Annotated in this window: 54 protein-coding genes, 1 tRNA gene and 2 pseudogenes (2 of these 57 running past the window's edge); 31 read left to right on the top strand and 26 right to left on the bottom strand. The window is 62.1% G+C overall.

Going from position 1 to position 55,692, the window contains the following annotated elements:
• Positions 1–484 carry the 5' portion of a metal-dependent hydrolase gene (locus V7P99_RS03080; RefSeq protein WP_333793350.1) on the bottom strand. The gene continues 332 nt to the left of window position 1, outside the view, so only the first 484 of its 816 coding nucleotides appear in the window; it begins with the start codon at positions 482–484; the stop codon falls past the left edge of the window.
• Positions 485–733: 249 nt separating this feature from the next.
• Between V7P99_RS03080 and V7P99_RS03075 the strand changes: the two genes are divergently transcribed.
• Complete coding sequence (locus V7P99_RS03075) at positions 734–1,657, top strand: cation diffusion facilitator family transporter (protein ID WP_333793349.1); 924 nt, start codon at positions 734–736, stop codon at positions 1,655–1,657.
• Between the two features lie 493 nt (positions 1,658–2,150).
• On the opposite strand, the gene rimO is transcribed toward V7P99_RS03075, so the two are convergent.
• Positions 2,151–3,515 carry a 30S ribosomal protein S12 methylthiotransferase RimO gene (gene rimO, locus V7P99_RS03070; RefSeq protein WP_333793348.1) on the bottom strand — a complete coding sequence of 455 codons (1,365 nt, stop codon included), beginning with the start codon at positions 3,513–3,515 and terminating at the stop codon, positions 2,151–2,153.
• 147 nt (positions 3,516–3,662) lie between these two features.
• Here rimO and V7P99_RS03065 point away from each other — a divergent pair, with 147 nt between their 5' ends.
• The 3 genes from V7P99_RS03065 to V7P99_RS03055 all read left to right on the top strand — a co-directional run bounded on the left by V7P99_RS03065 (position 3,663) and on the right by V7P99_RS03055 (position 5,342).
• Positions 3,663–4,346 (top strand): RNA polymerase sigma factor, encoded by a 684-nt coding sequence (locus V7P99_RS03065; protein WP_333793347.1) that lies wholly within the window; start codon positions 3,663–3,665, stop codon positions 4,344–4,346.
• Positions 4,347–4,491: 145 nt separating this feature from the next.
• Complete coding sequence (locus V7P99_RS03060; RefSeq protein WP_333793346.1) at positions 4,492–5,007, top strand: DUF4142 domain-containing protein; 516 nt, start codon at positions 4,492–4,494, stop codon at positions 5,005–5,007.
• Between the two features lie 11 nt (positions 5,008–5,018).
• Positions 5,019–5,342 carry a cupredoxin domain-containing protein gene (locus V7P99_RS03055; RefSeq protein WP_333793345.1) on the top strand — a complete coding sequence of 108 codons (324 nt, stop codon included), beginning with the start codon at positions 5,019–5,021 and terminating at the stop codon, positions 5,340–5,342.
• Positions 5,343–5,411: 69 nt separating this feature from the next.
• On the opposite strand, the gene V7P99_RS03050 is transcribed toward V7P99_RS03055, so the two are convergent.
• Positions 5,412–7,217 carry a PHA/PHB synthase family protein gene (locus V7P99_RS03050; RefSeq protein ID WP_333793344.1) on the bottom strand — a complete coding sequence of 602 codons (1,806 nt, stop codon included), beginning with the start codon at positions 7,215–7,217 and terminating at the stop codon, positions 5,412–5,414.
• Between the two features lie 367 nt (positions 7,218–7,584).
• On the opposite strand from V7P99_RS03050, the gene V7P99_RS03045 reads away from it, so the two are divergent.
• Genes V7P99_RS03045 through glpX form a run of 3 tightly spaced genes read left to right on the top strand, consistent with a single transcriptional unit; the run spans position 7,585 to position 11,194 of the window.
• Positions 7,585–8,811 carry an LL-diaminopimelate aminotransferase gene (locus tag V7P99_RS03045; RefSeq protein ID WP_333793343.1) on the top strand — a complete coding sequence of 409 codons (1,227 nt, stop codon included), beginning with the start codon at positions 7,585–7,587 and terminating at the stop codon, positions 8,809–8,811.
• A 25-nt stretch (positions 8,812–8,836) separates the two neighbouring features.
• Positions 8,837–10,174, top strand: coding sequence for a homoserine dehydrogenase (locus tag V7P99_RS03040; protein ID WP_333793342.1), 1,338 nt, complete (start codon positions 8,837–8,839; stop codon positions 10,172–10,174).
• Positions 10,175–11,194: a class II fructose-bisphosphatase gene (glpX, locus tag V7P99_RS03035; protein ID WP_442909856.1), complete on the top strand. Its 1,020-nt coding sequence runs from the start codon at positions 10,175–10,177 to the stop codon at positions 11,192–11,194. It begins immediately after the preceding gene.
• Between the two features lie 147 nt (positions 11,195–11,341).
• Here the strand turns inward: glpX and V7P99_RS03030 are convergent, their stop codons facing one another.
• Positions 11,342–11,473 carry a hypothetical protein gene (locus V7P99_RS03030; protein ID WP_333793341.1) on the bottom strand — a complete coding sequence of 44 codons (132 nt, stop codon included), beginning with the start codon at positions 11,471–11,473 and terminating at the stop codon, positions 11,342–11,344.
• Between the two features lie 150 nt (positions 11,474–11,623).
• Here V7P99_RS03030 and recJ point away from each other — a divergent pair, with 150 nt between their 5' ends.
• Positions 11,624–13,477, top strand: coding sequence for a single-stranded-DNA-specific exonuclease RecJ (gene recJ / locus V7P99_RS03025; protein ID WP_333793340.1), 1,854 nt, complete (start codon positions 11,624–11,626; stop codon positions 13,475–13,477).
• A gap of 118 nt (positions 13,478–13,595) precedes the next feature.
• A tRNA-Glu gene (locus V7P99_RS03020) sits at positions 13,596–13,670 on the top strand.
• Between the two features lie 66 nt (positions 13,671–13,736).
• Here the strand turns inward: V7P99_RS03020 and V7P99_RS03015 are convergent.
• The 6 genes from V7P99_RS03015 to V7P99_RS02990 form a co-directional block, all read right to left on the bottom strand.
• Entirely contained in the window at positions 13,737–14,819 is a 1,083-nt protein-coding gene (locus V7P99_RS03015) for a tyrosine-type recombinase/integrase (RefSeq protein ID WP_333793339.1), read from the bottom strand.
• Between the two features lie 289 nt (positions 14,820–15,108).
• A complete protein-coding gene (locus tag V7P99_RS03010) occupies positions 15,109–15,501 on the bottom strand; it encodes a hypothetical protein (RefSeq protein ID WP_333793338.1) in 393 nt (130 codons plus the stop codon).
• A 653-nt stretch (positions 15,502–16,154) separates the two neighbouring features.
• Entirely contained in the window at positions 16,155–16,448 is a 294-nt protein-coding gene (locus V7P99_RS03005; protein ID WP_333793337.1) for a hypothetical protein, read from the bottom strand.
• Positions 16,445–16,804: a hypothetical protein gene (locus V7P99_RS03000; protein ID WP_333793336.1), complete on the bottom strand. Its 360-nt coding sequence runs from the start codon at positions 16,802–16,804 to the stop codon at positions 16,445–16,447. The genes V7P99_RS03005 and V7P99_RS03000 overlap by 4 nt, the downstream gene beginning before the upstream one ends.
• A complete protein-coding gene (locus V7P99_RS02995) occupies positions 16,797–17,129 on the bottom strand; it encodes a hypothetical protein (protein ID WP_333793335.1) in 333 nt (110 codons plus the stop codon). Before V7P99_RS02995 ends, V7P99_RS03000 begins: the two co-directional genes overlap by 8 nt.
• Positions 17,116–17,439, bottom strand: a complete 324-nt coding sequence (locus V7P99_RS02990; RefSeq protein ID WP_333793334.1) for a hypothetical protein — start codon at positions 17,437–17,439, stop codon at positions 17,116–17,118. Before V7P99_RS02990 ends, V7P99_RS02995 begins: the two co-directional genes overlap by 14 nt.
• Before the next feature lie 600 nt (positions 17,440–18,039).
• Between V7P99_RS02990 and V7P99_RS02985 the strand changes: the two genes are divergently transcribed.
• The 10 genes and pseudogenes from V7P99_RS02985 to V7P99_RS02940 all read left to right on the top strand — a co-directional run bounded on the left by V7P99_RS02985 (position 18,040) and on the right by V7P99_RS02940 (position 25,765).
• Positions 18,040–18,693: a response regulator transcription factor gene (locus tag V7P99_RS02985; RefSeq protein ID WP_333793333.1), complete on the top strand. Its 654-nt coding sequence runs from the start codon at positions 18,040–18,042 to the stop codon at positions 18,691–18,693.
• 2 nt (positions 18,694–18,695) lie between these two features.
• Positions 18,696–20,048 (top strand): sensor histidine kinase, encoded by a 1,353-nt coding sequence (locus V7P99_RS02980; protein WP_333793332.1) that lies wholly within the window; start codon positions 18,696–18,698, stop codon positions 20,046–20,048.
• Positions 20,049–20,129: 81 nt separating this feature from the next.
• Positions 20,130–20,855: a glycosyltransferase family 2 protein gene (locus tag V7P99_RS02975; RefSeq protein ID WP_333793331.1), complete on the top strand. Its 726-nt coding sequence runs from the start codon at positions 20,130–20,132 to the stop codon at positions 20,853–20,855.
• Positions 20,852–21,175: a lipid-A-disaccharide synthase N-terminal domain-containing protein gene (locus V7P99_RS02970; protein WP_333793330.1), complete on the top strand. Its 324-nt coding sequence runs from the start codon at positions 20,852–20,854 to the stop codon at positions 21,173–21,175. Before V7P99_RS02975 ends, V7P99_RS02970 begins: the two co-directional genes overlap by 4 nt.
• On the top strand, positions 21,159–22,757 hold the full coding sequence (locus V7P99_RS02965; protein WP_333793329.1) for an ArnT family glycosyltransferase: 1,599 nt from the start codon (positions 21,159–21,161) through the stop codon (positions 22,755–22,757). Before V7P99_RS02970 ends, V7P99_RS02965 begins: the two co-directional genes overlap by 17 nt.
• Positions 22,758–22,894: 137 nt before the next feature.
• The gene (locus V7P99_RS02960; RefSeq protein ID WP_333793328.1) at positions 22,895–23,230 is read left to right on the top strand and encodes an ArsR/SmtB family transcription factor; all 336 of its coding nucleotides are present in this window, start codon (positions 22,895–22,897) and stop codon (positions 23,228–23,230) included.
• Between the two features lie 18 nt (positions 23,231–23,248).
• Positions 23,249–23,950: an MIP/aquaporin family protein gene (locus V7P99_RS02955; protein WP_333793327.1), complete on the top strand. Its 702-nt coding sequence runs from the start codon at positions 23,249–23,251 to the stop codon at positions 23,948–23,950.
• A gap of 2 nt (positions 23,951–23,952) precedes the next feature.
• Positions 23,953–24,322, top strand: a pseudogene (gene arsC, locus V7P99_RS02950) (arsenate reductase (glutaredoxin)).
• A gap of 3 nt (positions 24,323–24,325) precedes the next feature.
• Entirely contained in the window at positions 24,326–25,096 is a 771-nt protein-coding gene (gene arsH, locus V7P99_RS02945) for an arsenical resistance protein ArsH (protein WP_333793326.1), read from the top strand.
• 126 nt (positions 25,097–25,222) lie between these two features.
• Entirely contained in the window at positions 25,223–25,765 is a 543-nt protein-coding gene (locus tag V7P99_RS02940; protein WP_333793325.1) for a flavin reductase family protein, read from the top strand.
• 78 nt (positions 25,766–25,843) lie between these two features.
• Here the strand turns inward: V7P99_RS02940 and dinB are convergent, their stop codons facing one another.
• The 5 genes and pseudogenes from dinB to V7P99_RS02915 all read right to left on the bottom strand — a co-directional run bounded on the left by dinB (position 25,844) and on the right by V7P99_RS02915 (position 29,195).
• Positions 25,844–26,947: a DNA polymerase IV gene (gene dinB, locus V7P99_RS02935; RefSeq protein ID WP_333793324.1), complete on the bottom strand. Its 1,104-nt coding sequence runs from the start codon at positions 26,945–26,947 to the stop codon at positions 25,844–25,846.
• A 229-nt stretch (positions 26,948–27,176) separates the two neighbouring features.
• Positions 27,177–27,731 (bottom strand): annotated as a pseudogene (locus V7P99_RS02930) (TetR/AcrR family transcriptional regulator); the annotation flags it as partial.
• Positions 27,732–27,749: 18 nt separating this feature from the next.
• On the bottom strand, positions 27,750–28,211 hold the full coding sequence (locus tag V7P99_RS02925; protein ID WP_333793323.1) for a nuclear transport factor 2 family protein: 462 nt from the start codon (positions 28,209–28,211) through the stop codon (positions 27,750–27,752).
• 259 nt (positions 28,212–28,470) lie between these two features.
• Complete coding sequence (locus V7P99_RS02920) at positions 28,471–28,818, bottom strand: carboxymuconolactone decarboxylase family protein (RefSeq protein WP_333793322.1); 348 nt, start codon at positions 28,816–28,818, stop codon at positions 28,471–28,473.
• A 122-nt stretch (positions 28,819–28,940) separates the two neighbouring features.
• Positions 28,941–29,195 (bottom strand): SDR family oxidoreductase, encoded by a 255-nt coding sequence (locus V7P99_RS02915; protein ID WP_333793321.1) that lies wholly within the window; start codon positions 29,193–29,195, stop codon positions 28,941–28,943.
• On the opposite strand from V7P99_RS02915, the gene V7P99_RS02910 reads away from it, so the two are divergent.
• Both V7P99_RS02910 and V7P99_RS02905 read left to right on the top strand, forming a co-directional pair.
• Entirely contained in the window at positions 29,173–29,307 is a 135-nt protein-coding gene (locus V7P99_RS02910) for a hypothetical protein (RefSeq protein WP_333793370.1), read from the top strand. The genes V7P99_RS02915 and V7P99_RS02910 overlap by 23 nt on opposite strands.
• A complete protein-coding gene (locus tag V7P99_RS02905; RefSeq protein ID WP_333793320.1) occupies positions 29,307–29,504 on the top strand; it encodes a hypothetical protein in 198 nt (65 codons plus the stop codon). Before V7P99_RS02910 ends, V7P99_RS02905 begins: the two co-directional genes overlap by 1 nt.
• Positions 29,505–30,008: 504 nt before the next feature.
• Here the strand turns inward: V7P99_RS02905 and V7P99_RS02900 are convergent.
• The 3 genes from V7P99_RS02900 to V7P99_RS02890 all read right to left on the bottom strand — a co-directional run bounded on the left by V7P99_RS02900 (position 30,009) and on the right by V7P99_RS02890 (position 33,845).
• The gene (locus V7P99_RS02900) at positions 30,009–30,584 is read right to left on the bottom strand and encodes a type I restriction enzyme endonuclease domain-containing protein (protein WP_333793368.1); all 576 of its coding nucleotides are present in this window, start codon (positions 30,582–30,584) and stop codon (positions 30,009–30,011) included.
• Between the two features lie 19 nt (positions 30,585–30,603).
• The gene (locus V7P99_RS02895; RefSeq protein ID WP_333793319.1) at positions 30,604–31,701 is read right to left on the bottom strand and encodes a DEAD/DEAH box helicase family protein; all 1,098 of its coding nucleotides are present in this window, start codon (positions 31,699–31,701) and stop codon (positions 30,604–30,606) included.
• Positions 31,702–32,915: 1,214 nt separating this feature from the next.
• Entirely contained in the window at positions 32,916–33,845 is a 930-nt protein-coding gene (locus V7P99_RS02890) for an AAA family ATPase (protein WP_333793318.1), read from the bottom strand.
• Positions 33,846–34,751: 906 nt separating this feature from the next.
• Between V7P99_RS02890 and V7P99_RS02885 the strand changes: the two genes are divergently transcribed.
• Together V7P99_RS02885 and V7P99_RS02880 are read left to right on the top strand one after the other, a co-directional pair.
• Positions 34,752–34,982, top strand: a complete 231-nt coding sequence (locus V7P99_RS02885; RefSeq protein WP_333793317.1) for a hypothetical protein — start codon at positions 34,752–34,754, stop codon at positions 34,980–34,982.
• A 444-nt stretch (positions 34,983–35,426) separates the two neighbouring features.
• Positions 35,427–38,684 carry an O-linked N-acetylglucosamine transferase family protein gene (locus tag V7P99_RS02880; protein ID WP_333793316.1) on the top strand — a complete coding sequence of 1,086 codons (3,258 nt, stop codon included), beginning with the start codon at positions 35,427–35,429 and terminating at the stop codon, positions 38,682–38,684.
• A 137-nt stretch (positions 38,685–38,821) separates the two neighbouring features.
• Here the strand turns inward: V7P99_RS02880 and V7P99_RS02875 are convergent, their stop codons facing one another.
• The 3 genes from V7P99_RS02875 to V7P99_RS02865 all read right to left on the bottom strand — a co-directional run bounded on the left by V7P99_RS02875 (position 38,822) and on the right by V7P99_RS02865 (position 41,043).
• Positions 38,822–39,412 (bottom strand): Crp/Fnr family transcriptional regulator, encoded by a 591-nt coding sequence (locus V7P99_RS02875; RefSeq protein ID WP_333793315.1) that lies wholly within the window; start codon positions 39,410–39,412, stop codon positions 38,822–38,824.
• A 645-nt stretch (positions 39,413–40,057) separates the two neighbouring features.
• On the bottom strand, positions 40,058–40,654 hold the full coding sequence (locus tag V7P99_RS02870; RefSeq protein WP_333793314.1) for a 5-formyltetrahydrofolate cyclo-ligase: 597 nt from the start codon (positions 40,652–40,654) through the stop codon (positions 40,058–40,060).
• Entirely contained in the window at positions 40,651–41,043 is a 393-nt protein-coding gene (locus V7P99_RS02865) for a group III truncated hemoglobin (RefSeq protein WP_333793313.1), read from the bottom strand. The genes V7P99_RS02870 and V7P99_RS02865 overlap by 4 nt, the downstream gene beginning before the upstream one ends.
• A 158-nt stretch (positions 41,044–41,201) precedes the next feature.
• Here V7P99_RS02865 and V7P99_RS02860 point away from each other — a divergent pair, with 158 nt between their 5' ends.
• The 4 genes from V7P99_RS02860 to V7P99_RS02845 all read left to right on the top strand — a co-directional run bounded on the left by V7P99_RS02860 (position 41,202) and on the right by V7P99_RS02845 (position 45,856).
• Positions 41,202–41,639, top strand: a complete 438-nt coding sequence (locus tag V7P99_RS02860) for an RrF2 family transcriptional regulator (RefSeq protein ID WP_333793312.1) — start codon at positions 41,202–41,204, stop codon at positions 41,637–41,639.
• A gap of 36 nt (positions 41,640–41,675) precedes the next feature.
• A complete protein-coding gene (locus V7P99_RS02855) occupies positions 41,676–42,644 on the top strand; it encodes an NAD(P)H-dependent flavin oxidoreductase (protein ID WP_333793311.1) in 969 nt (322 codons plus the stop codon).
• 255 nt (positions 42,645–42,899) lie between these two features.
• Positions 42,900–45,167, top strand: coding sequence for a putative bifunctional diguanylate cyclase/phosphodiesterase (locus V7P99_RS02850; protein WP_333793310.1), 2,268 nt, complete (start codon positions 42,900–42,902; stop codon positions 45,165–45,167).
• Between the two features lie 242 nt (positions 45,168–45,409).
• Entirely contained in the window at positions 45,410–45,856 is a 447-nt protein-coding gene (locus tag V7P99_RS02845; protein WP_333793309.1) for a CBS domain-containing protein, read from the top strand.
• 71 nt (positions 45,857–45,927) lie between these two features.
• On the opposite strand, the gene V7P99_RS02840 is transcribed toward V7P99_RS02845, so the two are convergent.
• Positions 45,928–46,770 carry a quinoprotein dehydrogenase-associated SoxYZ-like carrier gene (locus tag V7P99_RS02840; RefSeq protein ID WP_333793308.1) on the bottom strand — a complete coding sequence of 281 codons (843 nt, stop codon included), beginning with the start codon at positions 46,768–46,770 and terminating at the stop codon, positions 45,928–45,930.
• Between the two features lie 745 nt (positions 46,771–47,515).
• Here V7P99_RS02840 and V7P99_RS02835 point away from each other — a divergent pair.
• From V7P99_RS02835 to V7P99_RS02820, 4 genes are all read left to right on the top strand, one after another.
• Positions 47,516–49,342, top strand: a complete 1,827-nt coding sequence (locus V7P99_RS02835; protein WP_333793307.1) for a methanol/ethanol family PQQ-dependent dehydrogenase — start codon at positions 47,516–47,518, stop codon at positions 49,340–49,342.
• Between the two features lie 227 nt (positions 49,343–49,569).
• Complete coding sequence (locus tag V7P99_RS02830; RefSeq protein ID WP_333793306.1) at positions 49,570–50,244, top strand: c-type cytochrome, methanol metabolism-related; 675 nt, start codon at positions 49,570–49,572, stop codon at positions 50,242–50,244.
• Between the two features lie 53 nt (positions 50,245–50,297).
• Complete coding sequence (locus tag V7P99_RS02825) at positions 50,298–51,161, top strand: substrate-binding domain-containing protein (RefSeq protein ID WP_333793305.1); 864 nt, start codon at positions 50,298–50,300, stop codon at positions 51,159–51,161.
• Positions 51,162–51,806: 645 nt separating this feature from the next.
• The gene (locus V7P99_RS02820; protein ID WP_333793304.1) at positions 51,807–52,421 is read left to right on the top strand and encodes a PQQ-dependent catabolism-associated CXXCW motif protein; all 615 of its coding nucleotides are present in this window, start codon (positions 51,807–51,809) and stop codon (positions 52,419–52,421) included.
• Between the two features lie 114 nt (positions 52,422–52,535).
• Here the strand turns inward: V7P99_RS02820 and V7P99_RS02815 are convergent, their stop codons facing one another.
• The 4 genes from V7P99_RS02815 to V7P99_RS02800 all read right to left on the bottom strand — a co-directional run.
• Positions 52,536–53,225 carry a hypothetical protein gene (locus V7P99_RS02815; RefSeq protein ID WP_333793303.1) on the bottom strand — a complete coding sequence of 230 codons (690 nt, stop codon included), beginning with the start codon at positions 53,223–53,225 and terminating at the stop codon, positions 52,536–52,538.
• 39 nt (positions 53,226–53,264) lie between these two features.
• Positions 53,265–54,353, bottom strand: a complete 1,089-nt coding sequence (locus V7P99_RS02810) for an ABC transporter permease (RefSeq protein ID WP_333793302.1) — start codon at positions 54,351–54,353, stop codon at positions 53,265–53,267.
• On the bottom strand, positions 54,350–55,132 hold the full coding sequence (locus tag V7P99_RS02805) for an ABC transporter ATP-binding protein (protein WP_333793301.1): 783 nt from the start codon (positions 55,130–55,132) through the stop codon (positions 54,350–54,352). The genes V7P99_RS02810 and V7P99_RS02805 overlap by 4 nt, the downstream gene beginning before the upstream one ends.
• 285 nt (positions 55,133–55,417) lie before the next feature.
• A protein-coding gene (locus V7P99_RS02800) for a YVTN family beta-propeller repeat protein (protein WP_442909855.1) crosses the window boundary here: on the bottom strand, positions 55,418–55,692 show its end. The gene runs 712 nt beyond the window's last position; only the last 275 of its 987 coding nucleotides appear in the window; its start codon lies beyond the right edge, outside the window; it ends in the stop codon at positions 55,418–55,420.

The raw sequence follows: 55,692 nt of genomic DNA, 5'->3' as shown, positions 1-55,692 counted from the left end.
TCTCGTCCAGCGCAAGATGCACCAGAAAGCCGATGAGCATGAAGCCTGCCGCCAGCCAGGCGACGCCGGCGTGACGCTCGAGCACGTTGCCGAACACGACGGCCGTCGCGGCCGCGGAGAAAAGCCCCGCGATGATGGAATGCCAAGTGCCGCGGTGAACCGCCATGTTATGGAAGATGGCGTGCAGCCCGTACCTGACGAGCACCAGCGTGCCGAGCCAGAGCAGCCATAGCTCGGCGATCGAATAGCGGTCGGCAACGGAGAACAGGACCGCGAACGAGAAGAAAATGGCGAGGCCGGCGAACATGGCCCGGCTGGGACGGCTCTCCTTGAGATCGATGTCGGGAAGCACGGATCCGAGGACGCCCGCGAGCGTGACCGGAATGAGGTTTTCCGGCGCGATGACGTCCGCCGCGAGCGTGAGAGTTGCCAAGGATCCCGATACGATCGTGCCGGCGGCGATATGCGTCGTGAAATTGGCCATGGACTCGTGCTTTCTGATGGCAGTGCCATGCGCCGCAGCGGGGGATGTGCCGGCCGCGGGCCCTCCGTTCTTCGGAGCAGATTCGTTCGTCCTGAGGGAGGCGCGCCCCGCTGATCGATGTGGATAACCGGCAGGATGACGGGAGCGTGCCGCAGCCGATCACACTGCGATGGCGCAGCCGGCCCATCTCTGGCAGAAGGCAGTGCAACGGCCCCGTGGGGGCATCCTCGAGGGAAAGGTCCCAGACGCGTGTCAGCTCCGCCGGCTCCATCCCGCGCCAACAGATCGCTCAGGCTCATCGGTGCGGGCAGCATCGCCGTGGCGCTCGCGGTGATGGCGCTCAAATATGCCGCCTACCTGGTCACGGGCAGCGTCGCGCTTTATTCGGACGCGCTCGAAAGCGTCGTCAATCTGGTGACGGCGATGGCGGCGCTTCTTGCCATCCATGTCAGCTCGCAGCCGGCCGACAGGAAGCATCCCTTCGGACATCATAAGGCCGAGTATCTTTCGGCGGTGCTCGAAGGAGTGCTGATCGTCGTCGCGGCGCTCTTGATCATGCGCGAAGCCTACGATGCTTTTATCAGGCCGCGTGCGATCGAGGCATTCGGGCTCGGCGCTGCGCTCAGCGCGCTCGCCACCGTATTGAACGGGGGCTGGTCCGCCTTCTTGATCCGGGAGGGGCGCAAGCTCCGATCGCCAGCGCTCGTCGCCGACGGCTGGCACCTTCTCTCCGATGTCGTGACCTCGGTTGGCGTGATCGCCGGCGTTCTGCTGGTTGCGGCCACCGGGCTCACCGTGCTCGACCCGCTGCTCGCCGTAGCGGTTGCGGGCTATATCCTTTGGAGCGGTTCGAAAATCGTACTCGCGTCCCTCAGCGGTCTGCTCGACGAGGCAGCGGACAGCGAGATCCAGGCCCGTATCCGCGCCGCTATCTTGCGTAATGGCGACGGAGCGCTCGAGGTGCATGACGTGCGCACGCGGCAGGCTGGACGCGCGACGTTCATCGAGTTTCATCTCGTCGTGCCGGGCGCCATGTCGGTGGAGGCCGCGCACGAGATCTGCGATCGGCTGGAGGCGGCGCTCGAGGCCGAGATCGAGGGTTCGGAGATCGTCATCCATGTGGAGCCCGAGCATAAGGCCAAGAACCGGGCCAAGGGCACGATCCGGCTGTAGAGCCGTTCGCAGCGCCACGGCACGCGCACCGGCACAGCCGCCGTGATCATCAGATGCAGAGACGGTCGGGGGGAGCGGCAACACCAGCCAGTTCCGGTGTGGAAACTGGCGTGGATCCCGGCCTTCGCCGGGAAGACGGCGTTGGAGACGAGCCGCTTGCCTCTTTTAGAGCCGTTCCAGTTTAGGTGGAATCAGGGAACGGCTCTAAGTTTTTGTTTGATCGTGCTTCTTCTCGGACACTCTAACTTGCATGGCTTTGCCATGACCGGTTCCCACTTTTCCGGAAGCACTCTAGGCGACGTGCTGGCGGCCGACATTGGACCGTCGTCTCGTCGCTGCCCCGTTGAGGTTTCTCAGACCCCGTCTCTTCCTCGAGAGGAAACGAGAACGCGCCCGTCGACAGATCCCTCGATGACAGACTATCGGCCAGGTGGACTGTCAACGCGGCTCTGGAAGCGCGTCCGGTCTTATCGGAGCGGTTCGGCCGGCCCGCTCAAGCGATGCTGGCCCAGAGGTCATAGTCGTCGGCGGTGTGGACGCGGGCCGTCACAATGTCGCCGGGACGCAACGCTTGGCCGCCATCGAGGAAGACGCTGCCGTCGATCTCGGGTGCGTCCCACTTGGAGCGGCACAGCGCGCCATCCTCATCGACCTCATCGACCATTACGTCGATCTTGGTGCCGACGCGCGCCGCGAGGATCTCCCGGGAGACCTCCTGCTGGGCGGCCATGAAGCGGTGCCACCGCTCTTCCTTCACCTCTTCGGGAATGGCGCCGGGCAGATCGTTCGCCAGCGCGCCAGCCACGGCCTCGTACTTGAAACAGCCGACGCGGTTGAGCTTCGCCTCGCGCAGCCACTCTAGGAGTAGCTCGAAATCCTCCTCGGTCTCGCCCGGAAAGCCCACGATGAAGGTCGAGCGGAGGGCGAGATCGGGACAGACCTTGCGCCAGGCGGCGATGCGCTCGGCCGTCTTTTCCTGGTGGGCGGGGCGGCGCATGGCGCGCAGCACGGCGGGCGAGGCGTGCTGAAAGGGAATGTCGAGGTAAGGCAGGATCTTTCCGTCCGCCATCAGCGGGATCACGTCATCCACGTGCGGATAGGGATAGACGTAATGGAGCCGTATCCAGGCGCCGAGCTCGCCAAGCGCCGTCGCAAGATCGAGGAGGCGGGCCTTCAACGGCGCGCCTTTCCAGGAGCTTTCAGCGTATCGGAGATCGAGACCGTAGGCGCTCGTATCCTGGCTGATGACAAGGAGCTCTTTGACGCCGGCTTTCACGAGGCGCTCGGCTTCCGCCATGACGTGATTGGCGGGGCGGCTCGCGAGATCGCCGCGCAAGCTCGGGATGATGCAGAACGAGCAGCGATTGTTGCAGCCTTCGGAAATCTTAAGATACGCGTAATGGCGCGGCGTGAGGCGCAGGCCCTCGGGAGGGACGAGGTCGAGGTAGGGATCGTGCAGGGGCGGCACGGCCTCGTGCACGGCGCTCACCACCTGCTCGTATTGGTGCGGCCCGGTGACGGCGAGCACGCCCGGATGCACCTCGCGGATGCGGCCTTCCTCCACTCCCATGCAGCCGGTGACGATGACCCGGCCGTTCTCGGCCAGGGCTTCTCCGATGGCGTCGAGGCTTTCCCGCTTGGCGCTGTCGAGGAAGCCACACGTGTTGACCACGACGACGTCGGCGCCGGCGTAGTCGGGCGCGACGTGGTAGCCTTCGGCGCGCAGCTTGGTGATGATGCGCTCACTGTCGACGAGCGCTTTCGGACAACCGAGGGAAACGAAGCCGACCTTGGGTGTGGCTTTCGGTGCGCTGGCGAATGCGGTCTGGTCGGAGCTGGCCGAGGCTTTGGCGGTCATGGGGGCCCTTGTCGCGGAAAAGCGGCCTTCTAGCACAGGTTGGCGGTCCGTAAAGGGGAGGCGGGCCGCAGGGCTGCACGCGGGCGGGAACTTTTTCTCGTGAAGCCCCATCCAATGGGCGATGTCGGGCGGCTTGGAGCCAGCAAAATGGAAAATCTGCAGGCCAAGGGCGGGGGCGAGCGGACGGATCCTGAACTCGTCGCAGGCGTCCTTGCTAGAAACGAGGCCTCGGTCAGGGCTCTGATTCAGAAATACAATCGGAGACTCTATCGCGTCGCGCGCAGCGTGATCGGCGACGATGCGGAGGCCGAGGACGTGCTGCAGGACGCTTATGTGCATGCGTTTGCGGCGCTCGGCAGCTATCGGGGGGACGCGAGCCTCGCGACGTGGCTGACGCGGATAGTGGTCAACGAGGCTTTGCAGCGGCTGCGCCACCGCAAGACCCATTCCTTCCAGGCCTTAATGCCGGCCGGCCGGCGGGTGCCGGCGGAGGTCATCCCATTCCCCGTACAGGCCGGCTCGTCAAATCCGGAGATCACCATGGCGCAACGCGAAATCTGTGTGTTGGTGGAACAGGCCATCGATCGTCTGCCACAGGAGTTCAGGACGGTTCTGGTAGCGCGAACGATCGAGGGCATGAGCACCGAAGAGACGGCGGCGGCGCTGGGTCTCAAAGCGGAAACCGTGAAAACGCGCCTTCATCGGGCCCGGCAGATGCTGCGCGCGACTCTCGACGAGCACCTCGAAGCGCACTTCGCGCATCTCTTTCCATTTGGCGGGATGCGCTGTGAGCGCATGGCAGATTCCGTCCTCGCACGACTGCGGTCCTAGGGCTGTTTGAGCGGGCATCTTCACCCATTCGAGCGGCTCCCCTGAATGGGATCTCCTCTCGGCGGGAACCTTTCAGTACAGGGCGCATCCAATCTGTGTGACTGCAATTCAGGCATCCATGTGGTGCCCCGGCACGGAGATTGATATGCGGATCTTTTTAGCTACGGCGCTCGTTAGCGGGCTTCTCTTTTCTGTCGGAGCGGCGGTTGCCGCGGACAAGCTGTCCGATGCGCAGATCGCCCACATTGCCTACACGGCGGGCGAGATCGACATCAAGGCGGCCGACCAGGCGCTCGAGAAATCGAAGGCGGAGAATGTTCGCAGCTTCGCCAACGACATGGTGCGCGACCATAAGGCCGTGAACGACAAGGCGCTGGCGCTGGTCAAGAAGCTCAATGTCACGCCCGAAGACAACGACACGAGCAAAGCGCTGCTCAAGCAGGCCGATGAGAAGCATGCCGAGCTCGCGAAGCTGTCGGGTGATGCCTTCGACAAGGCCTATGTCGAGAACGAAGTTGCCTTCCATAAGACGGTGCTAGCCGCACTCAAGGACACCCTCATTCCATCGACGAGCAACGCAGAGCTAAAGGCGTTGCTGGAGACGGGTCTCAAGATCTTCGAGGGACATCTGCAGCATGCCGAGCACATTGCTTCGAAATAGATGGAGGCGTCATGCGTGCTTTGATCTTCGGCCCCCTACTGGCAGCAGGTAGCCTTTGCCTCACGCTGGCGGGACCGGCGGCGGCCGGTGAGGTGATTGTGGTGAAGATCACCGACCTCGTGTTTTCGCCCGCGGCCGTGAAGGCCAAGGCCGGCGACACGATCGAGTGGGTCAACGAGGATCTCTTCGACCACACCGCGACCGCAAACGATGAGAGCTTCGATCTTGCCATCCCGGTGGGCCAGTCCGCGCGGCTCGAGGTGAAGCAGCCGGGTGCGGTTCCCTATTACTGCCGCATCCATCCCAACATGAAAGGAACGATCGATATCGAGTGATCCGGGGCCCGCCACTCCGGGTGGTGCGGCTTCGAGAGAATTTGCGATTTGAACAGACGTGTGTGCCGGTCAGGACTTTGTCTTGACGTAGCTACCCGGTGCGTCCTCGATGACGCCGAGTGTCTGGCCGGGTTCGCGGGGGCTCGTCCATTCGCCCGCGTGCCGCGCGATCCAGTTTGCCCAATACGGCCACCAGGAGCCCGGATGCTCCTTAGCCATGCCGATCCATTCTTCGAGCGTTTCGGCTGCGGCCTTGTTGGCGGTCCAGTGCTGATACTTCATCCTGTCCGGCGGGTTGATGACGCCGGCGATGTGCCCCGAGCCAGCGAGGACGAACTCCACGGGGCCGCCAAGCAGCTTCGAGCCGATGAAGACCGACTTGGCAGGCGCGATGTGGTCGTCCCTGGTGGCGAGCTCGAACGTTGGGAGCTTCACCTTCTTGAGATCGAGCTTGACGCCGGCAAGCGTCATCTCACCCTTTGCCAGCCGGTTCTCATTGTAAAATTCCTTCAGATAGAAGCCGTGGTTGGCGGCCGGCATCCGCGTTGAATCCTGATTCCAGTAGAGCAGGTCGAACGGGAAGGGCTTTCTGCCGAGCAGGTAGTTGTTGACGATGTAGGGCCAGATCAGGTCGCGGGGGCGCATCATGTTAAACACGTTCGCCATGCGCGAGCCGTCGAGATAGCCGCGCTCGGCCATCATCTCTTCGAGAGAAGCGAGCTGGGCGTCGTTCGTGAAAAGGAGGAGATCTCCCGCCTTCGAGAAGTCGAGCTGCGTGGTGAGGAATGTCACGGAGTTGAAAACGGCTTCGCCGCGGGCAGCGAGATAGGCCAGCGTCGCGCCGAGAAGCGTGCCGCCCACGCAATAGCCGACGACGTTCGATGTTGCGGAGCCCGTCTCGCGGCGCACCGCGTCGGCCGCGGTCAGCACGCCTTCGAGCATGTAGTCCTCGAAGGTCTTGTGGGCGAGGCGCTCGTCTGGGTTCACCCATGAGATCACGAACACCGTGAGGCCCTGATCGACGGCGAACTTGAGAAAGCTCTTCGGCGGCGTGAGGTCGAGGATATAATATTTGTTGATCCACGGCGGGATGACGAGGAGCGGCCTTTCGCGCACCTTGTCGGTCGTCGGCGCGTACTGGATAAGCTGGAAGATCTCGTTCTCGAAGACGACCTTGCCCGGCGTCGTCGCCAAGTTCTTGCCGACCTCGAAGGCCTCCGTGTCGGTCTGGCTGATCTTGAGGAGGTCGCCGGATTTTTCCATGTCGCGGGCGAGCTGCGCCATGCCCTCGACCAGGTTGCGAGCATTGGTGGCGAACGTCTCGCGCATGACCTCGGGATTGGTCATGGGGAAGTTCGAGGGTGAGAGCGCGCTCGAGAGCTGGCGCAGGTAGAATTCGGCCTTCTGCCGCGCCGCTGTGTCGAGACCCTCCGTCTGCTGCAGCACGTCCTCCGCCCAGTGCGTGGTGAGAAGGTAGGCCTGCTTCCAAAAATCGAAATAGGGGTTCGACGACCACTCCGGATCCTTGAAGCGATTGTCCGACGGCTCAGGCTCGACGACCGGATCGACGTCCTCTCCGAGAAAGCGGCGGAGCGAGGTGTTCCAAAGGTCGACGTAGGAGCTGATGAGAGAGGTCTGCGCCTCGGCGAGCTTGGCCGGATCGGCCAGCCACAGCCGTGCCACGTCGCCGAGCGTGGTCGCCGCGTTGCTCATTTCGCTGGCCGCTGAGTACGGGCTGATCTGGGCGTCGGGTCGTTCGAGCAACTCGGCGAAGGCGCGTCCGCCCTGCTCAAAAAAGCGCGCCAGATTTTGCACGAACTCTTCGGGGTTCTCGATGCGATACGGCGATGGCGGAGACGGAGTCTGCTCGTTCATGACGACGAGGATAGGACATGAATGTGACGACGCCTAGTGTCCCCATCCCGAAGTTCACCGGTGTTCACGCCCAGGCTCGGAGCGAACGTCGGGACCGTAAGGGACACGAGAAACATCGACTTGCTCGTGTGATGAAACGGGGAGCCGCTTCGCTCTGAAAAACGGTTTCAAGACTTGCGGGCAAACCCGCGCCGCCTCTGGACGCTGCGGGGCTCCATGGCGTACAAACAAGGTGAATAAGCGGTCTCCATCGCTCGATTGCGGTACGTGCTCCCTTGGGCGGGCCGTGCTGGATGGTGGCGGGACCAGCCGTTTCACCGCCCTGCCGCCCCGTGCAGGACATTGCCTCGTACCCAGAGAGATGATCGTGAACGACGAGTTCCATCGCATAAAGCGTCTGCCGCCCTACGTCTTTGCCGAGGTCAATCGTCTCAAGGCAGCGGCGCGTGCGGCAGGAGCCGACATCATCGATCTCGGCATGGGCAACCCTGATATGCCGACACCGCAGCATATCATCGACAAGCTGGTCGAGACGGTAGCAAAGCCGCGTACGCACCGGTATTCGGCATCGCGGGGCATTCCCGGACTGCGGCGCGCGCAGGCGGCCTATTATGCGCGCCGGTTCGGCGTGAAGCTCGATCCCGAGACGCAGGTGGTGGCGACGCTCGGCTCCAAGGAGGGTTTCGCCAACATGGCGCAGGCGATCACGGCGCCGGGCGACGTGATCCTGGTGCCGAACCCCACCTATCCCATCCATGAATTCGGCTTCCTGATCTCGGGCGCGGCCATGGGCCACGTGAAGGCCGGCAACGGGGAGGACTTTCTGCGCGCCGTCGAGCATGCCTGCCGCCATTCCATCCCGAAGCCGCTCGCGGTCGTGCTCTCCTATCCCTCGAACCCGACGGCGATGACCGCCAGCCTCGATTTCTACAAGGACGCCGTGGCGCTGGCGAAGAAGCTCGGCCTCATCATCCTGTCGGATCTCGCCTACGCCGAGATCTACTTCGACGACAACCCGCCGCCCTCGGTGCTCGAGGTGCCGGGCGCTATCGACATCACGGTGGAGTTCACCTCGCTCTCCAAGACCTACAGCATGCCGGGTTGGCGGATGGGCTTCGCGGTGGGCAACGAACGCCTCATCGCGGCGCTGGCGCGCGTCAAATCCTATCTCGATTATGGCGCCTTCACGCCCATCCAGGTGGCGGCCGCCACCGCCCTCAACAGCTCGCAGGACTGCGTGGACGAGATCCGCCGCGTCTATAAGGCGCGCCGCGACTGTCTGGTCGAAAGCTTCGGGCGGGCCGGATTTCCGGTGCCGCCGCCGCCGGCAACCATGTTCGCCTGGTGCCCCATTCCGGAGCCGTTCCGAGCCCTCGGCTCGGTGGAATTCTCTAAGTTATTGATAGAGAAGGCGGACGTTGCGGTTTCGCCTGGCCTCGGCTTTGGGGAGCATGGGGAAGGATTCGTGCGCATCGCGCTGGTCGAGAACGAGCATCGTATCCGGCAAGCGGCCCGCTCGATCAAGAAGTTGCTCGCCCAGGGCCCGGAAACTATGCATAACGTCATTCCCATCCCGCAGACAGTCAGCGGATAACCGCTTCAGCTCGTAAACGTCCATCATGTCAGATCCTTTGACCCTCGGCGTGGCCGGACTCGGCACCGTCGGCATGGGGCTCATTCAACTCCTCGCGGCCCACGCGCCGCGCCTTCAGCAGATGCTCGGCCGCTCCGTCAAGGTGACGGGGGTGTCCGCGCGCTCGCGCGATAAGGAACGTGGGGGAGGGCTCGACGATGTGCGCTGGTTCGACGATCCCGTAGCCCTCGCGCGCGATCCATCGAACCAGGTGTTCGTGGAGCTGATCGGCGGCGAAGAGGGCCCGGCGAAGGCCGCCATCGAGGCGGCGCTGCGCGCAAAGAAGCATGTCGTCACGGCGAACAAGGCGCTGCTTGCGAAACACGGCATCGCGCTGGCCCGGCTTGCCGAGGAGAACGGCGTCGCACTCAATTTCGAGGCGGCTGTGGCAGGCGGCATCCCGATCATCAAAACGCTGCGCGAGGCGCTCGCCGCCAACCGCGTCAAGCGCGTCTACGGCATTTTGAACGGCACCTGCAACTTCATCCTGACGAAGATGACGGATGAACACATGAGCTTTGCCGACGCGCTGCGCGAGGCGCAGGAGCTCGGTTATGCGGAAGCGGATCCGTCGTTCGACGTCGGAGGTTTCGATGCGGCGCATAAGCTGTCGCTCCTGGTCAGCCTCGCCTTCGGAACGGTGATCGATTTCGACAGGATCCATGTCGAGGGTATCGAGGCGATCACGACGGCGGACATCGCAGCTGCGGCGGAGCTCGGCTACTCCATCAAGCTGCTCGGTGTGGCGTCCGATACCGAAGACGGTGTCGAGGCGCGCGTGACGCCGGTTCTGGTGGCGGAGGAGTCGGCGCTTGCTGAAGTGTCGGGCGTGACGAACTGCGTCGGCATCGATGGTGACTTCGCCGGCAACCTGCTGCTGGTGGGGCCCGGTGCGGGCGCTAAGCCCACGGCGTCGGCAGTGGCGAGCGATATCGTCGATATCGCGCGCGGGCTCGTGATGCCGCCGTTCATCCGCTCGACCAATGTTCTTGCGCCGGCGCGCGGCCTGGATCTCGGCACCCACCTCGGCAACTATTACGTGCGGCTTTACGTTTACGACCGGCCCGGCGCCATGGCCGCCATCACGCGGCGCATGAGCGATGAGAACGTCTCGCTCGAGAGCATCGTGCAGAAGCGGCCCGGGCGCGGCGTGCATCCCGGCCAGGCCGCGGAGCCGCCGCCGGGCGCGGCGGAGCCGGCGGTCAATGTTATACTCATCACGCACGACACCACCGAGGATGCGATGCGCAAGGCGCTCTGGGCGATCGAGGCCGATGGGCATGTTGCAGAGCGGCCGCAAATGATCCGCATCGAGGATCTTTGAATGCAAACGGACGAGGGCCTCATGGCAAAGGATAGTGGCGCGGTCGGGCTCGATCGCATGCTGGTTCTCGAGGTGGCGCGCGTGACGGAGGCGGCCGCGCTGGCGGCGGCGAAGTTCTGCGGGCGCGGCAACGAGAAGGCCGCCGACAAGGCCGCGGTCGATGCCATGCGCCACGAGCTCGGCCGCGTTTCGCTGCGCGGGACGGTGGTAATCGGCGAAGGCGAGATGGACGAGGCGCCGATGCTCTACATCGGCGAGCAGGTGGGGGACGGCACCGGGCCGGAGGTCGATATTGCTGTCGACCCGCTCGAGGGCACCACGATCTGCGCCAAGCGGATGCCGAACGCGCTCGCCGTGCTGGCTATCGCGGAGCGAGGCGGCTTCCTGCACGCGCCGGATATGTACATGAGCAAGATTGCGATCGGTCCGGGCTATCCGGAAGGAATCGTCGATCTCGATGCGCCGGTGGCGGAGAACCTTGCGGCGCTTGCCAAGGCCAAGGGCGTGGCGGTGAGCAACATCACCGCCTGCATTCTTGACCGGCCGCGGCATGCGGACCTCATCCGCGACGTGCGGGCGGCGGGGGCCGGCGTGCAGCTCATTCCCGATGGAGACATCGCGGGCGTGATCTGGACCACGGATCCCGCCGAAACGGGCATCGACATCTATCTCGGATCGGGCGGCGCGCCTGAGGGGGTACTGGCGGCGGCGGCGCTGCGCTGCATCGGCGGCCAGATGCAAGGCCGCCTTCTGCCCTCGAACGACGCGGAGATCGCGCGTGCCGCGAGGATGGGGATCAGCGACATCAAGAGAAAGTTCAAGCTCGAGGATATGGCGTCGTCGGATGTCATCTTCGCGGCGACGGGCGTGACGGATGGATCGCTGCTCTCCGGCGTCAAGCTGCATGGGAACGCGGCCGAGACCGAGACAGTGATCATGCGCTCGAAGACGGGAACCGTGCGCCGCATCAAGAGCCGCTTCCGCGACATCGGCCACATGCTGGCCGAGAGCCGGGATTAGAGTGATGCGGAAAAGTGGGAACCGGTTTCCCGATAAGAAGCCCGTAGAAACAGAAGCTTAGAGCCGTTCCTCGATTCCACTGGAGCGAAACGGCTCTAGGCAGCTGGCGCGTTCACGACGGGGCCCTCGGAGGGTTCCGTGCAGGCGCTAGTTGGCTTCGAGCTTGAAACCCGGCACGTCGATGCGCACGGCCGTGCGCTGGCTGTCGTAATAGAGATAGCCAAGCACGGCGATGCCGGCCAGCAGCAGCAGGATGACGATGTTCTTGGGGTCGCTCATGAACGCCTCGCTCTCGGACCGTCCTGCACCTCTGCCATAACCGTTTGCCGCAAACAAGCTTCCGCAACCTGTGGACAAGGGCACGGAGGTGTCGCTCCTGCCCGGATCTCCTGAAACGCTTAGCCCGGAGCGAATCAAAAGGGGATCTCTATGACGGCACTCAGAAAAGCGCACGTTCCGGACGAGGCACCGGACGAAGCGGCGTTTCTCGGCGTGGTGCGGTCGGCGCGCGGCTATCGCTGGCGTGAGATGCTCGAGCCCTTTCGGGCCAACGAGGCGATCGCGATCAGCCAGCGGCACGGATTGCCCGAGCTGCTCGGCCGCGTGCTGGCGGCGCGGGAGGTCGGGCTCGATGAGGTCGCGGTCTTCCTCGATCCGACCATCCGGGCACTGATGCCGGATCCCTCGACGCTCACCGATATGGACAAGGCGGCGACGCGGCTCGCCGACGCCGTGATGCGCAAGGAGCGGGTCGCGGTGTTCGGCGACTACGATGTGGACGGCGCATGCTCGTCGGCGCTTGTAGCGCGCTTCCTCGCCCACCATGGCGTGCGCGGGCGCATCTATATTCCGGATCGCCTTACGGAGGGCTACGGCCCGAATGCGGCGGCCATCGACCAACTCGTCGGCGAGGGCGCGCAGCTGATCGTTACGGTCGACTGCGGGACGACGAGTGTCGACGTGCTCTCCGGTGCGAGTGCCCTGGGCGCCGATGTCGTCGTCATCGACCACCATCAGGCGGACGAGACGCTGCCAGCCGTTCACGCGCTCGTCAACCCCAACCGGCTCGACGACATTTCGGGGCAGGGGCATCTCTGCGCGGCGGGCGTGACGTTTCTCACGCTGGTGGCGACGGCACGCGAGCTTCGGCGCCGCGGCCACTATGGTGCCGATATGCCGGAGCCGCAGCTCATCGGCGACCTCGATCTCGTAGCGCTGGCGACGGTGGCGGACGTGGTGCCGCTCAAGGGCCTCAACCGCGCCTATGTGACGAAGGGGCTGCAGGTGCTGCGCGGGCGCGAGAATGTGGGGCTGCGTGCGCTTGCCGACGCGGCGGGGCTCAGTGAGGCTCCGGCGGCGTATCATCTCGGCTTCATCCTGGGCCCGCGCATCAATGCGGGCGGGCGAATCGGGGACGCGGCGCTCGGGGCCAAGCTCCTCTCGACGGAGGACGAGGGCGAGGCGGTGCGGATCGCGTCTCTGCTCGATCGGCTCAACAAGGAGCGCAAGGAGATCGAGCAGGCGGCGCTTGAGGAGGCGGTTTCGATCGCCGAGCGCCGGCTCGAGGAGGATGCGGGGCTCAGCGTCCTCATGGTCGGATCGGAGGACTGGCATCGCGGCGTCGTCGGCCTCATCGCAAGCCGCCTCACGGAGCGCTTCAAGAGGCCGAGCTGCGTCATCTCGTGGGAGAATGGGGCAGCAGATGCCACCGCGATCGGCACCGGATCGCTGCGCTCGGTCGCGGGCATCGATATCGGTGCGGCTGTGCGTAAGGCGGTGGCCGCCGGGCATCTCATCAAGGGCGGCGGTCACGCCATGGCGGCGGGGCTGACTGTCGACAAGACTAAGCACGACGACCTCGTACGCTTCTTCTCGGAGGCGCTCGGAGATGCGGCCGTCCGGCTGTCAGAACGGGCGGCCCTTCTGATCGACGGCGCCATGACGCCGTCCGCGGTGACCGACAGCCTCATCGACCTCATCGAGCGGGCGGGCCCCTACGGGCAGGGCAATCCGCAGCCGCGCTTCGTCTTTCCGGCCCATCGGGTGAAGTATGTGAAGCCCGTCGGCGCGGCCCACATCCGCTGCGTCATCGAGGCCGGTGACGGGTCACGTCTCGATGCCGTCGCCTTCCGGGCGGCAGGCCAGCCGCTCGGCGAACTCTTGACGGCCGCTGCGGGCGGGATGCCGGTGCATGTGGCCGGCCATCTCCGCCGCGACACCTGGGGCGGGCGCAATCGTATCGAGCTTCAGATCGAGGACGCCGCGGATCCGCGTCAGCAGTAGGGACCTTTCAGGACCGTTAAAAAGCGCAATTCGCCTCGGGACACGCGCGCCCGCTTGCGTGGCGAGGAAATCCTTTCTATACCACGCGCTGCCGTCGGCGGTTTCCCGCCCCGGCCGCGCTCCCTTCGTCTATCGGTTAGGACGCCAGATTTTCAATCTGGAAAGACGGGTTCGACTCCCGTAGGGAGCGCCAACGACTTTGATTTTGCTAGGAAATTTACCGGTTCGGCGGTCGCCGAACTGGGGTTAGGCGGAAAGCCTATCGACCGAGATGGATGGATGCCGCCTCGGCCATCTTCCTTTGACGCGCGCCGCGCGTGTAACGATCGACCTCGGCCGCCGTCCTGTGGCCGGTAATCGCCATGATGTGCCGATCCGAACAACCAAGCTCAGCCAGCCGGGAAGCAGTAGCCTTGCGCAAGCCGTGCGCCGAGCAATGGCGCAAGCCCGCCTGATTGCACCAGTCCCGGAAGCGGTTCCCGAAGCCAGCGATCGCATAAGGTTTGCCGAACTCCGTCACCAGCCACGTCGTCGTCCCGACCATCCTCGTCGCCCGGATGATCCGGCGAAGCTCGGGGACAACAGGCAGGGACATATCAACCGGGCTGCGGTTGCGGTTCTTCCACTGCCGGAAGTGCAGCCACTCGTCCTTCACCATCGGCTCGCCGAAGCGGATGATGTCGCTGCGCCGCTGCCCGGTATAGAGCAAGATCGCCAGTGCCAGACGGGCGCGTGTCCCGACCGGATGCCGCTTCTCGAACTTCTCGACTTCCTCGATTGACCAGGAATGGTAGCCATCGCTGCGGGCGAACAGGAAGGACACGTCCCGCGCTGGGTTCCACTTCACAACGTCGGGCTCGGCTTCCAAGCCCCACTTGAAGATGCGCCGGAATGCCTTCAGCCGCCCGTTCGCTGCGTTGGGGAGGTCCTTCTTGCGGTCGCGCAGGACCCGAAACGCCTTCGGTGTCAGTTCGTCGAGCGGGAAGTCCTTGAACAGGTCGGACGCCCCCGGCGCGATAGGCTCCATCAGGCAAGCCTCGACGATCCTCCGCCGATCGGTCTGCGTTGACTGGCCAAGCTGCGCGAACTCTGCCGAGTTCCAGAACTCCTGACATAGCCAGCCAAGCGTCCCGCGAGTGGCCCTTACTAGCGTCGGCTTGTCCTTCCGCTTCGGCCGCTTGGGCACCGGCTTGCTCGCCGCAGCTACGGCGTAGCGATCCGCGAAGTCCGGATCGTCGGGATCGGGTAGGGCTATGCGCGGCCCGTTGCCTTTGCGATAGTAGAAACGCACCTTTCCGTGCCTATCTACCTCGCGCCGGACGTGTTTATAGGTCGTCGTCATTCAATACACTTCCTTCCTTCAAGTCTTCTAGACTTCGACGTGCGCCCACTTGCTCGCGGGTGCGCCGTCAGTTGGAAGCATATCGAATGCTAAGTCCAGGGCCTTCACGTCCCATACAACGCGGCCGCCGATGCGCTTTGGCTTCGGCATCCGTCCGTCTTTGACCATCTCATCAAATGTTGTGGGGGAAATTCCAACGTAGCGGGCCGCCTCCGCGCGCGAAACGCCACGCGGAGGGAGCGAGCGCGGCAGGATGTCCCGCCGTGAGGCATCGACCATCGCCATGCCTCTAGGCTCGTCCCGCCTCATCCAACTTGGTGGTCAAGGCGGCGCACCCCGCCTTAAAATACAGCGCCGTCGTGCGATCGGCCTTGCTCCGCGCATCGGCCCCCACGACGAGGCTCATGAGCCATACGAGCATGCTGGCTCCGTTGGGAGGCTCCATGTTCTCGATCAAGAGCTCGCCGCAAATCTCACGCCAGAGCGCCCGCGCCTTTGTTGCCGCCTCCTCGTGGGCCATGATCCGAGCTTCGGCCTCATTGAGTTCCCGAAGCACGTTGTGCGCGCGGGATTGGACGCGATCATCGATCGTCGATTGCATTTGCATGCGCATTGCGCGGCGCATGTCGCGAAGCATCGTTGCCGATCGAGCAGAGAAGGAATTGACGGCCGCCGTGGTCATGTCGCTGATACGCTCCGTTACTGTGGCTGATGGCTTCGATTTGGTGGCGCGGTGGAAACCCAAACCAGCATCCTTCCTTTCGGTGTATCGAGAGAGAAAAGCCCTCTGATCGTCTCCGCATATTGCTCGTGCTTATGGGCGGAAAGCTCCGCATCGGACGCCGCACTGAGCGGTCCGAACTCGCGATAGCGTCGAGCGGCTAAGCGGCTATCGGTTGCGAGAAGGTCATGAAGACCGGCGACCCGATCGTATGCTTCCCTTTCTACCGTGCGGAGCGCCTCATCGATGAGCGCTTCGAGTTCGGCTCGGCTGTGGTGGAGCGGAGCATGTTCCATCGAACGATCGAACCACGCGTCCGCGACGGCCCTGCCGGTGGTTCTCCCTTTTTGGTTCGTCATGAGCCAATCCTTCCGATAAATTCAAAAAGCCCCCAGAAGCCAACAGCCACCCCCAAGAACACAAGAGCGGGACCGAAGTTCTCTGCGCTGTGGGCTATCGAGACCGTCAAGCAGCCAATAGCAAAGGCGAATAGCGGCCTGGGGCTCATTGATCATCCTCCGTTAGCCATTCGATCGCCTGGATGAGGCCGATGGTGGCGACGACGACAAGAACTGTAGCCAGGGCGCGGCAGGCGATCGAAGTAATGAACTCCATCACTTCTCTCCTGTTTCCTTGGAGACGCTGCGTTCGTCACCGCGCTGGGCTTTGCGCTCCGGGAGCACCCACTCCTGCACAGGTAGCGGCGTCTGGCAGATGAACGAGAGCCAAGCTTTGCCGCGCGCAGTGGCGTGGTAATCGGGACCGTCAATCAGGCCATGGCAGCGAAGCAAACTTCGCGCATAGTGTGCCTCTGGGTCGCGCCATACGCTCTCCGGGATGTTTGACCCCGGCTTGTCGCTGCACACGCACTCGATCAGGACCTGAATGGTGAGAGGTGAGATGATCATGTGCTCTCCCCTGTTGCCTTGGAGAGAGCGGCGCGGGCAACGACTACGCAAGCCCAGTGTTCGGCTTTCTCAGCGTCTCCAAATTGGTCCTGCGCGTGCTGCAGGTTCATTTCGATTATCTTCTGAAGCGCATCGAACATCTCCGGCGCTGCTGCGATGAGACGGGCGTTGGCCTTGGCTTCCTCCAATGGAGGGCTATCATTTCCACCTTTGCCTATTGGCTTCCCGTTGCCGATATGAACGGTGGCGACAGCCCCCGCATACCCCTCGCAAACCACTGACGCGCAGTTGCACTCCACTTCATCGCGAGCGAAATGCGGCACAACCCACGGCCCCGGCGTGTGCTTACTATCCATTGGCTTCATCCTTCTTGGAGAGAGCGGGCTCGCACGCCAGTGCTGCTGTTAGCGCCGCCCGAACAGCGTCCCGGCATTCATCCATTGTGAGGGCGTTGAGCGTTATGTGCCGGCACGCCTTCGCTCCGAGTTCGATCATTTCCTCGGTCGGTATAGCGCGCGCCTTCTCCAGCTCTTTGGCGATCTCCTCGGCGGCCACGAAAGGACGCATCCCGCGTAAATCGTGCGGTTTCACGGTGCAATATTCTCCGGTAAACTCTCCGGTGTTCTCGTCAAACCCGAGCCAGATGCTCCCGCGAACCCGGAGCACGTCAGCATTCTGCATCTGCCACCTCCTGCTTTGCGATGATTGCGCGGAGGAGGAACGCGACACAGGTGAGGGCGTCATTGGCCAGCACAGGAAATGTGTACGCGATGGGCGGGCCGAGTTCTGCTGGTACACCTGCATGTGTCAGATAAAATCGACCGAGACCGTCGCGTGACCACGCTAAGCCCGGCAGCATCTGCTTTACGAGAGCGAGAGCAGCATCGAGGGAGGCGGTGTAGCGCGGAACCTCTAGTTCGCCGCTCGGTCCTATGAAGTTGAACGGTGGCATCGGTTCCCAGCCCGCGATGAGGGCGAGATCAACATCCAAATCCTGATCCGGCCCCGTCGCATTTTCGACGCGTGTCAGTAGTGCGGTGACACGGCTTCGGCAGAGTGAGAGTTAGCGTTTTTCTTTTTCATTTGCCTGCTCCTCAAAGAGCAAATGGCGCCATTCGCGCTGTGGGCAGCGCGCGCCATTATCCGCGGCGATGTGAAATGAGAGAAAGCGGAGCGCTGGTCAGGAACCACGCACGGGGCGCGTCGCGCAATCGGGGGTGCGGCGGAATTCGACGTTGCACGAAGGACGCCGAGCGATAAAGCCGGACCATGGCTTCGTCTCCTGAAGCCCCCCGTCCGCCTGCAAATCTTTACGCGAAATCTCAAGTCCGATCCAGCGTGCGCTTAGCGGTAGTTAATGCCGCCACAGTCGCAACAGCTGCCGCGAAGGGAATTTCGCAAGCCAATCCAGCGGCTACCTTTGTGCGCCGGGTGCCCACAACGCTGCCATCTATCTGGCGAGAAGAGCGAGGCTGTAATAGCGAGACGGCGGGGCGACAAACACGAATGGGGTGGCGCCCGCAAGAAACCGCATTGTTAGGAGCTAACGTCGTCCAGGTCGATCCAAGCTTCAGGATGAACTGAGTAAGCCATGAGAATCCTTCTCATCGAGGATGAGCCGCTGCTGGGAGACGCCGTAGCCGCTCATCTCGGCAAGCGGCACGCCGTCGATTGGATGCAGTCCCTTGAAGAGGCCTCAGGAGCGGTGCGGGCGATCGCTTATGACCTGCTTCTTCTGGATCTCAATCTTCCCGACGGGCGTGGGCTCGACCTGTTGCGGTCTTTGCGAAAATCCGGTGACCGCGTCCCGGTCATCATCATCACCGCGCGCGATCAGATCCGCGACCGCATCGAGGGCCTCAATTCCGGGGCGGACGATTACGTTCTGAAACCGTTCGATCTCGACGAGCTCACCGCGCGCATCCACTCCGTGCAGCGCCGCGCGGCCGCACACCCCAGTCCGCGGTTCACCGTTGGAGGCATCGAAATCGATCAAGCGGCGCGCACGGTCTGGCGCGACGGGGCGGAGATCCAGCTCACGGCGCGCGAGTGGGCATTGCTGGAATGCTTTACCTCCCGGCTCAACACCATCGTGTCGAAGGCCAAGCTCGAGGAAGCGCTGTACGAATTCGGATCCGAAATTGAAAGCAATGCCGTCGAGGTGTATGTCAGCCGCCTGCGCAAGAAGCTGGGCAGCAGCGCCATCCGGACGGTTCGCGGCCTTGGCTACAGGATGGACGCTTAGCCATGTATCCCTGGTCGATCAAGAAACGGCTCATCCGCTCGTTGATCGCCCTCTTCACGCTATTCTGGATCGCCGGCGTGGTCGCAGCCGGCCTTGTCGTTCGCGAAGAAGTCGCCGAAGTTTTCGACAGTGCGCTGCGCGCGACGGGAGGCGAACTCGTGCCCGTTGCTCTTGAGGAGTACCGCCGCAAAATCTCCGGGCAAAGCGATCCACGGCCTTCCGAGGCGCGCTCGTCCTCTTTCAGCGCAAGCCGCAGCCATGTGCATTATTTGCTCCGCGAACGAAGCGGCGCGGTGGTGCTCGCATCCACCGGAACACCCGAGCCGCTACCATCGATCCCGCTCAAGAAAGGCTTCTACGACCGGGGCGATTACCGCTACTACACGCATCATTTGGGCGACGAGGATCTATGGTTTGTCGTAGCCCATGAATTGCAGGAACGGCGGGAGGCGGTCATCGGATTGTGGCTTGGCCTTGCGTCGCCGCTGATCGCCCTCCTACCGATTGCGGCTTTTGCCGTGTGGCGCACGGTGGACCGAACCACGAAGCCCATGTCACGCGTTTCCCATGAGCTTGAGACGCGCGGTGGAAACGACCTCAACCCAATCGACACGACTGGTCTTCCATCCGAGCTCACCCCCGTCATAGAATCCGTGAACACACTGATGACGCGCCTCAAGGCTGCGATTGAATCGGAACGTGCGTTTGCAGCCAATGCCGCCCATGAGCTGCGCAATCCGATTGCCGCCGTGCAGGCGCAAATCCAGGTGCTCGCCGCCAATCTTCGCGGAACGGCTGACAGTGCTCGGGCCGAGGGCCTGGCGTCGCAACTCGCAGGGCTCGGGCGCCGCGTCGAGAAGATGCTGCAAATGGCGCGCGCCGAGGCCGGCCTCGCCCACTCCCGGGAGCGCACGGATCTCGCTGCGATCACCGCGCTGGTCGTGAACGATTTCCATCATCTGTCGAATGTTGGCGCACGGCTGAAGCTCGAGATCGAGGATGACGAAAGCTGTTGGGTGGTAATGGATCAGGACGCCATCGCAATCGTCCTTCGCAATGCAATCGAGAACGCGGTGCATCACGGCAGCGCGACCCAGCCCATCGACGTTCGCGTCACACGCAACCACACCGTCCGCGTCATCAACGCGTGCGATGTCCTGCCGCGATCCGCCTTACGAGAGCTCACGCGCCGATTCCGCCGAGGCAACGCTCAGCCGGTTCCCGGCAGCGGCCTCGGCCTCACGATTGTGGATATGATCATGCGTCAGGCGGGTGGTGCGCTGACGCTTGCATCGCCCGCCCACGGCCGTTCCGACGGCTTCGAGGCGGTCTTGGAGTTTCCTGGTGTAATCTGAACCCTCGGCCCGTGCTTTCAGGCAGGTGTCAGGTTCAGATCGGAATGTCCCTCCGCGCGTCTCACGCGACGGAGGGAGCCCGTGTACGCAACCATCGTTATCCCCGCTCACAACGAGGAGGACTGCCTCGGTCCTCTCCTGGTGGAAATCATCGATACGGTAAGCGCGCTCCCCGTGCGGGAGATCGTCGTGGTCGATGACGGCAGCACGGACAAGACCGCCGAGAGCACCATTGCCGCTGCCGGTGATAACGCCATGCTGCGCATCGTTCGCCACAGCCGGCGTCAGGGCCAAAGCCGCGCCCTTCTCACCGGCATCCGGGCCGCGTCGAACGACCTGATCGTTACCCTCGATGCCGACGGCCAGAATGATCCTGCCGACCTTGGCGCCCTCTTTGCTGCCTACGCAGAACGGCAAGCGCAAACCACGCGCCTGATGATCGCCGGGCAACGGCTTGGCCGGCGCGACACGCTCATGAGGCGTGTTTCCTCCCGGATCGCCAACCGCGTCCGCGCGGCCTTGCTCAACGACAACGTGCGCGACACCGGATGCAGCCTGAAACTTTTTCGGCGCCAGGACTTTCTCGAGCTTCCTTTCTTCGATCACATCCACCGCTTTCTTCCCGCCATGATGAAGGCATCCGGCGTGCAGGTCGTTCTCGTCGACGTGAGCCACCGGGCGCGCGCCGCTGGCCGCTCGAAATATGGCATCTGGGACCGCCTCTGGGTCGGCCTGCAGGATCTCGTCGGCGTACGCTGGCTGATGAAGCGCCAGATCGCGAACGTCGAGCTGGAGGACGTGTTTTGATCGCACCAGCGCCGTTTCCAGCGTCAGACACGCTATGGCTCAGCATCGGCCTCCTCGGACAGATGCTCTTTTCGGCGCGCTTTCTCATACAATGGATCGCTTCCGAGCGGCAGCGTCGCTCCGTGGTTCCGCGCGCGTTCTGGTACTTCAGCCTTGCCGGCGGCATCGTCTTGTTGGCTTACGCGATACGGCGCGCCGATCCGGTTTTCATCATAGGCCAGGCTGCCGGGATTTTGATCTACGGACGCAATCTCTACTTCGTCGCCGGTCGGCCCAGACCTGCGCAGACCGCAGGTGTGCCGCGTGACGTCGAACTCTAGTGCAGCCGACAGGCTGTGCGTCGCAGCCGTCCTGCTCCTCGGAACGCTCCTCATCGTCGCCGCTTCGTCGCTCCCTGCATTTCCGGTGGACGAGACGCGCTATCTCACGGTGGCGTGGGAGATGCGCGTAACGGGTGACTGGAGCCTGCCCACGCTCAACTTCGAGCCATACTCGCATAAGCCGCCGCTGCTGTTCTGGCTGATCAATGCGAGCTGGAGCCTCTTCGGGCTCGCCGTCTGGCCGGCGCGACTGATTGGTGCCGCAGCGATGGGGGTCGTCCTTATCCTCACGCATCGCCTCGAGATGCGACTGGCGTCAGAACGCAGGTCCGGTCCTGCTCTCAGCGCCTTGATGCTCCTCGGTCTGCCGCTGTTTCTGGTACTCGGCTTCTCGATCATGTTCGACATGCTGCTCACGGCAACCGTCTCGGGCGCGATGCTGGCGCTCTGGATTGCGGGGCAGACTGGGGAGCGGAAAGCGTTCCTGGCCTATGGCGTCTCGATCGGGCTTGGGCTGCTCGCCAAAGGTCCTGTCGTACTTCTGTTCACCGTCCCGGCGACACTGCTCGCACCTCTCTGGATCGCGCCAGACCAAAGGCGGGCTTGGCTCCTTCATGTCAGCGCAACGCTTGGGCTTGGCGTCCTGATGGCTCTCGCGTGGGCTTTGCGTGCCGCCTCTATCGGAGGACCGGAGTACGCTGAGATGCTGCTGTGGAAGCAATCCGCTGGCCGCATCACCTCATCCTTCGCTCACGCCCGCCCATTTTGGTTCTACCTTCCGGTGCTTCTCCTGTTTTTCCTTCCGCTGCTTATCTGGCGCCCAACGTGGGTCGGCTTGCGAAGAAGCCTCGAGGTCAGGGCACCGCAGCGCAATTTTCTCCTGAGCTGGATTTTGCCGGGCCTCCTTGGTCTCAGCCTGATCAGCGGCAAGCAGATCCACTACCTGTTGCCGTTGTTACCGCCGATCGCGCTGCTCGCTTCGCTCGGCCTGCAGCACATCATCCTGCGCAATGCAGACCGGACCGGCTGGATTGTTCTTGCGGCCGGGCTTCTCTTTGCGCTCATCGGTTTTGCAACGATCAGCAGCCATGACGTTGCATCCAACAGCACCCTCCTCAGCATAGCGGCGGGGCTTGACGTGACGCGGTTGCTTCTGATGGGCGCTCTGGCTATCGGCGCCATCGCACTCTTCCGCGGGACGCCCCAGCGGATGCTCGCAGGGCTTGCAGCGGCCAACTTCATCTTCCTCGGCGGATTGGCGCTTGAGGCCAGATCCGGCATCGCAAGCTTGTTCGACCTGCAGCCCTTGGCCGACGTGGTGCATGGCTTCCGCGACAAACCCATCGCCGTCGCTCAAAGAACCCGGGGAGAGCTGGGCTTCCTCGCCCGGCTGCAACAGCCCGTCATTTTCGTGCCAGAGGCCGAGCTTTCCAAGTGGCTCTCTAAGTATCCGGACGGCGTAGCCATCATTCGAAGCCCGGCGGCCCAGAGCGGCGAGGAACCTGTCGCGGGCCGAGTTCTCTACCGAAAAGAGTACCGCCTGACGGACGTGATCTCGGTCGTCTCCGCGCCGTTGCAGTAGCGTGCACCGAGGTCTTGAAACCGTCCGCCGGGACACAGCGCACCGGCTCTTTTCCGAAGTTAAGGCAGCGAATGGCAGCTAGGGCTGGGCCATAATATTTTCATTGCACGATACAATAATCCTTGTATTATTAGATCATGCGAACAGGCGAAGCCGTCACCGCTTTAGCCGCTCTGGCTCATGAACAGCGGCTCAATATTTTCAGACTTCTCGTTCGCGAGGGGCCGAACGGCCTGCCGGCAAGCGTAATCGCCGAAGCCATTGGCGCCTCGCCAACCGGCGCGTCGTTTCATTTGAAGGAGCTGGATCGCGCCGGGCTGCTTCATGCTACGCGCGAAGGCCGCTACGTGCGCTATGCGGTTCACGTTGAGGGCATGCGCCAGCTTCTGACTTATCTGACCGAGGACTGCTGCCAAGGACACCCGGAGCTCTGCGGCACGAACTTCAAGAAAATAAAAAGCGTGTGCAAGTAAGGACGTGTGGAAGGCTTGATGGCTGCTTCGCTCTCTCAACGCTTCACCGCGGAATTTGCAGGTTCGGCGCTGCTGCTGGCGACAGTGATCGGCTCCGGCGAGATGGGTATCACTCTGTCAGGTGGCAATGTGGCGGTCGCCCTTTTGGCCAATGCCCTCGCGACCGGTGCCATCCTTGTTGTGCTCATCACCATGTTGGAGCCAATTTCCGGAGCTCATTTGAATCCGGCGGTCACAGTAGTCTTTCTCGCGCGGCGCGACGTGTCGCCGAAGGAAGCGTTGACCTATGTGCTCGCGCAAGTGAGCGGCGCCGTGGTGGGCGTGCTTCTCGCGCACGCCATGTTTGATCTTGCGATCGTGCAACTATCGCAAAAGGCACGCAGCGGTGGAGCACAGGCGTTGTCGGAGTGGGTCGCCACGTTCGGCCTCGTGGCAACGATTCTGCTGACGTTAAGGGCTCGCCGCGAAGCCCTAGCCACGGCGGTCGGCCTATACATTATGGCTGCCTATTGGTTCACGGCGTCCACATCGTTCGCCAATCCCGCAGTGACATTCGCACGCGCATTGTCCGACACCTTCGCGGGCATCCGTTTCGCCGATGTGCCGCTGTTTGTCGTCTCGCAAGTTGCCGGAGCCTTCTGCGCCCTTTTCTTCGTCCATCGGCTTACGGGAGAGCGCCGGGCCGAAATACCCGCCCCCGTCCAGTCGCCCGCGGAATAGCCATGAGCATCACGATCTACCACAATCCGGCTTGCGGAACCTCGCGCAATACCCTCGCTATGATCCGCCAACGCGGCGAGGAACCAGCTCGTCTCCCTCATTCGTGCGATAAACATACCGGTGCGTGACGTTCTTCGGAGGAAGGGAACGCCCTATGACGAGCTGGGACTCAACGATCCCAAGTGGAGCGATGACGAGCTGATCGACTTCATGATGCAGCACCCGATCCTGATCAACAGGCCGATCGTCGTGACGCCACGCGGGGCCCGCTTGTGCCGCCCGTCCGAGTTGGTGCTCGAGATACTGCCCAACCCTGATATCGGGGACTTCACCAAGGAAGATGGGGAAGTCGTGCCCGGACGGAAGCGTTAGCCTATGCCAACGAAAGCAAGCAACGGCACAGACACCCTGCCGAACATCGATGCCGCGTCCTTTCGCGTTCCGGACGCCGCGCTTTTGGACGTGCCGTCTCCCTCGCAGCACCGGCCGCGGATTTTATTGCTGTACGGGTCCGTTCGGAAGCGCTCGTACAGCCGCCTCCTCGCGTTCGAAGCGCAGAGGCTTCTGGAGGCTTTCGGTGCTGAAACGCGCATTTTTCATCCAGACGGATTGCCGCTTCCCGACGACGCACCGGATAGTCATCCGAAGGTGAAAGAGCTGCGGGAGCTGGCCGCCTGGTCCGAAGGCATGGTGTGGTGCTCGCCCGAGCGGCACGGCGCAATGAGCGGCATTCTCAAAGCCCAGATCGACTGGATTCCACTTTCAGTAGGCGCCGTACGTCCAACGCAAGGTAAAACACTGGCCGTCATGCAGGTGTGCGGAGGTTCGCAGTCGTTCAACGCCGTCAATCAAATGCGCATCCTCGGCCGATGGATGCGGATGTTCACAATCCCCAACCAGTCGTCGGTTGCAAAGGCCTTTAACGAGTTCGATGAAAGCGGCCGGATGAAGCCCTCATCCTTCTACGACCGCGTCGTGGACGTAATGGAGGAGCTGGTCAAGATGACGCTTCTTCTTCGCGATCGCGCTCCGTATTTGGTGGACCGCTATAGCGAGCGAAAGGAAAGCGCCGAGGAGCTATCCAGACGCGTAAACTTGACTCCTGCCATTGCAGATAAAGGTGGCTCACCGCCGACTGCCGTGTGATGCCATCGCCCTGCGCATGAATGACGTGTCGCCTAGCCGGTATGGTAACCGGCTGCAGGCCCTATGGTCTTCCGAGACCTTCGGTATCATTTACACAACGTCATCATGCGCTCGGGAGATGCGCTCATGCGCCAGCTGGAGATTAGCCGGGTCTTCACCCTTATCGAGCCAGGACCCGTGGTGCTCGTTGCGACCCGCGACGGAGCAAAGAACAACGTCATGACCATATCGTGGACTATGGTGCTGGACTTCAAGCCCCAGTTCGCCATCGCCACAGGCCCATGGAATTATTCTTTTTCGGCCTTGCAAAAGACCAGGGAGTGCGTGATCGCCATCCCGGCGGTCGACCTGTTGGATCGTGTCGTCGGGATCGGGACATGCTCAGGCGTCGACACCGACAAATTCGCCAAGTTCACGCTGACGGCGATGCCCGGCAAGTTCGTCAAGGCGCCTTTGATCGAAGAGTGCCTGGCCAACATCGAATGCAAAGTCGTCGACCTGATCGCCAAGCACAGCATCGTCGTGTTGGAAGCCGTTGCGGCCCACGAGAATCCCACGCGGCGGGAAAGGCGCACGGTTCATGCAGTCGGCGACGGGACTTTCATCGTCGACGGCCGCCGGCTCGACCGGCGGAAAATGATGGCCTCCAAGCTTCCAAAGGGGATCTAAGTCACTACGGGGCGAGGCCGGCCGTGATGAATGCATTGTCGGGATCTAGCGCGCGGCAGCGTTGCAGCACTCCAGTCCTCACAGACTGAGTGCCGTGCCCGCATGGTGTAAGGTGCTGCCAAGCAAGCCCAGTTCCAGCTGGGGCGCCGCAGCTCCCGCCTTCTCAAGCTTGGCCACTGACACACCGACGAGGCGCACGCCGGTCCTCACCGGGTAGATCGACCGCACCAGCCCCAAGCTCACGTCGCGCAGCAGCGTTTGATCTGTGACGGGCGCGGTGAGTGTCTTGCTGCGCGTGATTTGCCGGAACGTGGCAAACTTCACCTTCACCGTCACCGTATGTCCGTAGGTGTTGTGCTTTTCACACCAGGCCCACACGTCATCCGCCATCTTGATGATGCCCGCCTCAATGTCCGCCGGGGCAAACAGGTCATCATCAAATGTGGTCTCGCTGCCGGAGGATTTGCGCGGACGGTTGGGTTGCACGGGCCGGTCGTCCTCGCCGCGAGCAATGCCATAGTACCAGCTGGCCGACCGCCCAAAATGCCGCTCAAGAAAAGATATGCTCTGTTGCCTGAGGTCGGCGCCGGTATGAATCCCGAGCGCCTTCATCCTCTCGGCCGTCTTCGGTCCCACCCAATGGAAGCGTTCGATAGGCAGGCTTTGCACGAACGCCTCTCCCTTGTTCGGCATCACCACAAACTGGCCGTTGGGTTTGTTCTGATCCGAGGCCAGCTTGGCCAGAAACTTGTTATAGGAAACGCCGGCCGATGCCGTGAGGCCGGTGGTTTCGAGAATACGCTTGCGGAGTTCTTCTGCCGTCGCCCACGCCGTCGGAATACCCTTCAGGTTATCCGTCACGTCCAGGTACGCTTCATCCAGCGACAGCGGCTCCACTAGCGGTGTGTATTCGCGGAAGATGGCGTGGATGTCTTTCGATACCGCTCTGTAGACCTCGAAGCGCGGCGCTACGAAAATAAGCTCAGCGCATTTTCGTAGCGCTGTGGTCGACGGCATGGCCGACCGCACTCCAAATTTTCGCGCTTCATAGCTTGCGGCCGCAACGACGCCGCGCTTGGCCGGATACCCCACCGCAACAGGCTTCTCCCGGAGCTCCGGGCTGTCTCGCTGCTCGATCGACGCATAGAAGGCGTCCATATCGATGTGGATGATCTTGCGCATCTGCTAAGATTAGCGCCGGGGAGAGGCACCCGCCAGCGGTGCGCCCGCCTCATGCACAACGTGTCACCATCGTGACGTCCTCACACGCCGCTGTCGTCTCCCGCACTCGCTGTCGACGAAAGCTGCATCAGCGCCCCTGTAAGCGCACCCCCTTACGTGGGGACGCTTTGAGTGAAACGTCGCGTTTTTTGCCAGCGGCACCCTTGCGCAACGGAGGACTATCCTGCGCGAGGAGAGTATCTACGTCACTCCGCAAGCGCCGCATCGCCCTGAGAAACACCTGCTGATCATCGAGCGCGCGAGAAAGTACCAGCGCACCCTGGATCCCAGCAACGACGTCCTCGGCACACGCGCGGGCGACCGCGGGCTTGACTCCCATTTTCGAAAGGCAACGCGCGAGCGCTCTCACCCAACGATGAAAATAGTCGCGGATAGCCGCGGCGAAGCTATCGCGCGTTGTATCGAGGGCGAACGCGCCGATCAGGCAAACCCGCCGGCCTGAGCGGAAGTATGTATCCACTTCCACCCACATCCGCTCGAGCGCGGCGCTCGGTGCGCCCTGCTCGAGAGATTGATAGATATTCTCAACGAACCATCCGTCGATCTGCGCGATCACTTCAGCCGCCATCTGCTCCTTTCCATCGGGAAAGAAGTGATAGAGGCTGCCCTTACTGATGCCTGTAAGCTCCGTGATCTTGCCAAAAGACGCGCCCTCGTAGCCAAGCTCCCGAAAAACCTCGGCCAGCATGGGAAGAACGTCCGCCTTTTCGTAGATCTTACGCACGGATCAGTGCACCCCGCGCTAGAGGCCGAGGTCGCTCAGTCCCGGATGATCATCCGGTCGCCGGCCGAGCGGCCAATGAAACTTGCGGTCCGCCTCTTTGATCGGCAGGTCGTTGATCGATGCAAAGCGCCGCTGCATGAGGCCGGCCGCATCGAACTCCCAATTCTCATTTCCATATGATCGGAACCAATGGCCGCTGTCGTCACGCCACTCGTAGGCGAAGCGCACGGCGATACGATTGCTCCCGAACGCCCAAAGCTCCTTGATCAGCCGATAGTCGAGTTCCTTTGCCCATTTGCGCGTTAGGAACTCAATAATTTCCTTGCGGCCCCGCGGGAACTCGGCGCGGTTCCGCCACTGGCTGCCCTCCGTGTAGACCTTTGCGACCCGCTCCGGATCACGACTGTTCCAGCCGTCTTCGGCGAGGCGCACCTTTGCAACAGCGATTTCAAGGGTGAAGGGAGGAACAAGAGCGCTCATGGCACAACTCCATAATCAGACTGACTGGTCTTATATAAACCATTCGGTTTAGAGTCACCAGACCAGACATGGCTCCTGGGGTTGGTCGGCCGGCAATGCTGGCACGCTAGAGCGCAACATATCTGGCAACACGGTGCGCGAATTGGGTGCGCAGCTTGGGCGTCGCGAGATCGGTGGGCGCCGTCTTCAAACCTTAGCGCCCACCTCAGGCTGCATCGCTAGGAACACCGAGGACGGTGTGGCCGCACGTGGCCATCACTCAGGTGTCTTTCGGCGGGGTGGCCTTGGCCATCTCCTCAAGCGCAAGTGCTGAATGAGCATAGGCGCCTCCCGCCCGCATCTCGGCGGCGACCCAAATCGCTTCCATCAGTTCCTGTTGCGAAGCACCATGCCGCAATGCCGCTTTGGTGTGCCCCTTGATGCAGTACGGGCATTGCGTGACGTGTGCGACGGCGACGGCAATGAGCTGCTTGACCTTTACAGGCAACGCACCTTCCGCAAAAACTGTTTGACTGAACGCCTGAAAAGCAGCCTCGGCATCAGGTGTCAGTTCGCGGCGCCTCTTCGCAAATTCCACAGTTGCAGCTGGATACATTCCTTCTGACATTTACGGTTCTCCTCTGATGACCACACAGCGGGAGCAGAGGGGGCGCGCAGACATGAGCCCCAATCCCTCAGCAACACGCCGGATCCTTAAGGCCCTCCATGGCGCTCATATAATGGCTGGGATCACCCAATCGTGTATCCGCCATCGACAACGATTTCCTGCCCGTAGACGAATTTGGCGGCGGGCGACGCGAGGAACAATGCGGCCTCCGCAATATCCGCGGGTTCGCCAAATGCGCCTTGCATCAAGCGCGCATTGATTTGGCCAGCTACCGCTTCAAGCGCATCAGCCGGCAACCCCGCTTTGCCCCAAAGCGGAGTGGCGATGGGTCCTGGTGCCAGGCTGTTCACACGAATGCCTACCGGTAACCAGCGCATTCCGCAGGACGTGCCGCGCGTTCCGTTCCTGCCCAATCGCGAACAGCAGCAGATGGGCCTCTTGCCGCTCGCAGCGGCGCAGTTCGAATCCGGCCTTCTCGGGGGGAACTAATGGCTGAAATCGCCGACCTGCGCGTCAACGACGCGAACAATACCGCACGGTTCCCTGAAGGCCAGAAAGCCCCAACAATCAACGATGGGGCTCGCGCTCTGGAGGGCATCATCGCGCGCGCTGACCGGGACCGCTCCGGCTATACGGCCACCACTGGCACGGGCGCGGCTTATGCCATTCTCACGCAGGCCGCTTAGCCAAGAGCGCACCCGATGATCTCGTCATCTGATCCTCCGCAGGCTCACGCATCGATTAATGCGGACACCGCCGCAAGCACCAATGAAGCAAGCAGAGCAACTCCTACTGTGGCGTTATCGAGCGAGCAACCCCTTACTCGCGGTGCGCTCGCTCACGCCTTGCGTGGGAATGGGATCACATTGCTCGCAGCATCGTCGCGCTCCGGCTCCTCGGCCGGCGCGCTCGCCCGTCGGGTCAAATCCTCCTCCAAGTCAAGACCGTTCGCTAGAGCATCCAACACCTCGCGCTCCACGCCACGGGCACGCGGGGTCGGAAAGGGTGACAGATGCGCGCCGGACCTCGCTCTCGGCACCTCAGATCCAACAACACATGAACACGCTCTATTGACTGGTTCGTCCCAATAGCGGACCACCGGCTGTATCCATGATCGCCGCTAACTCGTCCGCTGACCCACGTGCGAATTCGCGTTAAGAGCGGACATTGAAGACCATGCTAGCGACCATTTAGCGACTCGGTTGCGCTGTGTTAGCCTGCGAGTAGACAAATTGATAGACAGCATCCGCGGCGCTGTTGATCTCGTCATCCGCGTAGGCTTCCGGCAAACCTGTCGCGTCAGTGTACAGAGTGTCGAAAATCATCTGCCTCACCCGGTCACGGTTGCCCTCGGTCGCGCGCCAATTTGCGATGTCCCGCTGGAACTTCGAGAGCCGTGCATAAAGGTCAACCGCAACGGCCTTGATCTTCTTGATGTCAGCCGGCGTCAGCGTGTCCTTGCGCAACAAATCGAAGATGGGCAGGGCGTCTTCGGGAAGCTGCTCTTTAGCAGCGCGTGCTTCTTCTTCGTCGAGCGCCTCGACCAGCTTGAGCAATCGCTCGAAGGTTTCCTCAATCGTGACCCGGTCCTTCTCGGCATTGTACTCGGCGACGAGTTCCTCGTAGTGATGTTGGAAATTGATGCGCAGCGGGTTGCGGGCAATCATTCGGGCAAGGCGTGCCTCGATGGCATCCCGAAGCGAGCGTGTCTGGGTGTTCTTGTTGGGCGCCCGCTCAAACTCCTGACGGAGGCGCTCAAAATCGATGGCAGCAATGTTGTAGAGTTTAGCGGGTTTCCTTCATCCATTTGATTTGTCGCTGAAGGGCAACGGCATCTTGTTCATCGCGGGTGGCCTTCAAAGCCGTCTCCAGCTTCTTGGTTTTGGTTTGCCAGTGCTGCGTGATGTAACCGTGCATCCGCGCACAGGTGACCTTATCGATGCAGACGAGCATGGCTTTGCCGCTCTCCCACCGCGTGGAATAGTGTTCCACGAAATCTTTAGCGATGGCCTCGAGGCGGTCGCCCGCAGTGATGATGTGATATTCGCGCTTGAGTTCCTGTTCCAGACGCGTGGCCACATCCCGGTCCGATAGCTCCGTTTCAAATTCCTCCAGCTTCTCGGCGATGCGATCGTTCAGTTCGTCGTGCGCCAGGTTAAGCTTCTCGCCGCGCGCGTCGTAATAAAGCGGAAGGGTGGCACCATCCTCCACGGCGCGCTGGAAGCCATACTTGGAAACGTATCCGCCAAAGATCTTCTTGGTGATCTCGTCGCCTTTCATCAGCGGCGTTCCGGTAAAACCGATGTAGCTGGCGTTGGGCAGGGCGAGACGCATGTTGAGCGCGAGCGTGCCGTACTGGGTGCGATGCGCCTCATCCGTCATGACGATGATGTCGGAGCGGTCGGAATAAGGCTCGCCCTTTTCCACCGGCTGGTTAAACTTCTGGATCAGCGAGAACACGTAGGCCGCGTGCTGGTCGGTCAACTTGGATTTAAGATCATCGCCCCCTGATGCGCGGACGTTATCGTTCTCGCTCACGGCCCCGGCGCCCACGAAGGTGCGGTAGATCTGGTTATCGAGGTCTTCGCGGTCGGTGAGGATTAAGAAGGTGAAATTGCCGCCGAGCTTGCGATGGACTTTCCGGGCAAAGAAGACCATCGAGTAGGATTTGCCGGCGCCTTGCGTGTGCCAGAACACACCGAGCTTTCCTCCAAGGCCTTCGCGGCGTCTTACGGCATCGAAGGCCTTGTTGACGCCGAGAAACTGCTGGTTTTGCGCGACGATCTTAATGGTCTCGCCGGCTGAATCGTCGAAGAGAATGTAGTTTTCGACGAGATCGAGGAAGTTGGCCTTGTTGCAGACGCCTTTGAGCAAGGTCTCCATGTCCACGGCGCCCTTGTCGTCCTCATGCAGGCGCTTCCATTCGCGGAAGAACTTGAACGGCGTTGCATACGCGGCAACCACAGCCTTGTGGCCGTTGCCGAGGATGACCGACTGTCTCGGTCACGAGAAGCGGGCAATCGCAGTCGGAGCCGCCATGAACGACCCGATGTCGGACGGCTGCTAAACGAGTTCCCGAGGGATGCCGTTCAATCGCATCGAGGAGCAGCGAGCGCGCGGCATCGTGATCCACAATGTCCTCGGTTCGTCAATCGCTGCCACGCTATCAGCATCGCTGGCGCGGAAGCGCCCGTTTGCCGCGCCAGGCTTCGCCGTGCAGCGGCTTTTGACTTGATCGGGAGAGGGAGGGCCTGCCCCGCCAATGAATAGCCGGTCAAAGCGAAGCGAAACGGGAAAACCGAAACTCGGAAAGCATGCGAGAAATGGGGGGCGGCGCGCCGCACGTCGCGCGGACGGCAGGAAGAACCTACGAGGACGGCCCTCATAGCCCCAGGACCGCCGTGGAGGCTCGCTGAGCGGCTTGTGCGGCGTGCACTTGGGTGTGTGTGGAGCGCACTGGACGGCCCTCCTGCGCCCGCTGTGGGCGTGCTGCTGTGGATGTGTTCGGTGCATCGGTGTGCACGACGTGTGGTGTGGCCGCCCGCCTCCGGCGGGGCACCAGCCCGCGTAGCGCGTGCTTGCCTCTCCCCTAGCAGGAGGGCATGGGGGGCTGTTGCCTATAGTAGCGTTGGTGGACGTGTCGCCGACGATCTGTCGCCATGCCGATCGCAACTGGCCAGCCGTTGCGCTGTTCAGATCGCCAGTTCAAATCGCTCAACTTTTTTGGGAAATGGAAGCCAAAGGTGAGGCGAATGCCGTGGTCGGGATGATGATCCTTGGCCGACAAGGCGCGCGATGCGCGCTGGCCGTCAGGAGGAAGGAACTGCATCGGTAAGCGTGACGGCCTTGCCGCCAAGCGCCGCTGGGCGGCGCGCTTGCGCGATCGGGATCTCTCTCGCGCGTAATTCACTGTGCAGGCTGGTAGTACACCTACAGCCCGGGGGGGGCTCACGCCCCCCGACCACGATGCAGCGTCTGACGAGCTATACTCTGACAGCGGTGACCGTATAGAGCACCGTTGCAGTGACCTATATATACAAGAGAGAGTGAATGTGACGTTTGTGATGATTGGGACGGGGTATAGTAGGGGCGGCCAATCAGGCTGCCATCGGCTGACGTGTCGTGACGTACTTGCCTCGACCGAGCTTCTCGACCTCTCCGGCCTGCATCATGCGGGGTAAATGCTGCCTTACTACGTTGGGGGCCACGCCTGACGCGGCGGCGATTTCGTTTGGGCCGATAGGAGCGCTGGCGGCCTTGAGGGCATCCATGATGCGCCGGCGACTGTCGGACCGCGCCCGATCTTCGGGGTTGCCGGCGTCCTCGAAACGGCCCGTCTTGCCATCAAATGAGAGCGCGAAGTCGAACTCGTCTATGTCCCGACCTCGCCCGTACAACACGAGCCCATCTGGCACCCTGTCCAAGATCACGACATGATCAGCCGCTCCCGTCAGCCCCGTCGTGGCGCTGACGGTGTCGAAGCGGTCCCCCAGTGCTTCCATCTTGCGGGTGTGGGTGATGGCGACGACTGCGATGCCGAATTCGTCGGCGATCACCTTTAAGGGCTCGAGCGCAGCGTAGTCTGCCTGATAGGCGCTCACCTTCTTATCATCCCCGCGGATTTTCTGGAGCACGTCGACAACGATGAGGCGCGGGCGATCCGCTTTTCTGATCCAGCCGCGAATAGCTGCATCGCCGCCCTTATCCAGGGGCGGGCACCCGGTCGCCAGCGCCAGCGTGTCAGGCGCGTCGCCCCCTTCGCCGAGGATCGTGCGCACGCGGCTTTGCAGTCGCGCCTGCGTGTCCTCGAGAGCCAAGTAGAGGACGTCTCCGGACGCGATATCACGATCGAGGAAGCGCTCGCCTGAAGCGACGGCAAGCGCCGCATTCAGCGCGAACCAGCTTTTCCCTATTTTAGGTTTTCCAGCGAACACGGTTAGGCCGGCTGGAACAATATCGTTGATGATCATCGGCACGCTCGCGATCTTTTTGGCCAACAAATCTCGAGCCGTAATGGTGTCAAGCATGCAACAACTCCCCGCACGCCGCTTGCTCACTCTCTCGCGATTTGCTACTGAGAAGGGGCGCGACTATTTCTTTTTGCAGTTAGTTGCCCCCGGTTTTTCCGGGGGCTTTTTTTTATTCGGGTGATCGATAAAAGCCTGAAGCTCGCGGCAGCGCTTTTCAAGTTCATTTCGGAATGAAGCCGAAATGCCGCATTATAAATTCTATATGTTATTTGCAGCGAGCAGGTTGAGTTTGCTTTCGCCCATTAGTGCGTGAACTCCGACCACCCCCAGATGGGATCACCGAACTTCGTCTGGCGTCAGTGTGGTGGAACCCTGCATCGCGCCAAGCGTGATGCGTGGCGACCCCTAGATTTTGTGACGGCTCCAATTGAGCGATCGTCACTTCCGCGATCTCAGCGGCGATGCAGGCAAGCGGCAGGCTCAGGAAGGGGCTGAGGGCTCGCCGGCTCTGGCGGTCTATTAAGTAATAGACGGGGTCCTCGCCTCTGCCGGGTAGCGCAATGACTCCGTAAGGGCCCCGCAGCAACCCTTCTATCTCAAACACAGAGCCGGCGACGATCACCTCAACCGTCCCATCCGTCCAATCTGTCACGTCGTCCTCCTTTAATTTAATTGCGCTTCAATGATCCCCACTGGCGCGCTCAAGTCAAAAGAGATAACGGCTCCAACACTCTGATATAGTTGTATATTTTCCAACTATCGGTTGGAGGAAATCCAACTTTCATACGTGGTCTCGCGCGTTTTCAACGCGTTAGCGCGAGCGCGTCGGTGACGACCGCGGGGTTGGATTTCGAGCTGCGGCTGTGGATAACTCAGCCCGGTTTCAGCCGGTGCGGGGGTCGTAGGTTGTGGCTATCAATGATGAGCCTGAATAATCAGGGCGAAAGAGAGGGAGGACTAAAGGTGCGAACCGAACGCGACGAGCTGCGGGCTCAGACGAAAATGATGGCTCAAAAGAGGGCAACGGAGGGGTTTGTCTCCGGCTTCATGATCTTCTGCTTCTTGACCTGGGTGGCAAGTTTCACATGGCCCGACGCCATGCCGGATGCGCCCTGGTACGTCTACGCAATCGTGATCGGGATCTTCACGGGCTGGCTTGCCCGTCTGCAATACAAGAAGCTCGTGAACGGGTGAGACCTAGCGCACCATGGGCGGCTTTCTCTCCGCTTTGCCCCGCCCCGGTTTCATCCGGAGCGGGACCTTTTATGCCTTGGTTCGGCGGAACGTCGTCGGAACTAATCGCGAAAGCCTGGATAGGTTAGGCGGCGCCGAACCTTCATAACCCGTTGATCTTGCTAGCCGTAGGCGCCCCCGTAGGGAGCGCCATTTCCGTTGCTTCCCAGTCAACCGCAGGCTTGCGGCGGCACAGCCTGGCCGCTTGATCTGGCGTGATTGGGCCGTGACCCACCGCTCATCGATCGGACATTTTTCGCGGCCGGCGCGCCGGCCGGCATGGGCGCCGTTCCGCAGTAGACAGCCGCGCTTCGGAAAGCTCGGGCCCCGCCATAAGCCTCACGCAGGATTGGGTGCTTAAAAGCACCCTCATAGGATGGCAGCACAACTCCTTGCCGAGGTGGAATGTCCCGGAAACAGCGGCGGCTTATGCAGGCCAAATCGCGACCCGTCACGGCCGCGGGGCAGGATCCGCGTATCGCCCGGGACTTTCGCGAGGCCGTGCGGCTCTTGCAGGCAGGGCAGCTCGAGCAGTCGGCGGAGGCGCACCGGCGCATCCTTGCACGCGTGCCGCGCCACGCGGCGAGCCTCAACAATCTCGGCCTCATCGCAGCCAAGAGGAATAATGCAACCGAGGCGATCGCGCATATCCGGCAGAGCTTGGATGCGGATCCTCGGCAGCATCAGGCGTGGCTCAATCTCGCGCTCCTGCTCAAACAGGCGCGCCAGCTCGACGAAGCCATGGCGGCATGCCGGGAGGCGCTGGCGCTGGAACCCGCAAGCGCAAAGGCGCATATCGCGCTCGGCGATCTGCTGCGCCTCGGGGGGAACGCATCCGAAGCCGTAGCCGCCTATGCGGACTCACTAAGGCACAGTCCCGGGCAGCCGGGTGTGCTCGTCAAAATGGGCGAGCTTGCTCTGGCGACGGATCCGGACGAGGCGTCTTCATATTGCACGCGCGCGCTGGCAATCGATCCGCAGCATGCGGGCGCGCGCAGCCTCGAGCAGCGGATCTTCGCCGCACGCGTGCAGGACGGGGATGCCGGCGAAAAGATCGATGCCGAGACGGCCGATCCAGCAGAGCGCGTGCGCCGCTATGATCAAACGGCACTGCTCCTTATCGGGCAGAAGCGTTTTCTCGAAGCCGTCTCTCTTCTCGAACGCGCGATCGCCGTGCAACCGGGCGAGGCCGATCTTCATTTCCACCACGCGGCGGCGCTCGAAGGGGCCGGACGGAAGCAGGATGCGCTCAGCGCCTATCAGGCAGCACTCGCGATCGAGCCGGAGCGGGCGGATGGCTATGCGAAGGTGGGCCTCCTTCTGCGCGGCATGGAGTTCCATGACGCTGCCATCACGGCCTTGCAGCACGCGATCAAGCTCGATCCCAAGCATGCGGACGCGCACTACAACCTCGGCATTACGTGCAAGCTGAGGAGGCGGTTCGATGAGGCCCGCAAGGCGTTCGAGAGGTCGATCGCGTGTGCGCCCGAGTCGCTCGTCCATCGTGCGGAACTCGCGCATCTGCGGCGCATGACATGCGCGTGGGACGGACTGATCGAGGAAGAAACCCATTGCCTCGAGATGCTGCGCAAGGCGCCGCAACTCATTCCTCCGTTTCAGATCCTTCCTATGGCGTCGACCCGTGCGGACCAGCTCGCGGCGGCACGTGCCTTTGTGCGCGGTGTCACCGTGCCGGAAGCGTCGCAGCTCCGGAGCTACCGGGCGCAACCGAAAGAGGGCGGGCGCATCCGCGTCGGTTATCTCTCGGCGGACTTCTTCACGCACGCCACCGCGGTGCTGATGGCGGAGATCCTGGAACAAGCCGATCGCGAGCGGTTCGAGAACGTCGGCTATTGCTACAGCCCGGATGATGCGAGCGAGATGCGGCAGCGGATTGTGGACGCGTTCGATCGCTTCGTGCCTATCGGCGGGATGTCGAACTTCGAGGCTGCGAAGCAGATTCACGATGACGGCATCGACATTCTCGTGGACCTCAAGGGCTATACGCGTAGCGCGCGTACGGAGATCCTGGCTTACAGACCGGCGCCCATCCAGGTGAATTACCTCGGCTATCCGGGCACCATGGGATCGGATTTCCTAGACTACATCCTCGCCGATCCGATCGTCGCGCCGATGGAACACCAGGAGCACTATACCGAGCGTATCGTGCATCTCCCGCACTGTTATCAGCCTAACGACCGGCAGCGCAGGATCTCAGATGCGCCGATGAGACGCGCCGATTTCGGGCTCCCCGAGGACGGGTTCGTCTTTTGCTCGTTCAATAATATCTACAAGGTCGGGCCGGAGCTGTTCGACGTCTGGATGCGCCTGCTCACAAAGGTGCCGGGCTCCGTGCTCTGGATCCTCGCCGGTGGCGAAGCGCGGGACAATCTCAAGCGCGAGGCGGCGGCGCGAGGCGTCGATCCGGCGCGGCTCGTGTTTGCCAGCCATAGTCCCGGCCCGGAACATCTGGCGCGCCACCGGCTTGCCGATCTCTTTCTCGATACGCTGCCGTGCAATGCGCACACGACGGCGAGCGACGCGCTATGGGCCGGGCTGCCGGTGCTGACGTGCATCGGGGAGACATTTGCAGGGCGTGTTGCGGCCAGCCTGCTCAGTGCAATGGGGCTGGACGAACTGATCACGACGAACTTCGACGACTACGAGCGCTTAGCCCTCGCCCTGGTGCAGGATAAGGCGCGCCTTGAGGCGATCCGGCGGAAGATCGAAGCCGGCCGTGAGACAAGCCCGCTCTTCGATTCCGCACGCTATGCGCGCAACCTCGAACGAGCTTACGAGACAATGGTGGACATCATGAAACGTGGAGACGCGCCGCAGGCGTTCGCCGTGGCAGAGCCAAAACCTGCGGATAGCTCCGGCGGAGCGATCGCGGAGCCGCGCATCCCCTATGCGCATTGTCCGCTCTGCGAGGGAAGCGACATTCCCTATCAGATCGAAGCCAAGGTGAGCGAGCATCCGCTCTATACGCCCGCGCTGCCGCCGACCGTGAAGTGGCGAAGTTGCGCGGATTGCGGGCACGTCTTCACCGAAGGACCTCTCTCGCCCGACGCGCGCGACATCGTGTTGGCCTCGATGATGCCGCACCAGCAGGTGGGCAACGAGGCCGACACGCGGCGGATGGTTGCGGCGCGGATCGTCGAGCGTGTCGCCCGCCATGTGCCGAGCGGGAATTGGCTGGACGTGGGGTCTGGCCACGGTGCGCTATTGTTTACGGCTGCCGAGTGGGGCTACGAGGTCATCGGGGCAGATCTGCGCATTGATAATGTGGAGATGCTGCTGAAACTCGGCTTCAAGGCCATCTGGAACGAGCTGGAGGAGCTCGATGCCGTCGAAAGCTTCAACGTCATCAGCATTGGGGCGTTCGAGCAGACGGCTTTTCCGAAGCGCGCACTCTCCACCGCCCATCGCGTGTTGAAAAGCGGTGGCGCACTCGTCCTCTCCATGCCCAACATGGACACCGTCGCTTGGCGCATTCTCAATGCCTCCGGCGCCAACCCCTACTGGGGAGAGCTTGAGGCCTGTCACCACTTCACGCGAGAGCGCCTGCAGAGGCTGCTCGAGACGCACGGCTTCCGGTTCGCGGAGTACGCCGTGAGCGAACGCGGCCCGAGCTGCATGGATGTGATTGCTATCAAGACCTGAGCCATACGTGGCGGCTGGAATTGTGTCTTTGGAGCGCTTCCCCAAAAGCCCAGATTCTATGTAAACAGAAACGGCTCTAAGTTTTGCTTCTTCGTGCTTCTTTCCGGAAAACCGGTTCCCACTTTTCCGGAAGCACTCTAGGCGGCATCCGCCAGGCGGCGCAGAGCATGGGCATCCAGGATGCGCAAGCCCGACGGCGTTTCCCGGATCGCGCCTTCCTTCTTGAGGTGAAGGAGCGCCGCACCGAGCTTCTCGATGCTCATGTGCAGCTTGTCGGCGACGAAGCCCGCGGTCACATCGTCCGAGATGAGGTCGGATTCCCGACCCTCGGGGCCGTTCATGGAGGAGAGTGCGAGGAGGAAGTTTGCGACCCGCGCGGCAGCCGTTACGGACTCCGTGGCAAGCGCCCGGTCGCGCAGATAGTCGAACTCCCGCTCAACGGCCGAGGCGACGCGGAACGACAGACGGTCGTCACAGTCGATAGCGACTTCGAACTCGTCGTCGGAAACGATGCTCACGACGGTATCGACCATGGCCTGCGCCGTGCTCACGTGACGATGAAGCTGGCCAAGGCCAACAATATCGCCCGGAAACGCGAATTCGATCAGCTCATGGCGGCCGTCGGACCAGAGCATATAATGGCAAAGGGCGCCGCGCTCGATGCGATAAAGCGTGCGCTGATCACCAGGCTGGAAAAGAATCTGCCCCGTTTCGACGGTCTGCAGCACGAGGCTCTCGCCCGGCCGAGCCGGAATTGAATTTCCGCAACATGTGCCCCGGTGGGCAGGTTCTTCGGGCTGGCAGACGATTGCCATAACGCATTACTCCGACGATAGGCCGTGATCTAGTTTTCCATATTGCCTTAATCAAGTCATAATCTGCTTGAGCGTCAGTGACTAAAGAGTTCATATTCATTTTAAAACTATGAACGTAGTGCTCTGTTCCAGGGTGTGCGTTGGCTTTTAGTCGATACTGCGTGAAAACGGCTATCCCCTTCTGGAATGCCCGTTTTTTGCTGCGTTAGGCCCATAATGAAGCAAAGATTTCGCGGGCTTGCCCTGGTAGGCAGCCAGACGAAAATTCCAAAATCGTTTGCGGAAGGGAAGTTTAACGAAGCGAGGATGGCGCTTAAGTATTTGATGGCGCTATCTATTCGCGTCTAAAGACGTCGGGCGCTACTGCCCGCCTTCGAATGGCGGCGTCCGAAACCGGCCTCATTGTGCAAGACACCGGGCAAAGAGGATCGGAAAAGTGGGACCCGATGGGAAAGAAGAACGAAGAAACAAAAGCTTAGAGCCACACCCCGTTTCCACTTAAACCGGAACCGCTCTAAGCCAGGGTCGTTTCGGGCCTCATCGGTCCGAAGCACGAATTTAGACAGGCGCCGAAGAGATACGGCTCTCCGTCACGATATAGGTCATCGGAATATCGTGGGGTTGGGGGTGAAAGCCTTCGACCTCCATCCGGTCGAGGCCGACGCCGATTGGAATCGGGCGAGGGACGCTTGCCGCGAGCGTGCGGTCGAAATAGCCGCCGCCGTAGCCGAGACGCCAGCAACTTTGAAAGCCGACTAGCGGCGCGATGACGGCGTCGGGCTTCACCACAGTCTTTTCAATCGGCACCGGGATGTTCCAGAAGCCGCGCGTCATGCGTGCCGCCGGATGCCAGTGCCAGTATTCGAGCGGAGCCTTCGGCGCCACGACCACCGGCAGGGCGAGTGTGAGTCCTCGTCGGGCGCCCATCTCGCCGGCCCACTCGAGCAGGTTCATCTCGCGCTTGATCGGCCAGTAAATGCCCAGCACACGGATGTCGGTCAGCTGCTCGAATACGAGGTCGAGGTTCGCCGTGAGACGGTGCGTCAGGTCCTGGCGCTCGGTGCCGGACACGCTCTCCCGCTCACTAAGCAGGCGCTCCCGTTGTGCGCGCCGCCAGGGCTTCCCGTCACTATCGCCCGTCTCCGCCAAGGTCATGCGTCCGCCGGTGCTGCTGCGAAGCCGATTGGCGCGATGACGGGGCCTTCACCGCGGCTGAGACAGACGCCGAGATGCAGGGATTCGGCGATGCGCTCGGCGCGGTCTATGAACAGGGCCGCCGGAGCTCCGGGACAAACGAGGTTCGCCGTTTTTCGGAAAAGATCGAGCCAGCGTATGAAGTGGACGCGCGAAATGTCCGGAATGGCCGCGTGAACGGGCATCGGCCTGCCTTTGTAGCGGCCGGTCATGAGCACCACGGAGGACCAAAAGGCCGTCAGCTTGTCGAGGTGCTCGGGCCAATCGTCCACGCGCGCCTCGAAGATCGGGCCCAGCATGGCGTCGCGACGCACCTCAGCGTAGAAGCTATCTACGAGGGTGCGAATCATGGGCTCCGTGATCCCGGCTGCTAGGCCAGGGGCCTTCGGATGGGGGTCTCGGGACATATGGTAATAGTCCCCTTCTTACTTAAGATGCATTCCTAATACATCTTAAAAAATCCGCCAGGTCAAGGCATGCCAGCGAGGCATTTGGACAGGAACGACTCATGCGTCTCACGCAACTTACCGATTATTCGCTTCGGGTGCTCATGTATTTGGCGGCCCGGCCGGAGCGTCTCGCAACGATTCAGGAGATTGCGTCCGCCTATCGGATTTCAGAGAACCACCTGATGAAAGTCGTGCATCGGCTTGGGCAGAACGGATTCATCGAGACCATTCGAGGCCGTGGCGGCGGCGTCCGCCTCAAGGGAAGCGCGAGCCGTATCCGTATTGGCGCTGTGGTGCGGGCCGTCGAGGAGGACTTCATGATCGTGGAATGCATGGGAACAAACGACACATGCCGCATCACCGACGTGTGCCGGCTCAAGGTGGCGCTGCGGCAGGCTCTCGGCGCATTCCTCAAATCTCTCGACGGATGGACGCTCGCTGATCTCATGCGCAAGCCGAACGCGCTGATGGATGCGCTCGCCATCGAAGAGCGCTGAAGCTCGGGTGAGCTGGCGAATATTGAAGGGACCACCATGGCATTCAAAACACGGCTCACCGAACGTTTCGGGGTCCCTCACCCTATCATCTCGGCCCCCATGGCCTTTGCCGCAGGCGGGCGCCTCGCGTCAGCGGTCTCCGCGTCCGGGGGCCTCGGGCTCATCGGCGGCGGGTATGGCGATCGGGCCTGGCTCGAGGAGCAGTTCGGGCTCGTCACGCCGGGGGCGGTTGGATGCGGGTTCATCACGTGGTCCCTTCGCCGTGCGCCGGAGCTGCTCGATCTAGCGCTGGGGCACCGCCCGCGTGCCATTTTTCTTTCATTCGGAAATCCGGCGCCGCTCGCCGCCAGGATCAAGGATGCGGACGTGCCGCTCATCTGCCAGGTGCAAACGCGCCGCGACGCGGAGCATGCGATCGGTTGCGGTGCCGATGTGCTCGTCGCGCAGGGTGCGGAAGCGGGAGGACATGGCGAAGCGCGCGCGACGCTCACGCTCGTGCCCGAGGTTGTCGATCTCGTCGCCCGGCGGTCTCCCGAGACACTCGTCGTTGCGGCGGGCGGCATCGCGGATGGACGCGGGCTCGCGGCGGCCCTGATGCTCGGCGCCGACGGGGCCCTGATCGGCTCGCGCCTTTGGGCGTCGGAGGAGGCCAATGTCAGCCCCGCCATGCATGAGGCGGCGCTGGCAGCCACGGGAGACGACACGATCCGATCGCAGGTGATGGACCTTGCACGTAAGCTCGACTGGCCGGCGCGCTATACGGCGCGTGTCCTGCGCAACGCCTATATCAGACAGTGGCACGGACGCGAGCAGGAGCTCATGGAAGTCGCCGACGAGGAGGCTGCGAAATACCGCAAGGCGTGGACGGACGGCGATCCGGAGGGCAGCAATACGTTCGTCGGTGAAGCCGTGGGGCTGATCGGGGATGTTCAACCCGTTGGCGAGATCATGCAGCGGATCGTTGCCGAGGCAGAAGCGCAGATCGCACGCGTCTCTAGGGGGTAGATATCGTAAAGCGCCGCTTGGCAGCCGTCCGAAAGTGGGACGGTGCGCCGGTTAACATGTAAGAACCGGCGGGCATTCCCAAGTTTTCGCCATGCAACTCATCCCCAAACTGCAGCGGAGGCGGAAAAAAACAGAATATTGCAAGTTTCTTAAATGCCTTCGGGTAGCATTTTGCTTTGAGCGCCTCGCTCGAAGCTATCTCATGTAAAAATGCGTACTGGCGGCGACATTACTTCATGGAGGAATTTGCGCGCTGTGGCTGACCGCCATGGTGTTCGCGCGCTGCCGCTCGGCATTGTCGTGCTGGCCGCCTTCGGGGCGTTCGATCTTGCGCTCTGGCTGACGTCAGGGGCTACAGCTGCCGCCCTGGCCAGCCTCGTTGCCATCGGCATTGCCATGCTGGCCATCGCCATTGCGGAAGCCGGGTTGAGCGCCGCGGAGGAGTTTCGCGGATATGCCCATTCCTACAGGCAAATGCTCGATGATTACTTCCTGGTTTCCAAGGTTGATGGCCAGGGCTTCTTTTGCGAAGCAAACGAAAATTTTCTTCGACGCATGGGGTACACGCGTGAAGAGCTGATCGGGCGGCGTTTCGGCCTTCCCGGCTCCAGCGCTCGTGGCGATAGCGAGCTGCAGGCGATGTGGGAGGCCGCGCGGCGCGGGCAGATGTGGTCGGGAGAGCTTTGCGAGCGCGCGAAGACCGGCGCGCACGTCTCCATCCGCGCCATCGTCATACCGTGGCTCAACTCATACGGCGTGCTCAGGTCGCTAACCATCGTCGGGGTCGATGTCTCCAAGCAGCGCAGCGCCGAGACCGAACTCAAGCGCGCCCATGCGCGCCTCGAAGCGTTCATCAAGCATGCGCCTGCGGCTGTGGCCATGTTCGATACCGATATGCACTACGTCGCCCACACCGACCGCTGGCTGGCGGACTATCACCTGTCGCAGAAATCACTCGTCGGGCTGCATCATTACGAAGTGTTCCCCGAAATCCCGCAGCACTGGCGGGAGAAGCATAAACGGATCCTGGCCGGCGCCACGGAGGTCTGCGCGGAGGAGAGACTGCAGAGAGCGGACGGCTCGGAGAATATTCTGCGCTGGGAAGTTCGTCCCTGGTACATGCCGGACGCAAGCATCGGCGGCCTCATCATGCTGACGGAGGAGATCACCGAGCGCAAGAAGATGCAGGACGAGCTTTGGCGCCTGGCGAAGCTCGACGGTCTCACCGGGCTGCCCAACAGGCTGCTGTTTAACGAGACGCTGCGCGATGCGATCGTCGCCGCGGTCGAGAGCGGGAGCAGCCTGGGCGTGGCGCTGCTGGATCTCGATCACTTCAAGGAGATCAACGATACGCTTGGGCATGATGCCGGCGACGAGATGCTAAAGATCGTTGCCTCGCGGCTTCAGAATACGCTCGACGGTGCGGGCACCACCGCCCGTCTCGGCGGCGACGAGTTTGCAGTCCTGATCCTCGGGCAGGATGGCGACAAGGCCATCCAGGATACGCTGGGCAGGATCAAGGCCGAACTCGCGGAGCCGATCCAGCTTGCCGGCACGCTGCGTGCATGCTCGGTCAGCATCGGGGTCACGATCTATCCCCGTGACGCGACGGAGCCTAGGGATCTTCTCAAGAACGCGGATCTTGCGCTGTACCGGGCGAAGAGCTTCGGCCGGGGCCGCATCGACATGTTCTCGCCCGATCTCAGGGCCGCCATTGACCGCCGGGTGGAGCTGCAAGGCAGTGTGCTCGATGCCATCCAGCGCGATGAGTTCATGCTCTATTTTCAGCCGATCATCTCGTGCGATCGTGCGAAGCCGCCGTCCTTCGAGGCGCTTTTGCGCTGGCAGCACCCGACGCACGGCCTCCTTTCACCAGGAAGCTTCGAGGATGTGCTCGAAGACCCCAGGGTCGCGGCGGCGATCGGAGATCGGGTGCTCGACATGGCCCTCGCCCAGGCGGCGGCCTGGCAGGCGGAGGGGCTGGGCTTCGGCCGCGTGGCGATCAACGTTACGTCGGCGGATTTTGCATTCGGGTCCATGGCCGAGCGGCTCGAGGAGAAGCTCAAGCGTTATGGACTCGGGGCAGAGCGGGTCTGCATCGAGGTCACTGAGCGGGTGTTTCTGGACAGCGGCACCGCGCACATGGAGGAGGCGCTCGAGGAGCTCGATGCTCTCGGCGTCGAGATCGCCCTCGATGATTTCGGAACAGGCTATGCCTCCCTCTCCCACATCAAGGCCTATCCGATCAGCAGGCTCAAGATCGACCGCTCGTTCGTCAGCGACATGCAGGACAACTCCGACAACCTGTCGATCGTGCAGGCGATCGTACAACTCGGGAGAAGTCTCGGGCTCAGCACGACTGCGGAAGGCGTGGAGAACGAGGCCCAGCTCGCTTTGTTGAGCAGCATGGGATGCGGCAGCCTGCAGGGCTTCTACTTTTCGAGGCCGTTGCCGGAGCAGGAGATCCGACACTTCCTGAGGAGAGCCGAGCCCGCGCCGCAGAAAAAAATCCAGGTTGCGTGATTGATATCGTTTGGGCGCGCGCCCTCAGGCAGCGCACGCCCTCACGCAGCGCACTCGCTGGGCTCGCTGCTTGGCTCATTGCAGGTGCCGGCCCTCAAACATATATTCTTTGTAAATCTTTTTCCGCGGTGACGGGGAGGCGGAGTCATGCTGCAGCGGTCCCTTGCGTGGTTGGAATTTCCAAAAGGGCGCACGCATGGTCCGCCCGATTTGGCCGGCGGGCGGGCTCAGAGGGGCGTATCATGATCCGCGTGGAGAGTATCCTGCCGGCGGCGCGCGATAAGCTGGTGCTCATCGCGGATGATCGGCAGCTGACGGAAGCGGCGTCGCTGCTGGCGTCTGTCAACCGGCATATGGTGGTGGTCTGCGACGGAAGCGGACGCATGGTGGGTGTGGTCACGCGCACCGATATCGTGCGCCAGATCCAACACTGCGAAGGCTGTGCGTGTACGACCAAATGCATCGCAGTGATGAGCACGCCGGTCGTCGCCTGCCAGCCCGGTGATTGGCTGCCCGATGTCTGGGCGACGATGAAGCAAAAGGGATTGCAAAACATTCCCGTCGTCGATGCCGAAGCGAGGCCGCTCGGACTTCTTTCGGCGCGGGATGCCCTGGAGCGGCTGCTCCTCGAGGCGGAGCATGAGGAGGAGCTCTTGAAGGACTACGTCATGTGTGTCGGGTATCGGTAGGCGCGGCACCGGGGGCTCCGGCGTACCGGTCGCGCTTGGCCGAGCTGAAGGGCTGATCCGCTCGGCTCAGCTCAGGAGCCCTTGGCGGCTGAGCTACCCTTGAACACCCGGCCATCGGTATCCTCGGCGGTGACCTCGAGTGTCTCGTCGCCGCTGCCGACGTAGGTGAAGCGGATGTGCGGATCCTCAGAGAGTGAGATCCCGCCTTCCATGCGGAAGATCCGCTCGCCGTTCCGGGTCACCTCAATGACGCGCAGGAAATTTGCCGGAATATAATAGCCCGTGGCCTGATTGAGCTGGAGCCCGGAGTACTGAGGATGGCGGATCTTGATCTGGGCCTCGTGCTCGCCGCTGGCGGTTGGCGGGAGAACCTTGATTTGCATCCGGCCCGCTTCTGCCAGAGCTGCGTCCGTATCCTTGAGCGCTGGTGCCGAGCAGCCGCCCTCGGCCTTGATGAACCGCGTCGCCATGAGAAGCCTGCCGTCCGTGGTTTCCACGATGGCACGGATGTTGGAGTAGGCGTCGACGCGCACACGGGTCTCCAGCACGCGTTCCCCGGCTGCTGCAGCGGGGCCAAAGGTGAACGCCGCCGCGAGGGGCGCCGGGTTCTCGTCGATCACGAGTGAGAGCGCTTTCACAGAGTTGGCCATCGCCGCCGGAATGCGGACGGTGATCGGCACCACGGCCGCATCTTCAGCGCGGTAAGGTGCCTCAAGGGTGACGGCGGTGGAATCCTCGGAGACGGTCCGCCCATTGAAGAGATCTGCCTCGAGCGCCGGCCAATCGACCTGTCCAGCGGCCGCTTGCGGTCCGCTCAACGCGCCCGCGGCGATGATCGCCATGAGAATGCCGCCCAAGCGGCCTGAGCGCGATACGCGGACAGGAGCGGAGATCGTCTTGTCGGCTCGCTTCATGCCTTCACTCCTGACCAGTCCCGGCGGTTCGCCGGCCTTTCCGGTCTTTATGCTGTGTCGTGCGGCGCGCCAGCTCGGAAGGGCGCCGCCTCTATAAGGGATCATATTATAACGGCCGGCCCGTTTTTTCGCATCTTTCCCGAAAGCGAGACTCGCAACCAGGAAGCCAGGCGAACGAAGGTGGCAGGGTTCGTATGTGCTAAGTATCTGATTTTTAATAATTATATCTCTGCCTTTCTGAAGGCGGGGCATTGCGGTGTAAAGTTTGCGCTCCCGGGAGAATTGCCCTCGAAATCTTGGGAAATATTCGACTTTAGTGCTGTCAATGCGGGAAAATACGTATTCGCCAAGAAATTTTTGGCCAAGCATTATGCACATGAAAATTCGATAATCAATAAGACCACTGGATATAACGTTCGGGAATAAATCTTGGCGTGCATTGCATCAATTGACGCTGCATTGCAAAATCAATTGATAAATATACGAAATTAAAGGTCAGCTCTCTTGTCCTATTGGAAACAAGCAAAAAATAGACATCACGGATTGTCTTGCGGACCTCACGAGAAAGTGTCTAAAAGGAACCTACGGTAGCGATGGCTTCAGGTCGCTCTTCAGTGCGAGAGCCGCCAATCGTAAGCCAACGGAAAAACAAGGGAAAAATTCCCGACGCCGTGATCTGGGCTGTGACACGCTGTCGTTCGCTGCCGCTTGCAAGCGTGGCAAGAACTTTTAAGGAGGAAGCGCGATGCGCAGAAGTGCACTCGCATGTGGGCTGCTCGCTACAGCTGCTCTCAGCTCGCCCAGCTGGGCGAACGAGGAGCTGATCAAGCTGTCGGCAGACCCCAACAACTGGGCGATGCAAATGGGGAACTACGCCAACTGGCGTTATTCCGAGCTCGACCAGATCAACACGTCTAACGTCAAGGACCTCAAGGTCGCCTGGCAGTTCTCGACCGGCGTGCTGCGCGGTCATGAAGGTTCGCCGGTTGTGATCGGCGACCGCATGTACCTGCATAGCGCGTTCCCGAACAACGTGTTCGCGCTCGACATCTCGGACCCGGTGGGCCCGCGGGTGCTGTGGAAGTACTCTCCGAAGCAGGATCCGTCGGTTATCCCGGTCATGTGCTGTGACACGGTCAACCGCGGCGGCACCACCGTCATCGGCGACACGCTGATCTTCGGCCAGGCCGACACGACGCTCGTGGCACTCGATGCCAAGACGGGCAAGGAGAAGTGGAAGGCCGTCAACGGCGATCCGAAGAAGGGCGAGACCCACACGGGCTTCATCCTGGTCGTCAACGACAAGGTCATCATGGGCACCTCGGGCGCCGAGTTCGGCGTGCGCTGCCACGTGACGGCCTACAACCTGGCCGATGGCAAGCGCGTCTGGCGCGCCTACTCCATGGGTCCGGATTCCGACATCCTCGTCGATCCTGAGAAGACCCTGTCGCTCGGCAAGCCGGTCGGCAAGGATTCCTCGCTCAAGACGTGGACCGGCGACCAGTGGAAGATCGGCGGCGGCTCGACCTGGGGCTACGCTTCCTACGATCCCGAGGCCAACCTCTTCTACTACGGCACGGGCAACCCCTCGACCTGGAACCCGGCTCAGCGCGCTGGACCGGATGGCAAGCAGATCGACCAGAAGTGGTCGATGACCATCTTCGCTCGTAACCCCGACACCGGCGTTGCAGCGTGGGCCTACCAGATGACCCCGTTCGATGAGTGGGACTACGACGGCGTCAACGAGAACATCCTCACGACGCAGACCTTCGACGGCAAGGAGCGCAAGGTTCTGACGCACTTCGATCGTAACGGCTTCGGCTATACGCTCGATCGTCTGAACGGCGAGCTGCTCGTTGCGAAGCCCTACGACGAGGACCTCAACTGGTCGACCGGCGTCGAGATGGACAAGTCGAGCCCGAACTACGGCCGTCCGTATGTCGTGGCCTCGAAGTCCACCTTCCTCAATGGTCCGGACGTCAACACGAAGAACGTTTGCCCGGCCGCTCTGGGCTTCAAGGATCAGCAGCCGGCAGCCTACTCGCCGCTGACGAACCTGTTCTACGTGCCGATCAACAACGTCTGCATGGACTACGAGCCGTTCAAGGTCTCGTACACGCCTGGCCAGCCGTATGTTGGCGCGACGGTGTCGATGTTCCCGCCTGAGGGCAAGACCAACACGGGCCACTTCACGATGTGGGACGCCGTGAAGGGCGAGATCGTGCAGCAGCACGACGAGCCGTTCTCTCTCTGGTCGGGCATCCTCACGACCGCTGGCGGCCTCGCCTGCCACGGTACGCTCGAGGGCTACTTCAAGTGCCGCGATCAGAAGGACGGTTCTGAGCTCTTCAAGCACCGCCTGCCGTCTGGCTCGATCGGCAACGCCATGACCTACTCGCTCAATGGCAAGCAGTACATCGGCATCTTCTCGGGTGTTGGTGGCTGGGCCGGCATCGGTCTCGCCGCGGGCCTCGACAAGCCGACCGATGGTCTCGGCGCTGTGGGCAACTACTCGGGCCTGAAGTCCTACACGGATCTCGGCGGCTCGTTCACGGTCTACACGCTCCCGTAAGGTGGGTCGTTAGGAAAAGTCACTCCGGCGCGGGGAAACCCGCGCCGGTTTCTTGCTGGAATGTAATCTCCGGATTACCTTGCCCAGCAGTCCGGTCTCACCAAATTTTGAACGTGGCTTGGGAAAAAATGGCCCGTTCGTGAGGTCATTCTCCCGAAATTGTCGTTGTGTTTTCGGCGGGCTGGACGTTTATGAGAAAGAGTCAACAAGGAAAACAGGGGATACGCGTGAAAAGGTTTGGGACTGGACTTGCTGCCGGCTTCTTCAGCGCAGCGCTCATTGTGCTGGGAGTGACCGCAGCTGCTGCCAGCGACGATAAGGAGTATCAGGTTGCCCAGGATGCGCCGGCTGACGCACCGGCTAGTGCAGCAACTGGCAAGGAACCGCCGCCAAGCGAGGCGACGGCTGAGGAGAAGGCAAAGGCTGCTGAAGCCCTTGCGCTCTCGAAGGCTGGAAAGAAGGAATTTGTCGACGGAAAGTGGCAGCTGCCCGACGGCACGCCGACCTACAACATCGTCAAGGACGGCGATGAGGTGAAGCAGGTCGACTGGTACACCTATTCGGGATGGCGCCGGTATCACTCCGAGTGCCACCAGTGCCACGGTCCGAACGCGGAAGGCTCGTCCTTCGCGCCGGCTCTGGCGGATTCGCTCAAGACGATGACCTATGAGAAGTTCCTGCAGGTCGTGTCCAGCGGTCAGATTCGTGACGTCGGCGGAACGCAGTTCGTCATGCCCGCGCTCGGCGATAACAAGAACGTCATGTGCTACATCGACGATCTTTACGTCTACATCAAAGCGCGTGCGTCCGGCGAGCTGCCCGGCGGCCGTCTGAGCCCCGATCAGCGCGCGGAGAAGCCGCAAGAGGCCAGGGACTACGAGTCGGCCTGCCTCGGCGACTGACGTAAACGGCAGCTTTTCATTTCCATCGCTGCCTTTTGATAGAGAGGCCTACCATGCGAATTGGCGCCGTATTTGTATCCGCTCTGTTCGGCCTTGCGGCTGCGTGCGGCAACGCCATGGCGGCCGAAGGCCATCTCGCAGACGCGGTGAACCGCACGGTTCTTCGCGTCTGCGCGACCCCGGCCAATCTTCCCTACTCGGACGAGAAGGGGGAGGGGTTCGAAAACAAGATCGCCCAGCTCATGGCGGACGATATGAAGCGCCAGAGCGTGGAGTACACGTGGTTTCCGCAAAGCATGGGCTTCGTGCGCAAAACGCTGGCGGAAAAGCGGTGCGACGTGATGATGGGCACGGTGCAGGCCGATGAGCTCACGCTCAACACCAACCATTACTACCGCACGACGTACGCGCTGATCGTCAAGAAGGGCAGCGGGCTGGAGGATGTGAAGTCGGTCTTCGATCCGAAGCTCAAAGGCAAAACCGTGGGCGTGCAGGCGGGTGCTCCCGCAGCGGATCACGTCGCCAAGGCCGGGCTCATGGCGACGGCGCGCTCTTATCGCTTCATCGTCGACACCCGCTACGAAAACCCACCGCAAGAAATGGCCAACGATGTGCGCAAGGGCGAGATCGACGCCGGCGTGCTCTGGGGCCCTCTTGCCGGCTGGTACGCCAAGCATGGCGGCGAAGAGCTCGTGGTCATTCCCCTGCTCGAGCAGCATCCCGGCACGGAAAAGCTGGAATACCGCATCACCATGGGCGTGCGTTCCGGGGAGACGGCTTGGAAACATGAGATCAACGATTTCATCGCTCGACGGCAGGGCGACATCGATAAGATCCTGCTCGACTATGGCGTGCCGCTGATCGATGAGGACAACAAGCTCATCACGGAACCGCGCTACGCTAAGAGCACCAACTGAGGCGAACACCGGCTGACGCAAGCCAGGGTCGGTCGGGCTGAGGCCGCATGCTTAGCGCGGTGGCCCTATCGAGGCTTGAAGCTTTCATTCGTCCGTGTGCAGGCGTGCACAATGGGGTGTGGCACCCTCTTTCATCCTCGGACGTCTTCGAGGATGGCGTCGCCTAGAGCCGTTCTGATTTAAGTGGAATCGGGGAACGGCTCTGAGCTTTTGTTCGATCGTGCTTCTCTTCGGAAAACCGGTTCCCACTTTTTCCGGAAGCACTCTAGCTCTTGGCAGGGCTTCCGCGTGGCTTGGCCATGACGAGCGTCGACTTTTCCCATCGCCAAAGCCGATCGAGAGCGCGTTCTCTCTTATTCGGAATCGGATTGCGCGACGTGAACGCGCTCTAAGTTTTTTTGAGAGAGACTGATTCACGTTCTCGGTGAATGCGTGTCCGCATCCACGAGAACGATCAGGCTCTAATTCGGGTAAAAAGTGGAATTTTTTGGATTTTTCGTTTCTTGTTGAGATCGAATTGGAAACGGCTTTAAATTTTTGCCGTGCGGGTTTTCCCCTGGGCACCGGTTCCCGCTTTCGTGAAGCGCTCGCGTGCGGGGCGTCGGCGTTTGCCGCGCTGCTTTCCGGCGCTGGTGGAATGATGGAATGCAATTGCACGACCTGACGCGAAACGGCAGGAAAACGGCGGCGTTGGCGCGCTTGCCAGGCGGGATAGCCGTGGCGGCCGCGCTTTTTCTTTGTCTTGCGGCCATCGCGGCTGACGGGCCGGGCCGTGATACGGCGGCGGTCGCGGAGCCGGACGGTTATCGCATGGACGATTACCGTTCGCCCGTTCCCCTGACGCTCTCGGGCGCGCGTGTCATCCATGCCGACGAAGCCGAGCGGCTGCTCGTAGCGGGCGAGGCGGTATTCATCGATGTCTATCCGCGCCCTCCGAAACCTCCGAACCTTCCTGCGGGAACAGTGTGGCGCGATCCGACCCATATGACGATCGACGGAGCCCACTGGTTACCCAATGTTGGCTATGGCGTGCTGTCGCCGGAGTTCGAAAGCTACTTCCGATCGCGCCTGGAACGGCTGACAGGCGCCGACAAGGCGCGGCCTGTCGTGTTCTTCTGCCTCAGGGATTGCTGGATGTCGTGGAACGCGGCCAAGCGCGCGCTCGAATGGGGTTACGCCAACGTAATCTGGTTTTCCGAAGGGACCGACGCCTGGCAGGAAGCGGGCTTCGATCTCGTCAAGGCCGCGCCGGTGCCGTAAGGCCGCTTCGTAGAGCCGTTCCCCGATTCCACCTAAAGCGGAACGGCTCTAAGTGAAAGACTGGTTCACGTTCTCGGTGGGCGCGTGTCCGCTCTCACCTCAAACGATCAAGCTCTAGCTGGACATGTTGTTGCGGATCGCCCGAGCCACGCCGTAGAGATGCTCCTCGATCAGAACCGGCACCTCGCAGGCCAGGGAGACGTTCGACTGGCGCTCCTGGAAAATGCGCTGCGCCCAGTTGAACTTTTCACGCGCTTCGGCGAGCTCCGGCGTATCCTCGGTTATGCCCGGCGGCTGTTTGCTCTCGAGCTTGGCGATCTCGGTGCTCTGCCGCTCGAGCTCCTGCGCCCGCTCCTTCTGAGATTTCTGATACTTCTCGATGCCGCTCATCACTGTCCGACGCTGGCCGGTAACCTTGTCGAACAGGCCGGCGAACAGGAGCGTGAGCTTCTCGTCGCGTTTATCCGCCGGCTGGGCGTCGGCGAATTTCTTGACAGCGTCCTCGGCCTTGTCGAGCGGCAGGCGGCGGCTCGATAGCTGCTCGATGAGATCGGACATGCCGGGCTCGCGGAACCAGCCCTTGAGGCCCTCGATGGGCGGGCCGTCCCAGATCTGCATGGCCGTCAGTGTCGGCACCTTGCGCTGGACGCAGGGCCAGTCGGTCGTCATGTCGATCGGCGGTGGAGCGGCCTCGGACTGACCCTCGATGACCTTCGATGGCGCGCCGGCACCCAGCTCGGCGGACCCGAGCACGAGGGCGGAAAGGATGAGGGGCACGCTGAGGATATAGGCAGCTCTCGTCATTTTTCTTTCCGTACTTTGTGTGCCCGGCGAAGGGCGTCGTCAGCCTGCGCCGCCGGGCCCGCCCCGCCGGGCAATGAGGCCCTTGGACGGGTTGTAAGCATAGACCGCAGCTCCAAGGAAGAACACCGTGTACGCAATTACAACATACAGGTTCGTAAGGTCCAATGAGCCGTCGTCAAGGCGTGCGCCAACCTGGCCGTAAAGCGCGAAGCGGATCAGCTCGACGGCGTACGTGAACGGATTGAAAAGGCAGATCTCATAAAGCAGCGGGCTGCTTTCCCGGATGCGCCACAGGGGGTAGAGCGCCGAGGACGCGAAGAACATGGGGAAGATGACGAAGTTCATCACGCCGGCGAAGTTTTCGAGCTGCTTGATCACCGAGGATATGAACAGCGACAGCGAGCCGAGCATCAGGCCGGCGAGCAGAAGCGCGGGCAGCACGGTGAAATAATTCATCGTAGGCGGCGGGAGCTGCCAATAGTAGATGGCGCCTGCGAGCGCCACGATCTCGATGATCACGGTTGCGATGATGGCGCGCTGGATGACCTTTTCAGAAAAAGTTTCCGTGGCCGCATTGAACAGAAGCAAGAGCACGAGCAGCGCCGGCACGGCGAGTAGCGCCCAATGGGCAGAAGCCGGCATGTCCGCTTCCCAGAAGTAGAAGATCCCGAGGAAGACATAGGCCTGGATCGTCGCCACCGCCACGCCGCCGATCAGCTTCGATAAAAGCAGGAAGGAGCGTGGGAAGGGGCTCACCAGCAGCGTGCGCATGGCGCCCGTCTCGCGATCGTACACCATCGAGAGGGACGACTGCATGGCGTTGAAGAGCAGGATCATGCCGAGCAGGCCCGGCACGATGTAGACCTCGTAGAGCACGTAGGTCTCATAGGGCGGGATGATGGAGACGCCGAGCACCTGGCGGAAGCCGGCGGCGAAAATGAAAAGCCATACGAGCGGGCGCACCAGGGCCGAGAAGAAACGCTCGCGCTGATGCAGGAAGCGCAGGATCTCGCGCCAGACAATGCCGCGGAAACAGACGAGATAAGCGAGCGGCCCCAGCCGCTGCAGTGTTTCAGGCGCGTATCCGCCGCGCAGCCCTGCTTCGGCGCGCACAATGCCGACGTTCATGCGGCCTCCTCCTCGATCGAGCCTATGCCCGTAAGGGTGCGGAATGCGTCCCGGGCCGTGCTCGCTCCTGTTTCGGCGAGAAAGCCCGACAGGCGTCCCGAGAACAGAACCTTGCCCTTGTGCAGAACGACGATGAGGTCCGTCTCGGAGATCTCATCGATGAGATGTGTGGCCCACAGCACGCCTAGCCCCTGGCGCTGCACCAGTTCGCGCACGATGCCGATCACGCTTTCACGCGAGGCAATGTCGAGGCCCACCGTTGCTTCGTCGAGCAGCAGACAGCCGGGATGATGCAGGAGCGCACGGGCGATTTCGACGCGCCGGGCCTGCCCGCCGGACAAGTTCCGCACCTTCTCGTGCGCTCTGTCGGCGAGGCCCACGGTGGCCAGCGCGTCTGCTGCGCGCCGCCGCGCCTCGCGCGAGCCGATGCCGTGCAAGGCAGCATGGTAGAGCAGGTTCTGCTGCAAGGTGAGATCGCCGTCGAGCGTCTTGGATTGAAAGACGACCCCAAGCCTTTGTAGTGCGGCGCCGGGCCGGCGGCGCACATCATGGCCAAGAATACGAATTTCGCCCGAGACGTTGTCGTACAGACGCGTGATCAGCGAGAACAGCGTCGACTTGCCGGCCCCGTTCGGGCCAAGCAGCACGGCAAAGGTTCCGCGCGGCACGGCAACGGATACGTTGTCGAGAACGAGCTTCTCGCCAAAGCTATGGCTCACGCCATTTACGACGAGAGCATCCGGGTCCGGGGCCCTGTTCTTGTATTCAGCGTCGCTCACTTGAGATTGAACTTCACGTGTATGAATCCCGTTCCAGGGCTCGCAGCATCGCGAACCGGAGCAGTTTCCTGCTGTACCTCTATCGTCTTCCAGCGAACCGATGTCCGGCTCGCGGGAAGACGTCTTGAAACTCCGTTGCGACCATCGCGCACTCGTGCTTGCCAGTCGACATGATCTTGGCCGAGCAACCTTCCCCGCGGAGCTGGAATACTGCCCCGTATTATTCCGTCAGCTCCCGAAGCTGCAAAGCCGCGCCGCAAAGCGCAGCTTCTGCGCAGCCGCTATCTATTTGAACGGCGCTACGACCACGCCCCACGGATAGCGGCCTACTCGGACCGACTTCGTCACCCGAAGCGTCGCCACATCGATCACGGACACGTCGTTCGAGGTGCCATTGGTGGTGAAGAGAAGCTTCTGGTCGGGAGTGAAGCCGAGGTTCCACACGCGCTGGCCGACGAGCAGATACTTCTCGACCTCGCGCGTCGCCACGTCGACCACGGCGACGCGGTTGGCGGGGCCGAGCGCGACGAACGCCTTCTTGCCATCGCTCGTGATGCGCA

The sequence above is a fragment of the Hyphomicrobium sp. genome (assembly GCF_036780825.1).
GTDB lineage: Bacteria > Pseudomonadota > Alphaproteobacteria > Rhizobiales > Hyphomicrobiaceae > Hyphomicrobium_C.
The sequence above is the reverse complement of the archived record's forward strand: the minus strand, read 5'-3'. Positions and strand labels throughout refer to the sequence as shown.

What these genes read in the sequence shown, in the direction of transcription:
- rimO (WP_333793348.1), bottom strand. Translation starts at nt 3,515, where the DNA reads ATGACCGCCAAAGCCTCGGCCAGCTCCGACCAGACCGCATTCGCCAGC.
- V7P99_RS03065 (WP_333793347.1), top strand. Translation starts at nt 3,663, where the DNA reads ATGGAAAATCTGCAGGCCAAGGGCGGGGGCGAGCGGACGGATCCTGAA.
- V7P99_RS03060 (WP_333793346.1), top strand. Translation starts at nt 4,492, where the DNA reads ATGCGGATCTTTTTAGCTACGGCGCTCGTTAGCGGGCTTCTCTTTTCT.
- V7P99_RS03055 (WP_333793345.1), top strand. Translation starts at nt 5,019, where the DNA reads ATGCGTGCTTTGATCTTCGGCCCCCTACTGGCAGCAGGTAGCCTTTGC.
- V7P99_RS03050 (WP_333793344.1), bottom strand. Translation starts at nt 7,217, where the DNA reads ATGAACGAGCAGACTCCGTCTCCGCCATCGCCGTATCGCATCGAGAAC.
- V7P99_RS03040 (WP_333793342.1), top strand. Translation starts at nt 8,837, where the DNA reads ATGTCAGATCCTTTGACCCTCGGCGTGGCCGGACTCGGCACCGTCGGC.
- glpX (WP_442909856.1), top strand. Translation starts at nt 10,175, where the DNA reads ATGCAAACGGACGAGGGCCTCATGGCAAAGGATAGTGGCGCGGTCGGG.
- V7P99_RS03030 (WP_333793341.1), bottom strand. Translation starts at nt 11,473, where the DNA reads ATGAGCGACCCCAAGAACATCGTCATCCTGCTGCTGCTGGCCGGCATC.
- recJ (WP_333793340.1), top strand. Translation starts at nt 11,624, where the DNA reads ATGACGGCACTCAGAAAAGCGCACGTTCCGGACGAGGCACCGGACGAA.
- V7P99_RS03015 (WP_333793339.1), bottom strand. Translation starts at nt 14,819, where the DNA reads ATGACGACGACCTATAAACACGTCCGGCGCGAGGTAGATAGGCACGGA.
- V7P99_RS03010 (WP_333793338.1), bottom strand. Translation starts at nt 15,501, where the DNA reads ATGACCACGGCGGCCGTCAATTCCTTCTCTGCTCGATCGGCAACGATG.
- V7P99_RS03005 (WP_333793337.1), bottom strand. Translation starts at nt 16,448, where the DNA reads ATGATCATCTCACCTCTCACCATTCAGGTCCTGATCGAGTGCGTGTGC.
- V7P99_RS03000 (WP_333793336.1), bottom strand. Translation starts at nt 16,804, where the DNA reads ATGGATAGTAAGCACACGCCGGGGCCGTGGGTTGTGCCGCATTTCGCT.
- V7P99_RS02995 (WP_333793335.1), bottom strand. Translation starts at nt 17,129, where the DNA reads ATGCAGAATGCTGACGTGCTCCGGGTTCGCGGGAGCATCTGGCTCGGG.
- V7P99_RS02985 (WP_333793333.1), top strand. Translation starts at nt 18,040, where the DNA reads ATGAGAATCCTTCTCATCGAGGATGAGCCGCTGCTGGGAGACGCCGTA.
- V7P99_RS02980 (WP_333793332.1), top strand. Translation starts at nt 18,696, where the DNA reads ATGTATCCCTGGTCGATCAAGAAACGGCTCATCCGCTCGTTGATCGCC.
- V7P99_RS02960 (WP_333793328.1), top strand. Translation starts at nt 22,895, where the DNA reads ATGCGAACAGGCGAAGCCGTCACCGCTTTAGCCGCTCTGGCTCATGAA.
- V7P99_RS02955 (WP_333793327.1), top strand. Translation starts at nt 23,249, where the DNA reads ATGGCTGCTTCGCTCTCTCAACGCTTCACCGCGGAATTTGCAGGTTCG.
- arsH (WP_333793326.1), top strand. Translation starts at nt 24,326, where the DNA reads ATGCCAACGAAAGCAAGCAACGGCACAGACACCCTGCCGAACATCGAT.
- V7P99_RS02940 (WP_333793325.1), top strand. Translation starts at nt 25,223, where the DNA reads ATGCGCCAGCTGGAGATTAGCCGGGTCTTCACCCTTATCGAGCCAGGA.
- dinB (WP_333793324.1), bottom strand. Translation starts at nt 26,947, where the DNA reads ATGCGCAAGATCATCCACATCGATATGGACGCCTTCTATGCGTCGATC.
- V7P99_RS02925 (WP_333793323.1), bottom strand. Translation starts at nt 28,211, where the DNA reads ATGAGCGCTCTTGTTCCTCCCTTCACCCTTGAAATCGCTGTTGCAAAG.
- V7P99_RS02920 (WP_333793322.1), bottom strand. Translation starts at nt 28,818, where the DNA reads ATGTCAGAAGGAATGTATCCAGCTGCAACTGTGGAATTTGCGAAGAGG.
- V7P99_RS02910 (WP_333793370.1), top strand. Translation starts at nt 29,173, where the DNA reads ATGCCTACCGGTAACCAGCGCATTCCGCAGGACGTGCCGCGCGTTCCG.
- V7P99_RS02915 (WP_333793321.1), bottom strand. Translation starts at nt 29,195, where the DNA reads ATGCGCTGGTTACCGGTAGGCATTCGTGTGAACAGCCTGGCACCAGGA.
- V7P99_RS02905 (WP_333793320.1), top strand. Translation starts at nt 29,307, where the DNA reads ATGGCTGAAATCGCCGACCTGCGCGTCAACGACGCGAACAATACCGCA.
- V7P99_RS02895 (WP_333793319.1), bottom strand. Translation starts at nt 31,701, where the DNA reads ATGGAGACCTTGCTCAAAGGCGTCTGCAACAAGGCCAACTTCCTCGAT.
- V7P99_RS02890 (WP_333793318.1), bottom strand. Translation starts at nt 33,845, where the DNA reads ATGCTTGACACCATTACGGCTCGAGATTTGTTGGCCAAAAAGATCGCG.
- V7P99_RS02880 (WP_333793316.1), top strand. Translation starts at nt 35,427, where the DNA reads ATGTCCCGGAAACAGCGGCGGCTTATGCAGGCCAAATCGCGACCCGTC.
- V7P99_RS02870 (WP_333793314.1), bottom strand. Translation starts at nt 40,654, where the DNA reads ATGACCTTGGCGGAGACGGGCGATAGTGACGGGAAGCCCTGGCGGCGC.
- V7P99_RS02865 (WP_333793313.1), bottom strand. Translation starts at nt 41,043, where the DNA reads ATGATTCGCACCCTCGTAGATAGCTTCTACGCTGAGGTGCGTCGCGAC.
- V7P99_RS02860 (WP_333793312.1), top strand. Translation starts at nt 41,202, where the DNA reads ATGCGTCTCACGCAACTTACCGATTATTCGCTTCGGGTGCTCATGTAT.
- V7P99_RS02855 (WP_333793311.1), top strand. Translation starts at nt 41,676, where the DNA reads ATGGCATTCAAAACACGGCTCACCGAACGTTTCGGGGTCCCTCACCCT.
- V7P99_RS02845 (WP_333793309.1), top strand. Translation starts at nt 45,410, where the DNA reads ATGATCCGCGTGGAGAGTATCCTGCCGGCGGCGCGCGATAAGCTGGTG.
- V7P99_RS02840 (WP_333793308.1), bottom strand. Translation starts at nt 46,770, where the DNA reads ATGAAGCGAGCCGACAAGACGATCTCCGCTCCTGTCCGCGTATCGCGC.
- V7P99_RS02835 (WP_333793307.1), top strand. Translation starts at nt 47,516, where the DNA reads ATGCGCAGAAGTGCACTCGCATGTGGGCTGCTCGCTACAGCTGCTCTC.
- V7P99_RS02825 (WP_333793305.1), top strand. Translation starts at nt 50,298, where the DNA reads ATGCGAATTGGCGCCGTATTTGTATCCGCTCTGTTCGGCCTTGCGGCT.
- V7P99_RS02820 (WP_333793304.1), top strand. Translation starts at nt 51,807, where the DNA reads ATGCAATTGCACGACCTGACGCGAAACGGCAGGAAAACGGCGGCGTTG.
- V7P99_RS02815 (WP_333793303.1), bottom strand. Translation starts at nt 53,225, where the DNA reads ATGACGAGAGCTGCCTATATCCTCAGCGTGCCCCTCATCCTTTCCGCC.
- V7P99_RS02810 (WP_333793302.1), bottom strand. Translation starts at nt 54,353, where the DNA reads ATGAACGTCGGCATTGTGCGCGCCGAAGCAGGGCTGCGCGGCGGATAC.